Source organism: Paenibacillus sp. FSL M8-0334 (assembly GCF_038000405.1).
GTDB classification, from domain to species: domain Bacteria; phylum Bacillota; class Bacilli; order Paenibacillales; family Paenibacillaceae; genus Paenibacillus_AQ; species Paenibacillus_AQ campinasensis.
Window position 1 is genome coordinate 1,152,032 of sequence record NZ_JBBOCH010000001.1, and the last position, 57,671, is coordinate 1,209,702.

The following is a 57,671-nucleotide window of genomic DNA, read 5'->3' on the forward strand; positions in this document are numbered from 1 at the left end:
CGTAATAAAGCTGTCGTTCGGAATATGGTTCGCTCCCTTGGCGAACACCGGCGTTCCATTCAGCTCAATGTAGAACGAAGTGCCCCGCGCATCCGGCTCCCGCACCAGACGGACGCTGCGCAGGCCGGTTCTCACCTTCTTCTCAGCCGCCACCTGCTGTTCCTTCACAAGCTCGGCATGAAAATCATACTGATGGGCCTCTCCCAGCCCCCGGCACCACCACAGCTTCGGCTCGGCAATGGCGATCTCCAGCTCCACCGTATGGGTTCCGGCAGCAAGCTCCACGTCCTGCTCCCACTGCCGACCGGCGGCCGTCAATCTCAGTTTGCCCTGCCATGCCTGCGTTGCCTCCACCGTTGCCATAGCGGTCACTCTGGCCGAAGCCGGGGATACCTCATCCTGACGGATGAACAGATCGGCGATGCGAACCTCGGACCATGCTTCAATACGCACTTCCCGCCAGATGCCGCTGGTCACAAACCGCGGCCCCCAGTCCCAGCCATAATGGTAAGGCGCTTTGCGCGCAAAAATGCTCACACGCTTGTCGCCCAGCCCCCCAAGCTCAGACTGATCATTCGAGGCCGGCAGCGGGTAACCCAGCGCCGCAAGCTTCGGCAGATCCTCCTGGATTGGCGAACGAAAGCGGATCCGAATCACATTGTCCTCTGACTTCAGGAACCGCTTCACGTCGACACGCCAAGCGCGGAACATATTATCGGCAGACAGCACCTGCGTTCCGTTCACATATACCTCGGCATAGGTATCCAGACCGTCACATACAAGCTCGACTCTCTCCTGGGATTGAACCTCCGGCTCCAGTCGGAACGACGTCTCGTATTCCCAGTCCTTTTTGTCAATCCACTGCAAATCATGCTCATTCGTGCCATAGAACGGATCGGGAATTATTCCGTTATGCAGAAGATCCGTGTGAACACAGCCAGGCACCTTGGCGGGAAGCCATTCCGACTCGTCACTGGCCTTGAATTTCCATGCATGTAACTTCAGAACGTTTAGGGTCATATTGATCTCCTTTTATCCTGTTTTTCCAAAAATATAGCACCCGCCATCCCGGTCGTCAACCATAAAATTATCACTAAACTAACAAATAACCTAATAAATAATCATCATCGTTTTCATTATGTTAGGTAAAGATGTATCGTTTTCTAGGAAATCAGATGATCCCCTTCTGGTAGCGCAAGAAGAATAACAAATAAAGAGGCCCCGATGCTTATCGCATCGGAGCCTCCAGCTGCGTGCCTAACTATTCATCTTCCCGGAAGGCCGGATGCGGCTCGCGAACCAGGACATCGGCCTGGATGAGCAGCCGCTCATAATTGGAGCCTGGATTCACAATCCGCCACAGCAACTGATCGACAGCCCGCATGCCCAAGAGCTCCTTGTCCACGTTGACCGTTGCCAGGATGGCCGGATCATCATAGGTATTGTCGAATCCGGTGACCTGAACCTGCCCCGGAACGTCAATCCCTCTCGACTTCAGCACGTCGATGACAAACATCGCGGTGATGTCATTGTTACACACGAACAGCTCCGGAAGCTCGTGCTCGGTCAGCGCCTTGGACAGCGTCTCCTGAAAATGAAGGCCGATATCCGGGCTGATCAGCTCCGGAATCTGCCCCATGCCGAGTTGATGGTCAGCCAGCACGGACATATAGCCCAGATAGCGCTCGTAGAAGCTCGGGGCATCCCCGATATTGCCGACATACTGAAACGATGTGAAGCCCCGGCTGACCAGCTTGGTCATCATATGCCGCATTGCGGACAGGTTATCTGTGAACACCGTATCCGACTGGAAAGCGGGATCCATGTGATCAATCATGACGACCGGAATGTTCAGCTTCTTGATATCGAGCAGATTCTGCGTCGTGACGGAACCGACCGTGACGATGCCGAGCAGCCCCTGCGGGTTCAGAAGCGAGAACATATGGTCATTGGAGGGCTCCGTAAGGGTCACAATATCGAGCCCTTTCTGATTCAACCGGGCAGAGATGCCGTCAAACACAGGCCCCCAGTACAGCGACTCCCGGTTCTGATGGCGCACATTCGGGAACAGCACCAGCACCGCCCCGCTCCATTTCCGATGGTCAGCCTCCTGCAGCTGTGACCGCTCCTTCGCCGGCAGCGGCTGATCCTTGAAGTAGCCAAGCTGACCGGCTGCCTTCAATATCATGTCCCGCGTCTCCTTGCTGACGCCAGGCTTGCCTGACAGCGCACGGGATACGGCGAATTTGGATACACCCGCAAACTCCGCAATTTCCTGTAGCGTTACTTTATTTTTCATTACTCGTCTACCTGCCTGAACGATATATTGGGAACGGAGTTTATGTAATGCCATTCCGTTAGCTTGCGTTAGGATACAAACATAATATATTGGAAATAGACCGGGAAGTCAAAGCATAATAAGCCAGACGCTGCTATCCGCTACCTCGAAACGATAAAAAGCCTCAGCAGACTGTCTCTCCAGTCCACCGAGGCCAACACGAGCCGATCGCTTAAACTTTTATCTCCTCTAAAATTTAATCTCCTCTTCTTCAAACAGCGGCTCCCATTCCAGACCTTCACCCGTGATTTCCTTACGCAGGTCGGATATGCTCTGAAGCGTCTTCTCCCGCTGCTCTTCCAAAGATAGGACCGTCTGGATATATAGTTGTTCCACTTTCTTCTGCGTGCTGCTTGCCATGTCGGCAATCTCTTTTTTCCTTACGGCATTGCTTTGAGACATCTCCGTGGTGTATTTCTTGAACAGCTTGTTGTACTCGTTCTTCGCCGCTGTTTTGCTGATGCGTCCCATCTTGTACTTCCACATCGGGCTGTTGAGCGAACTGGAGCTTGAAGCGTTCCGAAGCTTATACATTGCGCTGTTCAGATAGCTTTCATTCACTGTATTCTTAAATTTAAAGGCCGAGCTGTTAAGAGAAGCCGGGTTAATGGCCTCGCGGTAAGTCCACATATAACTGTTCAGGAAAGCATCGTTCAATTCCTTATCCAGCTTCCACATCGTGCTGTTCAGCATGCCGATGTTGGCCTGGCGCGCATAGTTGTACATCGGGCTGCCCATATGCCCAGGGTTAATGTAACGGTTGTACTTCATCAGCTGGTTCCGCATATTCAGGCTGCCGTCCGCGTATCTCGCGCTCAGCGCCTCATAATCGTCATTCAGCAGCTGCACCCAGTGCTCCTGGTCTTCCAGCACCTTGCGCTCAAGCTCGTCGAGCGCGGCCTGGCTTTTATCGTTAAAGCGTTTGTAATCCTGCTCAATCCGGGCCTGATATTTGTTGTACGTATCCACCGTCTTCTTGTTAAACGCCTTGTAGTCGCTCCACACCTGATTGATCCATTTCTGGTCAGCAGCATGGACAGCACCAGCCGGAACCAGAACAGCAGTCGCAATCAGCAGGCTGCACATGATCAGGAGTGATTTTCGGAGAAATGACATCAATAAGTTCCACCCTTCTACCAGAATAATCCATAGGTTATTGTACCCAAAGCAGCATCATTCTCCAATAGGCAATAGGTACACCCTGACCCGGAGCCCAAAACTTACTATCATTATCCAGTTTTATTGCTTGCTTGCGCAAGGGTCCTACCCGCCTCGGACATATCTTTCGGCATCGTATATCCTTATGAATCGTCATCCGCAGTGGATGGTTTACAGCTTTCCCTTATCCAGCACGCATCGCCATCGGTTTGCCGCTTTTTGTCGAACAGATTAAAGAGAGGGCCCTTTAGGTTTCATGACCTATAAGGACCCCTTCCGCATACCTATTATAGATGATACTTTATTGCAAGCTGCACTTCAGCCCGGTCTGCGTCTGCCGCACACCATCATCAGATCAACGGTCATATCCGCCGTCTCTTGTCCAAGGACCGCCGTAATGTCTTCTTCAGCTGCCCCCCAGGCCAGCGGCGTCATTGAGACCAGATCCTTCATCAGCGCCGGGCCCACCTGATAACGGTACTGAACCGGTCTTTGGGCAACCAGCTCATAATGCCGGGTAAAGAGCCTCAGCAGCTGGTCGTTCGTCTCTCGTCTATGACCGGAATCAGGATAGAGCATTTCCCTCAATTCCTTGAGATATCCGATCCCGGGAATCACTTTCAGCACAAGCCCCTCTGCGGTCAGCAGCCGGTTAAACTCCGCATAGTTGGAAGGCGACAAGATGTTCAGAATGACATCAAACTGCTGATCCGCAAATGGAGCCTGCGCCAAATCCCCGACACACCAGACGGAATCCCGATCCGACTTGGCCGCGGTCAGAACCCCTTCTTTGGCAATATCAAGCCCCGCGCGCACGCATCGGCCCGGCTTCTCGCCATCCAGCGCACGGCCAATCGCAGTCAGATGCGAGCCTTCACCACAGCCGGCGTCGAGCAGGGTCAGCTGCCCGCGCTCCTCTGCCAATTCCTGTACGACGTCAATGATCTCAGCCAGCATCGGCTGAAAAAAACCGCTGTCGTTCATTCTTTTCCGGGACTGGAACAGCGCTTTGTCATATTTGGTACTGCTTCTGCCTGCAAGCAGATTTATATAGCCATGCCGCGACACATCAAAGGAATGATGGTTGTCACATACCAATGCCGCCGAATGCTCCGCAAACTTCATCGAGGCGGTGCATACCGGGCAGCGAAATAGATGCTCGTGCTGCCGCAGCGCTTTCGTTCTGATTCGTAATCTATCATGTTGATGTTGGGACATCGTCTTCTCACCCTTTTCATTCGTTTATTACGATAAAAAAAGGTGCAGGAAAGAAGACCCTTGCCTAATTTCATTGAAAAAAGGCCGGGCTTGCTATCAACTGCACCTCTAATTAACGCAAACGAATGTAATGGATCATAAGAGCAACTATCCTTTAAGGGTGGTTTGGGGGCTATCCTAAGCATGCCCCTGTCTCACATTGTAACATGACTAGCTTAGTACAGGTCAAACATGCTGATATCATATCCCTGCGCTTTCAAATAGTTGAACATCTGGGCCCGGTGATGCTGGGCGTGGGTCACCACTTCGATCAGCCATTTGGCCTGCGCGCTTCCATGCTCCAGATAGAACGGCCGCGTCTTCTTATGCAGAAACGCATCATCCTCCAGACTGTTCATGTAGGATCTCAAGTTCTCAAGCCCGCTCTCCATCCACGTGATCAGCTTCTCCTTGTCCTGGCCGTCAGCAGCGATGGCGCCTTCCAGCTTGCGGATGTCCGCCTCCGGCTTCTCTTGCATAATCAACAGATCGGTTGCGGGAACAGATACCAGATGATGCACCAGCTCCAGCAAGGTTCTCATGTTGTCAGCGGGACGGTAATCCCAGTGCTCGTCCGAGATGTTCCGGATCAGATTGGAGGATGTCCTCACAATCAGTTCAAGCTCCTCAAACAGCATTTGCTTCAGTTCTCCAACTTGACTCATAACCCAATCTCCCTTCAATTCTAATCATCGTCCCAACTCTCTCGATCCATACTTAACCGTCCGTCTTGGCCCTCACAACGGCGCATGCTCCACGCCATAACGAACCCAATCTTCCTTCGGCGGTCCATAGACGCCATAAGGCTTTAATCCGGCCTGACGCATCAGCACGGTGATCTGTCCGCGATGATGGACAATGTGCTTGATCAGCCCCATGATGATGGCGGCATTGCTTTCCTGTCTGCCAAAGGCCTCCTGAACTTGCCCAAGCGATTCATCTCTCCAATTCGCCTGAATCACCTCTGCTGCCCGGGCACTGACCTGACGGAAAGTAGCGGCGATTTCCTTCGCCGTGGCAGGTACAACCTCCGCATTCGGCACGGCTTCCATCTTCAGCCCGAACTCGGTCAAATACTCGGGAATGTTTGTCGTCAAATGCCATGCGATTCTCCCAAGAGAACGCCCCTCCCCATGAACCTGCTGCTGCAATGCCTCATCGGTCAGACCATCCAGCACATGCAACGTAAGATCAGCTTCCCGGTTCCATTCCTTAATAAAATCTGCAACGGTCACATACATAAGAATCCCTCCGCAATCTTCTGAGAATGGGTTCGAAGAACATACAGCCTCAGCGATGACTGGCAGCTGACCTGCCCCGCCACTTCTGACAGATCACGTGCGCAGCCGGAATCGGCAGGGGATCTGTAGACGATCAGTAGCAATCGGCAGACTACTATCAGACAGCCGGCCTGATGAACAGACCGCGCTTCGAACCTGCTCTTAGTTTAGGATATAATAGTGACAACTATTGTCATAATCATTCAAAAAGATGGAGGGCCCCTCATGTCCAAATCCAAGCGTCTGATGGAGCTGATGATGACCGTCAACCGGATGCGAAAATTTACGGTCAAGGAACTCGCGGACCAATTCGGCGTCTCCACCCGCACCATGTTGCGGGATCTCCAAGAGCTGAGCGAGCTTGGGGTGCCTCTGTATTCCGAGGTCGGTCCGCACGGAGGATATCAGGTGCTGCGGGAACGCATTCTGCCGCCGATCGCCTTCAGCGAGGAGGAAGCGGTTGCGATGTTTTTTGCCAGTCACGCCCTTCGGCATTACTTATCCCTTCCTTTCGAGACAGAATCGTCAGCAGCCCTGCAAAAATTCTACAATTATATGCCAGGCGATGTCCGCGACCGGATTGATCAGATGAAGAACCGGGTCGACTTTCTGACGCACACCCGGAAGCAGAAGCTGCTGTTCCTTGACACGCTGCTCGATGCAGCCGTAACGCAGCAGGTCGTCGCCATCCAGTACGAAACGAAGCGCGGTTTGTCCGATCGGAACATTCAGCCGGTAGGGATCTATGCCATCAACGGCTTCTGGTACTGTCCCGCGTACTGCTTCTTGCGGGGAGATTTCCGGCTCTTCCGCTGCGACCGGATGAAATCGGCCGTCGTACGTGAAGATGTAAAGCCGCTGGATCACCGCCATATTCATCTCGGGAACTGGAGGGCGCAAGGGGCTGAACAAATCGAATATATGCTGATCGTGGCCGAGCTTACCCGGGAAGGCGTCCAGCGGGCCGAAGCGGAATTATGGCCCTTCCCGCACATCGAACTTCGGGCGGACGGGAGCGGGCGGCTCCTTCACGAAGTGCCTGCTAATGACGTGGATTACTTCGCGCATTATTTTCTCGGGCTGGGCACGGAAGCGACCGTGGTAGAACCGCAATCGGTGATTGACCGGATGAAAGCTATACTGGCGGACATATCCGCCAAATATAATGGATCTCTAACCGATTCCTGAAAACAACCCCCGGTCCACCAGCAACAGCTGGCAGGTCGGGGGTTGCTTTCCTTCCATATCTGGACTGAACCTAACACGCTAATAGGATAGGCAGTCAAAAGTGTCAGACCATAATTTTGCAAATATCGTTAGTGAATTCCAGTGGATCCGCTACAGGCAAGCCTTCGATCAGCAGCGCCTGATTGTACAGCAGATTCGTGTACAGCTTCAGCTTCTCTTCATTGTCTTTATGGGCCTTCAGCGATTGGAACACCTCATGGTTGGTGTTAATCTCAAGCACCTTATCCGCCTTGACTTCCTGTCCGTTCGGCATCGCCTTCAGAATTTTCTCCATTTCGATCGACAGTTCGCCTTCCGAGGACAGGCATACCGGATGGGATTTCAGACGCTTGGACGCTTTTACCGCTGTCACCTTGCCTTCCAGGTAGCCCTCCATCGCCTTGAAGAGCTCCTTGTTCTCATTCTCCTCCGCTTCGGATTCCTTCTTCTCCGCCTCGGACTCGATGCCAAGATCCCCGCTGGATACCGACTTGAATTCCTTGTCTTTATATTTCATGAGCATCTTGATCGCAAACTCGTCCACGTCATCCGTGAAGTACAGAATCTCATAGCCTTTATCCAGCACGAGCTCGGTTTGCGGAAGCTTCTCCAGACGCTCGATCGACTCGCCGGCCGCATAGTAAATATACTTCTGGTCCTCCGGCATGCGGGACACGTACTCGTCCAGCGTCACCAGCTTCTTCTCCTTGGAAGAAGTGAACAGCAGCAAGTCCTGCAGCAGGTCCTTGTTCGCACCATACTCGTTGTAGACACCGAACTTCAACCCGCGGCCAAAGGCTTCATAGAACTTCTCGTATTTCTCACGCTCATCTTTCAGCATGCTCTGCAGCGTGCTTTTGATTTTGCTTTTGATATTCTTCGCAATGAGCGTCAGCTGACGGTCATGCTGCAGCATTTCTCGGGAAATATTGAGGGACAGGTCCTCGGAATCCACCATCCCTTTGACAAAGCTGAAGTAATCCGGGAGCAAATCCCCGCACTTTTCCATGATGAGCACGCCGTTGGAATACAGCTCCAGCCCCTTCTCATACTCCTTCGTGTAGTAATCGAACGGCGTATGCTCGGGAATGAACAGAATCGCATTGTACACCACCGCGCCATCGGCTTTGATATGTACATGCTTGAGCGGCTTATCGAAGCCATACCGTTTCTCAGTATAGAAGTTCTCGTAATCCTCCTCGGTCAGCTCATCCTTGTTCTTGCGCCAGATCGGAACCATGCTGTTGATGGTTTGCTCCTCCTGTACTTCCTCGAACTCGTTGTCTGCGCCTTCCTTCGGACGCGAGGTTGTCACATCCATCTTGATCGGGTAACGGATAAAATCCGAGTATTTCTTAATAATCGATCTTAAACGATATTCCTCCAGGAACTCATCGTACTGGTCGTCCTCGGTATTGTCCTTGATCTTCAAAATAATGTCGGTTCCTATCGAATCCTTCTCCGCCGAGGTAATCGTATACCCGTCCGAGCCTTTGGATTCCCACTTGTATGCCTCGTCGCTGCCGAGCGCCTTCGTTATTACCGTCACGACATCGGCCACCATAAACGCCGAATAGAAGCCGACCCCGAATTGGCCGATAATGTTATGGCCGTCCTTCGCTTCATTCTCCGTCTTGAAGGCAAGCGAACCGCTCTTGGCGATGACGCCCAGATTGTTCTCCAGCTCTTCCTTGGTCATCCCGATCCCGGTATCGGAGATCGTCAGGATGCGCTTCTCTTTATCCGGCGTAATTTTAATGAAATAATCGTCCTTGTTAAATACGAGGTTATCGTCAGTCAGTGCCTTGTAGTAAATTTTGTCGATGGCGTCGCTGGCATTGGAGATCAGCTCGCGCAGAAAAATTTCCCGCTGGGTATAGATGGAGTTGATCATCATGTCAAGCAAACGCTTGGACTCCGCTTTAAACTGTTTTTTGGCCATGTGAAGTGTTCCCCTTTCCGCTATGAATCAGGTTTTTAGCACTCCCTAATAAAGAGTGCTAACACTTCTTCTATTTAAACATGTACCATTTTTTAATGTCAATAATCCGTGCGCACAAGATCATTGGTCGAACCTCTGATGTCCCAACCAACACTCGTTGTTCATAGATACTTTGCACGATTATCCCGTTTGATCAGGCAACAACATAGAAAACCTAGAAACAGATAGGCTGGACTGAAAGAGAAACATATTTTACGAAGAGCGGTAGATCCTGAATGCCGGAGATCAAGGGCAAGACTCAAAGTCAAGGATATGCCCCAGAACAAGACGAAATGATGACGAAATGATAATGCGAAGGAGGAAGCTAAAGAGCTAGCACCTGAACAAAAGGGATAATCATACAAAGGACACCGGACAGGGATAGTTGAAGAATAAGGGGTGGAGCATGGCCCTTCAGGAAGCCAGAACTAATACATGATCGTGGACCGGCAAGCGCAAATCACGAACCGTCCATCGATATGCGCGCCTTGATAACAGCCCTCTTTGTCGAAAGTCGGATGCACATAGCGGGAGATGCAGTCCTGACACTTGGCTCTTTGCCCGACCGGATCGCTCGTATACCACCATCCTGACGGATAGGGGCATAGCCCCTTGCAGTCCGTAATGACCGTGTTCGGGGTGCAGACGACGTAATCCGACGGACAGGAGGCATCGGCGCCACAGCCGCTGCAATACTGCCCGTGCGGCGGGCGGCAAGGCCCGGCAGCAAACGAACCGGGAACCAGGCTCTCTTCCGGGGAAAGGAACGCCCTGGCCAGCATTTCGGCTGTTTTTTGCGCGAATTGGTTCAGGATCGTTCTCCGGTTGATCTTCCGGGTTGCGCGGCTAATCCGCGCCTGCATATTCTCATCCCGATTGGATGATGTAGGTCTCATCACGTTCACCTCTCACTCAGGAAGCTCGCGCAGCCCTGACATAGGCCTCCAACTGCTCGCGGCTGTTAACCAGCCCCTTGTGTCGGATCATCCCTCCGGGATCAACCGCATACGCAAACGGCGTTACCTCAACATCCAGTCGCTCCGCCAGCTCCGGAGTCACGAGCAGCACTTCCTCGTCATATTCCATCGCATGCATGTAGGCCTGGCCCTGTGCTGCCGTCGCAAACAGCAGAAGAATCGGCTTGACGCCATACTGCTTAGCAACCGCTCCAAAGTCCGGCAATATACGCGCACACTCCTTGCAAGTCGGTGAAGCAAACAGCATGATGGCGGAATTTCCGTATAAGGCCTCCGTTGTCCACGGTTTGCCATATAGGGTCGATGTCTCGGCCTTGGGCAGTTTGCGTCCGACAGGAATCCCCGACTGGTTGACGCCCCGAGCCGTCCCCATCACCATAATGCCCAGCTGGCGGAAGAGCACGAGATTTAGCAGCACCAAAGGAACGACGAGCAGCCACAGAATCGTATACGATATCCAGAAGAACGCATTCATACCGCTCTCTCCTTCCGTTTCAGCACCTTCGGCGCATGCCGGGCAGCCATCCTCCGATACAATCGAATGGCATGAACAGCATCCGGCACCCCGACAATGACTACCAGTGACAGCAGAAGCAGCATCGCTTCCAGCAGCAGCCCGACCGGTACCAAACGCGGCTCGGCTACTTCCTGGCTGATAAAGCCATACGTTATGCTCGAGATGATGCATATTCCGGCGAACAGAATATTGATCACGACGAGCGGAAGCCCTAACTTCGATTGGACCTGGGGCCCCAGGCAGCCGCAATCCACCCTCCCCTTCTTGTGAATGTAATAAGCCGCACCGAACCCTTGGCCGGCATAAATCGACGCCAACAGATACAGGCTGTAAGAGGAAGGAAATGCATAAACCGCCGTCACCCCAGCGAACTGGCAGATCATCAGAAACCGATGCACCCGCGGGCTTCCCGGGAAACGATGCGGATCCCCGAACACGCTGCTCCATCCATAAGCAGCGATGGACAGCAGCATCGGAAACGTAACGACCAGCGCAACAGCGATGCTCATGCCGGCAGACATCATTCGGCAAGCCTCCTTGACTTCATCGTTTAATGAATTGGTGTTGCCGCCACGCCGCTTACCAGCCTACGAATATCTGCGAAGCTCCGGCCCGCTCTTCGGTCAGACCATCAGCATCCACAGAATCGCACCAAGGATCAGCCCCCCGGAGAGTATCTGTCGGACCGCTGTCAGCAGGGTGCGCTTCAGCCATCGATGGCCCAGCCAGGCGTATACAACGGAGCGGACGAACGGCAGGCTGAACAGGGCGCCGCGAACAACACCGAAGCACGCGCCCGCAGCGATGCTCGCCTGCCAGGAAAGTGTTAACACAGAGACAAACATATACGCGTGAAACAATACACCGGCTTGAAGCGTGATGAAGCCCATGCCGAGAATGCTTCCCCACAGCGCGGCGGAACGGTATCCCGCATGCTGAATCCATTCGGACGGTACGATGAAATTTCCTGATGGAAGATGCCGTGACATATTCAACACGTCCAGCAACAGCAGCACACCCAGCCCGGCCATGACGAGGGTCGACTGCAGCCCGCTGATCGGGGCCAAGGACAGAAGATAACCGATCCCGCCCAGAGCCACGCCTGCCGCCAGGCCGCCCAGCGTGCATGATACCGTGTAGACGAGCGCATACTTCGTTCGATTAACCTTGGTGCTGTCCAGGCTTCCAAGTACGTTCAGCCCGCATGTGGTATCCACGCTGGCAACAGCAGCGCCGATCGCGAACATGAACAATATCGCTGTCAGCATGTATGGAAGGCCCTCCCCTCGTCGTAACGACACAGTTCTTCACCATTTTATGTGCTGCGCAGTCAGAATATTTGCACAACTTTCTCGTGTCGCAGAGCTGCCTCCCGCCTCGGACCCGATCAACAACCCGCGGTGGTATGGACATCCGAGGAGACGAAATAAGAAGAATAAGAAGAAGGAATACGCATGCTAAAAATCGCCGGCGCAGTACGCGCCGGCGATTTGTGTCAGAATTCGAATTATAGTATTCTTCTCCCCATCCCTGCAATCGTCTCATACAGGGATTTCCATACATCCTTGCTTTCCACCGTCTCGTCTGCGGGCGGTGCCGGCTCCGAGTGTGAAAGCCTCATTTGTTCTGCCAGACGACAGCGTTCCATTTCCTGACGGAGATCGTTCGCATGCTGTTTGGCAATATCTTCATTGTTTCTAAACATGTTTCATTCCTCTTTTCTTTTTTACAGCGACATCAATCCGACATTACCAACACCTGCATGAACTCTCCCGTCCCCCTCACTATAATAATGCCGCAGGTAGCACTATGGTAAGGGATAAAACACCTTTAATTCTTTTTTCCGCAGCTGTCACCTCTCCGAACAGGTCAAAGGCTGCACAATTCTCCGGATCACCTCCTCCGCTTACATCGTCATCCAGTGCAGTGTTCCGTTCACAATCAGAGACTAATAAAAACACGCCAGCCCTTTGGCCAGCGCGCAAGTATTCATATTCACTAATCCCAGATGGAGAACAATACCAGCAAGACAGCGGCAATTCCGAGCCAAAGCGTATGCTTTGATACCCAGGCGGAACGTAAATCTTCATTCATAGATCCAAACCTCCTTGTCAAATGATTTGTAACAGACAGCAGTTGCAGCTTATTAATCCCACCAGCTAAGCATCGACATGAGAATGGTTGCAGCCAGCACGCCGTCCACAAACTTCAATTGAAGTTTGGCCATTTGGATCACCTCCTTTTTCAAGTTGAGTAGTAGGTGCATGATTTATCTGTATTATTATTGATTGACCAATTACTATTAGCGAAAAAATAAAGGACGTTACGCATATATACGCTTGCTATTAAGCACAATTCGTACAATCGTACAATCCGTTCACAGGCCCTGCTTCTGCTTCAGCCGCCAAATGGTCTCCTTAATCGCTTTTTCATGCGGCGTCCAGGATAAGCGTCCGATGAGGCGCTCGTATTTTTCCCCGCTCAGCACGAGCGGCTCTTCCGTAAGATACAGCATCTCGACGACCTCCTTCATGACGGGATTGAACAGGCCGATCAGAGATAACCCGATGCGTCCTAGCGGTACGACAGCTTTGCGGCTCCCGCTCGCCTCCTGAGCGATGCGTACCAGGTCGCGACCTGAAATGACACCAGGGCCGGGAATGTGCCAGTTTTGCCCGTAAGACTCCTCCTGAACGGCGATATCCACAATCATCCGGGCTGCATCCGGCAAGTAGACATATTCACGGGGTACCGTCATATTCCCGATGAAGGCCGTAGGCTTACCTGCTGCGATAGCTTCCATCGTCACGGATAGATAAGATGCTTGCGCGGAGGGACCGTAATAATCCGGCAGCCGGGCGATCAAAGGGTGCGTGCGGGGGTTCCAACGTGCCGAATACAGAAGCTCCTCATAAGCGAGCCTGGTTTTGCCTTTTCGGGTATGAGGCCGCTTCGGATGCTCCTCCGTCGCTCTTTCCATCCTGCGTCGCCCATAGGGATAAATACCGTCGACGACCACCACTCTTGCGTCCATCTGCTGCGCAGCCTTCATCACGGATTCCCCGAGTGGAAGCAGTCTTGATTCCATCTCGTGATACGGAATATTCGCGCTGTGAAAAATGACATCCGCCCCTTCGGCCGCCTGAATGATGTCCTCTGGATTAAAGGCATCCCCCGTGTGAAGCTTCAGCAATGGGGATGGGCCGAGCTCCTCGGCGAGCGCATTTAACTTGGTCATCGATCTGCCGAAGGCAATCGTTTCGATCCCTCTTGTGATCAATTCGGCTGTCAGCGGATTTCCCACTCCGCCCGTTGCTCCCAGAACAATCGCTTTTTTCATATTCATACCTCTCCTTTGTTATTGATTGATCAATCACTATTGATAAAAAAAATAATGACGAACTTCATAATGATGAAACGTGCATCGCTGCTACACACCTTAGGCTGTTATGGCCTGCGGCTCCCTATGCTCACCGATCAAGCCGCTTTCGGGAATGCGGAGCCGACCGCTCCCGGGAATGGGCTGGCACTCTCGCGAAGCAGCTTATGGACTCTCACTGTCAAGACGTGCATTCCCGGTGAGTCGCTTGGGGCGCTCAAGCCATTCTGCCCCTTGCGGCTCGATCTTACACTGCCCCTATAGTCCTCCCCGTAAGGACAGCACACGGATTACCATTCCCCGGTCCATTGGCAGCTCTAACGCTTCGGCATAATGCTCGGCATTTCCATGGCCATGGCAGCATTACAGAGCATTCCCCGTGCAAGAAAATTGGAGACTCTCACATCTGCATCCTGAAATCCGGCATGGATGAAGGCAGTCTCCACCAGCTCCTTTACCTCGCCCATCCCCTGCTGCATCGCTGCTCGAACAGGAGCATCCGAGATCGTCTGTGCCTGCATCTGCAGTAAAATTTCACTGCGATGCGCCAGCATGATCTCCTCGTAAGCACGAATCAATCCCTCTTCGAGCTCCTGAGGCGGTGCCGAATCAATGACCTGACGGAACGCCTGAACAATCCGCTGCCAAGATACGGCCAGCGCTTCAACCAGCAGCGATTCCTTGGTGAAGAAACGGTACACGTAGGGCTGCGATATGGCTGCGCGTTCGGCAACCTGAGCGGTTGTCGCACGGTAATAACCGATCTCTGCAAATACCTCGATGGCTGCTGCAACAATATCCTGACGTCGATTCGCGGAGGCTTCGCGCGGCATACGGAATCCATCCTTTCTGTTGTCGATTCACATTTATTATTGATTGACCAATTACTTACTGGAATCAGTATATGCGAAATCATGTACTAGTGCAATTGTTATTTTTCATGATTTTCCATTTGTAACGATGCGGCCCCGCAAAAAAAGCCGGTCATCCCCACATCTCGGGAATAACCGGCTTATTCCATCACCCTTGCTTCGCCAGCTTCGCAACGGCTATCAAGGCTGCGTGAATTTCGCGCTCCACGGCATCCGACACGACATTCGTGTTCGGATCATACTCTGCCGCGAGGTCTGCGTCCGCGAAGCCGTCGATCGCCACGATCGCACCGGCGCGGACGCCGCGGAGAGCGGCTACTACATAAAGCGCCGAGATTTCCATCTCAACGCCGAGCGCACCGGCCGCCTTATATTTCGGATGGGGGAATTCCTCCACTCCGTTGAAGAATACGTCCAGCGTCACCGTCATCCCTTTACGGACGACGCCCTCGCCTAAGGACAGCGCGGATTCGTACAACGCCTCCACAACCGCACTGTCCGCCACGGCCGGGAAGCCGTCCGGCACCAGCTGCTTGGTCAGCCCATCGGTACGAATCGCTGCCGTGCTGACCACCAGGCTGCCTGCAGGCGTGTCGGCCTGATAGGAGCCGGCGGTGCCGACGCGGATCAGCGTCTTTGCCCCGGCGCGGATCAGCTCCTCGAAGCAAACCGCCGCGCCCGGAGAACCGACGCCATGGCTGGTCACGCCCACCTCCACGCCTTCATAAGTACCGACAAAGGTCCGGTATTCCCGGCTGAAGGCCAGCTCCTTCGCGCCATCGAGCTTGCGGGAGATCAGCTCGGCCCGCTTCGGGTCACCACAGACGATGACGAATTCCGGAATATCCTCCGAGTTCACTTGCAAAATTGGCATCAGCATATCAATCAAACTCCTTGCGTGTCCATTCGTCTTCCGGGATGTCCAGCGCCTCGCCGCTGAACCGCTGCTCCTTGAACGGATCAGCTTCATTATGGAACCCGTTCCGCTCCCAGAAGCCCGGACGGTCCTCGCTCATAAATTCAATGCCTCGCAGCCATTTGGCGCTCTTCCAGAAATAACGGTGCGGCACCACCGTGCGCAGCGGCCAGCCGTGCTTGTCCGTTAACGGCTCCCCGTTAAACCGGTAGGCCAGCAGCACATCATCTCTTAACAGATCCTCAATCGGCACGTTGGTGTCATAGTCCGGATCGGCATGGAACATCACATATTTGGCCTCCGGCTTCACCTTCAGCAGCTTCAGGAAGTCTCTGAACAGAATGCCTTCCCAGACCGTGTCGAACTTGGACCAGCGAGTGACGCAATGAATATCCGTATTCACCGTCACGGTCGGCAGCGCCAATAGCTCCTCGTAGGAAAACGTCCGCTCCTCCTCCACCTCGCCGAATACCCGCAGGTTCCACTTCGACATATCGTATACCGGAACTTCGCCTTCATGGAGGATCGGGAATTTCTCGGTCAAGGTCTGGCCCGGCGGCAGCTTGTCGCGCTGCTCGTCCGTCAAATTCCCGGCAACCACGGGCTTCATCTTCTTCAGACGCTCCGCTTTCTTATGCACTAGATGTCATCTCCTTTACGCTTATACGAACCGCGGCCGAAAAACGGCATGGGGCGGCTCGGCTTATTCCCGCCCGCGCGCGAGGCACCGCACGCGGGTCGTCGCACGCAGCCGCTTCACACGAGGCGCTTCGCTCATGCTGCGAAAAAGCCCCGGATCAGCATACTGATCCGCAGCGTGATTCGCGCTTCGGTATGCAGCGGCCATGATTTTATCGGGAGCTGGTACCCTGCTTCAGCGCATCCTGCTGGAAGCTTTTATCCTTGAAAAAGAACATCGCCAGAATCGTCACCACATAGGGCAGCATTTGCGTGAAATGCGTAGGCAGCGCAAGCCCCTGGAATCGGATGCTGAGCGCGTCCATGAAGCCGAACAACAGGCTCGCAGCCGTCACGCCAAGCGGTCCGGATTGGCCGAGCATGGTGGCAACAAGGGCAATGAAGCCGCGACCGGCCGTCATGCCTTCGGTAAACATGGTCACTTGTCCAAGCGACAGCTGGGCTCCGCCCAGCGCGCACAACACGCCGCTGGCCAGCACCGCGCCGTATTGATAACGGGTCACCCGGATGCCGACGCTTCGCGCAGCCAGCGGATTCTCGCCAGCGGCCAGGAAGCGAAATCCGCTTTTTGTTCGATAGAAATAATACCACATCAGCCCTGCAATCAAAAAGGCCACATACACCAGCGGGGTCAGCCCCGCCAGAATCGGACCGAGCACCGGAATATTCTCGATGATCGGAATGTTCCATTTCGGCAGGCCAACCATCGTATTATCATAGAAGGCGCCTTTGACATCAAAGATCGCCCGCAGGCTGAAGGTTGTAATCCCCGCCGCCAGCGCGTTCATGGCGACCCCGACCACGATGACGTTCGCCTTGAGATGGATGCTCAAATAGCCGAACACCAGGGAGAACAGCGAGACCACAATAATGGCGAACACAATCGCATATACGACGTTACCAAAGAAATAGTTGCCTGCTACGGCGGAAAATGCGCCTAGCAGCATAAATCCCTCCAGCCCGACATTGAACAGTCCGACGCGGGAGCAGAGCGCTCCGCCCAGCGCGGCCAGCAATATCGGAGTGAGCACCCGGAGGGCCGAGTTGATCAGTGCCAGGTCAAACAGCTGTGCCATCGGACTTGTTCTCCTTTCTGCGCTTTAGAAAGCTGTAAGTGAATCGTGCGGAGATAAACAGGATCAGCACCGCCTGGATAATGGCGCCGACCTCCAGCGGAACCTCGGTGTTGCGTTCCACGCCCATGCCGCCGGTCTGCAGCGCGGCCAGGAAGATGGCAGCTATCAGCGTTCCGATCGGGTGCGATCCGGCCAGCAATGCGGCCATAATGCCTGTCCATGCATAGTTGGCCGTGGATAGAGCCCCGTCGATGTAGCGATACTGGGAGCCGAGGATTTCCACCGCGCCGCCGAGTCCGGCCAAACCGCCGCTTGCGAACATCGCCCCGATCATCATCGGCCCCCGCTTGACGCCGCCATACAGTGCAAACAGCGGGTTCCCGCCTAGCATCCGGATCTCGTACCCGATCACCGAGCGCTTGAGCAGCACGAATATGATCAGTGCAGCCAGCACGGCCAGCACAAAGCCGATATGCAGCGGCATACCGGAGATCAGCTTCGGCAGCCATACGCTGTTATCCAGCATCGGGGACTGCGCCATCGCCGCAGAGCCCGAGCGGTCTCGAAGCGGATAAGCGACCAGATAACCGGCGAACAGCACCGCCACATAGTTGAGCAGCAAGGTCGAAATCAGCAGATTTACACGAAATCTGGCGTCAAAGTACCCGGCCATGACCGACCACAGCCCGCCGGCAATCACGCCGGCCAGCAGTGCCGCGATGCACACGAACCAGCCCGGCCCCGGCAAATACAGGCCGACCAGCGCAGCCGCCAGCGCGCCAAACACCATCTGCCCTTCGGCCCCCAGGTTGAAGAACCCGGCCCGGAAAGCGAAGGCAGCGCCTAGCCCGATCAGAATAATCGGCGTTGCCCGCGATAATGTATTGGTGAAGAAATACATGCCGCCAAAGGCGCCCTTCCACATCTCCGCATAGGTCTCCAAGATGCTGCCCCCGGCGATGAGAATGCCGATCGCACCAGCCAGCAAACCGACAATGATCGCGCCTATTGGCTGCAGCAGAGGAAGAGTCCATTTTGTCCATTTATTCATTGCAGCGTTCCTCCTGCCATCAGCAGTCCCAATTTCTCTTCTGTCGCTTCATTCACCGACAGTTCCCCGGCAATCCGTCCTTCATACATGACCAGAATGCGGTCCGACAGCTTGATAATCTCTGTTAATTCGGATGATACCAATAAGATGCCCGTGCCTTCCTCGCGCCGCTTCAGCAGCTCGCCGTGAATCGTCTCCATCGCGCCGATATCGACGCCGCGCGTAGGCTCGGCTGCAATCAGAAATGGCGTTCCCTGCTCCAGCTCCCGTGCAACGATCAGCTTCTGCAGGTTGCCGCCTGATAAATACTGTGTGCTCGTATCGAGCGATCCGGTCTTGATCGAGAATTTCTGCACCCAGCCGGATACCAGCGAGCGGATTTCCTTCAGCTTCAGCATGCCGCTTCGCTGCAGACGCCGCTGATGCCCCATCAATCCGGTATCCGCCACGGTCGCGGTCCGATTGGCGCCCCACACATAGCGATCCTCCGGAATATGAGCCAGGCCATGCTCCCGAATGCTGCGGGTCGACATCCCGGTCACATCCTTGCCCGACAGCTTGATGCTGCCGCTGTCCGAAGATGCGAGTCCCGAGATGACTTGCAGCAGCTCCGATTGCCCGTTGCCGGAAATGCCGGCAATGCCCACGATCTCGCATGCCCGAACGTTTAGGCTGACGTTATCCAGCACCGGCTTGCCTTTGCTTCCCCGGATGGTCACCTCGGACACCTCCAGCACGCTCTCGCCGGGCTGGGCCGGACGCCGGTCCAGATCGGCCAGCTCGCGGCCTACCATCAGCCGGGACAGCAGGGCTGCGTCGGCTTCTCCCTTATTCACGACGCCGGTTACCTCGCCGTCGCGAAGCACGGTGATGCGGTCGGCAACCTCCAGCACCTCGTTCAGCTTATGGCTGATGAGAATGAAGCTTTTACCTTGTTTCGACAGCTGTTTGATCGCTTCCAGCAGCTCCTTCACCTCCAGCGGTGTCAGTACGCCGGTAGGCTCGTCCAGAATAATAATCTCGGCCCCCTGGTACAGCACCTTGAGGATTTCTACCCGCTGCTGCACTCCGGGTGCCGTACTGCTGACAACCGCTTCGGGGTCCACCTTCATGCCGTATGTCTCGCACAGCTCCTCGACGATGCTGACCGCCTGCTTCCGGTCGAACCGTACACCGCTCCCGGGCTCATGGCCAATCACGATGTTCTCCGCTACCGTGAACGTAGGGAACAGCATGAAATGCTGGTGCACCATGCCGATGCCATGCTGAATCGCATCCAGCGGGCTGGCAAAGGAAACGGCCTTTCCATTTAAGCTGATCGTGCCCGAGGTCGGCTGCTCCATCCCGTACAGAATGCGCATGAGCGTCGTTTTTCCTGCGCCGTTCTCCCCGACGATCGCATGAACCTCACCAGCGCGAAGCGAAAAGTCAATTCCGCGATTCGCACTGAACTCGCCGTACTTCTTCGTGATACTGTCCATCTGGAGTAGCATTCGAGTCATGCCTTCCTTTCCTGCTTAATGAAAGACCGACTGCTCATGTGCAGCCGGTCCAGGTGAGAACTAATTTTGTTCCAATGCGTTCGTTACTTTAATATTTCCGTTAACAATCTCCTCGGAAATCACCTTGAGCTGATCCACAATCTCTTGTCCAATGAACGGGTTCAGCGGAGTCTCGCTCTCATGCGTTACATAGGTGAGGCCTACGCCGCTTTCTTTAAGACCATAGTCGCGAACGTCAAAGGTGAAGTTCCCCTCTACGAAATCCTTCACCGTCTCGTATACGACCGCGTCCGCGCCTTTCAGCTGTGCGAGCACTACATGCTCCGGATCGATGCCGGTGTTGTCCGTATCCTGGCCGGAAGTGTAGAAGCCGTTCTCCTTGGCAGCCTCGAACACGCCGAGATCGCCGACTGCAGACATACCCGCTACGAAATCAGCGCCTTTGGAATGCTGCAGAATCGCCAGTTCTTTCGCTTTCGCCGGATCGTCGAATCCGCCGACGAAGTTCACCAGAATCTCCACATCCGGGTTGACCGATTTGGCCCCTTCTTCAAAACCGGTCATGTACTTGTGCATGATCGGAATATCAGCTGCCACAACGTTGCCGACGACATTAGACTGGGTAGCAAGACCGGCTGCCGCGCCGAGGAGGTATGCCGCTTCATGCTCGCGGAACACAACGCTGCGAACGTTCGGAAGGTCTACTGTCGTATCGATGATCGCAAACGATACATTCGGATTCTCTGGAGCAATCTTGTTCAGTGCGTCTTCCATCTGGAAGGTGGAAGTGATGATCAGATCATAGTTTTCCGCCACAGCTGTACGCAGATTTTGCTCAATGGAGGCAGGGTCAGTCGACTCGATGCTTTTCACTTCGATATCGAATTCACCCGCTGCTTTCTTCAAGCCTTCATCCATCAGGGCAAAGAAAGGATTCACGCCAACCTTCTCGGGATGAATAAGGGCAATACGCTTCTTATCTTGAGAGCTTTCCGAGCCTCCCTCGGATGCGCTGTTATTATCGTTGTTTGCGTTGCCGTTGCCGCCGCAGCCTGCAAGCAGCGTAATGGATAATACAAGCGTTAACAGTGTTGTCCATGATTTTTTCATTTCCTGACCATATCCTCCTAAATGTACTCGTTTTGATACTATTATCCTAGGGTATAGGAGAGAAGTTGTCAAAACTAAAAAATTAGTGTTTTATGTCGTTAATTGTCAAAATTCGAAGAATTATACCGAATTCCACCCGTTAACGCGGAACATTCAAATAATTTCACGCCTCGAATGTTCGGAAATTACCCTCCCCCGGATCATCGTCGAACAGGGGGAGGCGGTCCGCTGTCTTTCTCCGAATGCCGAAGCGTCCCATATGCTGCTAGTCAAAGCCATGAATTCTTTCAATGATTCGCGGCTTGTTGCCTGTAGGATTGCCAATTCCTGGCCTGATATGCGTCAGAAGTGATATTTCTGCAAGAGAGCGAGACTTCCGTTTCATAGCTTCAGGAATGAAATGCCCGGATCCATTTATAGCGGTTCACTTTGACGATCGCCACAAAACATTTCAGAATCTGATCGGATTTCAGACAGATGAACGTTACGAGCGGCGACAGCTCGAATACGAAAGCGCACAGCGCCGTCGACGGCAGAACGACCAGCCACATGAAAATAAAATCATTGTAAAGCACAAACCGGGTATCCCCGCCGCTGCGGACGATGCCGGTCAGCGCCGGCATCTGGTAGGCCGTTCCGACGACGGTGATCGACAGCACCGTCATGAACTGCAGCGCCAGTCCTTTGGCATCGCCGGAGATGGCGTACAGCCCGAGCACGGCATCCTTCAGGATGAACAGCACCGCCCCGGTTACCAAGCCGAGCATCAGATAGAGCACCTGCAATGTTTTCGCATACGGCTTGATCCTGTCCATGTGGCCTTCCCCGATCGTTTTGCCAATCAGCACCGCCGTGGCGCTTGCCGAGGCATATACAACTACCGTTACCAGCTGAAAAATGGTCGTTGCAATGCTGTTCGCAGCAATGACCGCCTCGCCCATGTGGCCGAGGATCGCGGTCTGGGCGGCCATCGCCAGCCCCCAGATCGTATTCGACATCAGCACCGGGGAACCGATGCGGATGTAAGATTTGAACAGTCCCATATCGATGTGGAAGAAATCTTTCAACTTGAGTCCGATTTTTCGATCATAGAATTTAATATAAACACAGACGATCACCGTCTCGATTACTCTCGCCGTCAGCGTTGCAATGGCCGACCCGCTGGCACCAAGCTCAGGAAAGCCCAGGTGGCCGTATATGAGCACATAATTCAGCGCTACGTTAATGAGGAGGGTGGACAGTGACACAATGAAGCCGATCTTGACCGTTTCCACACTGCGCAGCGAGGCCAGAAGCACATTCGTAATCGCAAAGAATATATAGGAGAAGCAAATGATTCTCAAATAGCTGACGCCCTCGGCTATAACATGCGCCTCACTGGTAAATAATGATAACGTGGCATGCGGGAACAGGAATACAACGAGCCACAGCATCACGGCTAGCCCGATTGCCATTCGCATCCCGATGCTCGCGATTTTTTTGATCGAACCGATATCCTTCGCACCCCAGAAACGGGACGACATAATGACGAGCCCCTCTGCAGCGCCCATCACCAGCATATGAAGCAGGAACTGAATCTGATTGGCCAGCGCGACCCCGGACAGCGCCGTCTCGCTGTACCCGCCGAGCATGAGATTATCCGACAGGTTGACCCCGAGGGAAATGATGTTCTGCAAACCAATGACCAGCGTCAACCAAAAGAAGCTCTTGTAAAACGCTTTCTCTCTCACCATGACATTCATCCCGATTAGATACCTTCTTTGCCTATGTAGTTAGAACTCCATTCCAACTATATATGAAGTTCGAAAAATAATCAGTACATTTTCACGACGATTTGCAGCCTGTACGCAGACCCCGCCATCAAATGCTTCTCTATCCCATATTGAACCTGCCGCAGGCATTGAAATCCGCTGGTCTGTCTGTTAACGTCTTATACAGACTACTAGAACGAAACGTGATAAGGAGAAAGCCTATGAGTCACCGTTATACGCTTGGGATCATCGATATCGGATCCAACTCCATCCGGCTGGTCATCTATGAAGTGGAGTCCGGTGGAGGCTATCGCATCATCTATGAGAATAAATACTCCGCACGTCTTAGCCGAGAGGTCGGCTCGGACGGGCGAATACCGCGCAGCAGCCTCGAGGCCGCCATCGAGGTGCTGAGGCAGTTCAGAACGATCTGCGAGCAGTTTCACGCGACCCATATCCGGGCCGCTGCCACAGCAGCCATCCGCAATGCGGCGAATGCCGGGGAAATCATCCGCTGGCTGGAGCGGGAGACGGGCTTGACGATCGAACGGGTCAGCGGCGAGCAGGAGGCCTATTACGGTTTTCTGGGCGTGCTTCAGTCCATGTCGATTCAGGACGGTATGATCGTGGATATCGGCGGCGGCAGCACGGAGCTGACGCTGTTCCGGGACCGCCAGCTTCTGCACAGCATCTCGATTCCGCTGGGAGCCGTCAACGCGTATACCCGGTTTGCGAGCGGGGAGCAGTGGAATGACGGTGAAATCGAAGCGCTACGGGAAGAGATCAGGGAGCAGCTGAGACAGCTGGACTGGGCGGACAGTAATCCCGGCCTCCCCATGATCGGCCTTGGCGGAACGATCCGGACCATCGCCAAAATGCATCAGCGGAAAACCAAATATTCGTTGCCCGTCGTTCATCACTATGAGATGGGGGGCGAGACGGTCGATGAGATGGCCCGCGTTCTCCCTTACGAAACGACCGCCTATCGCAAGAAGGTGCCCGGCCTGTCGAAGGACCGCGCCGACCTGATCGTGCCCGGCATGCTGATATTGCAGACCGTCTACGATTATGTGGAGGCCGACAGGTACATCGTCAGCAGCGCAGGGCTTCGGGACGGGCTGTTCCGGGACTGGTTCGCACCGCAGGAGCCGGTCGTATCCGATGCGCTCAGAACCAGCGTACGAAACTTGCTGCGCTTCGGCCCTCCGGTGTCGGAAGCGTCCCTGCATGCCGTCTACGAGGATATGGTGACGATGTATCACGCACTTGTGCAGGCAGCCCCTTGTGAGCAGGACCGTGCGGTAATGTACACCGCCGCAATGCTCAGTGAATCCGGCACGATGATCAACTATTACAAGAGCAGCCAGCACGCGGTGTATCGCATCATGTATGGCGGCATTTACGGTCTGACGCACCGGGAAGCGGTGCTCAGCGCCATCACCGCCGATTACCATCCGAAGAAGCGGACGCCGCAGCTGCTGGAGCAGCATGCCGACATCCTGGATGCTTCAGACACCGGGCGGGTGCACCGGCTCGGATCGCTGCTGGCGTTGGCGAAGGCGATCCGTTCAACGCCGGTCGTACAGAAGATTCATGCCACGGCAAAAAACGGCTCGCTGCACGTGCAAATGCACTGTACAGCTGAGCCGCTTGTCCAGAACCGCCGTATGGAAGAGTCCGCCAAAGAGCTGGAGGACGCCTGGAACATCAAGTTGACATGGTCGGAGCATCCTGCAGCTTCCACGAAATAAGATTCATCGCCTCCGTCTGGCTCCGCAGCGGAGGCTTATCATTGTTCACAAACGTATAGTTGCCATTGGACTGAAGCTCTCTGGCCTTCACGTTATCGTTCAGATGAAGCTGCAGAATGTTCATCATAATCTCTTTCAGCGCCGGATCAAACACCGGGCACATCAGCTCTACCCGCCGCATCAGATTCCGTGTCATCCAGTCGGCACTGGACAGGAATACCTCGGAGTTGCCGCCATTCTCGAAGTAGAACAGCCGGCTGTGCTCCAGAAACCGGTCGACGATGCTGATTACCCTGATGTTGTCACTCAATCCTTCCACGCCCGGTCTCAGGCAGCAGATGCCTCTGACAATGAGATCAATCTTGACGCCTGCCTGGGAAGCCAGGTACAGCTCGTCAATCACGTCCTGGTTAGACAGCGAGTTGATTTTGGCGATGATGCGAGCCTTCTTGCCTTTGCGCGCATGCTCCGCTTCCCTCCGGATCAACTCGAACAGCTTGTCCTTCATGCCGATGGGAGCGATATGGAGCGCCTTGAGGTTCTTCGGCCCGGAGAAACCGGTGATTTCATTAAACATCTCGGAGGCGTCATCACCGATCAGCGAATTGGTGGTGAACAAGCCCACGTCGGTATATACCTTGGCGGTGCTGGCATTGTAGTTGCCTGTACCGACATGAACGTAGCGCTGCAGCCCCTGCTGCTCACGGCGCACGACGAGGATAATCTTGGCATGCGTCTTCAGCCCGACCAGCCCGTATACGACATGACAGCCCGCCTGCTCCAGCTTTCTTGCCCAGGCAATATTTCGTTCCTCATCAAAGCGGGCCTTCAGCTCCACCACGACCGTGACCTGCTTACCGCTCTCAGCTGCATGAGCCAGGGCCGGGATCAGCTGGGAATCGCCATTCACGCGGTACAGCGTCATCTTGATCGCCATCACCTTCGGATCCTCGGCCGCCTCCAGCACAAAATCCGTTACCGCATCAAACGACTCGTATGGATGGTAGACCAGCACATCCTGTCTTCGCAGCACGTCAAAATGACTTTCATGCGGCCCGAACTCCTGCGGATATACCGGCTGAATCGGCGGATATTTCAGAAATGAGAAGCCTTCCAGCCCATCGGAAAACCCGATCAGGTAGCTTAAATCCAGCGGACCGTCAATTTCGTAAATATCCTCAAGCTCGAATTCCTCCTGCAGCTTGGCCAGCGCCTCCGGGTGGATGCCCTTCTGCACTTCCAGCCGTACCGGGGCCCCGCGCCTGCGGCGGCGCAGCTCCTTCTCGATCTCTTCCAGCAAGTCTTCGGCTTCTTCTTCATTAATGATAAGATCCGCATTGCGCGTCAGCCGGAATTCGTGAACGGCAAGCGGCGTATAGCCAACGAATAAGCTATGGATATGATGCTTGATCAGCTCCTCGATCAGGATGAACGATTTGCGTTTGCTGTTCGCCCGATGCGGCACTGGCACGACCCGCGGCACGTTGGAGGGCACCTGAACCAGCGCAAAAAAGGTCTCGCCTTGATCCTCTTCGCCCTCTTTGCCAAGCAGCACCGACAAATAGACAAATTTGGCATGCACCAGCGGAAACGGCCGGCTCTGATCGACCGCCATCGGAGTCAGCAGCGGAAAAATAATATCATGATAGTAGGTTGCCAGCGCCTTCTGCTGCGTGGTGCTCAAATCTTCATAGCCTTGAAAAACAACACCTTTTTTGGCAAGCTGACGAACCAGTTCGCGATAGGTTTTATATTGTTCCCCAACCATCTGGTCCACCCGTTTGACCAACCTGCGGTACAGCCCCGATGGGGTATATCCGGTAAAATCCTTCTGGGTGAATCCCGCTTTAATCTTTTCTCGTGTCTCTGCCACTCGCACGGCCATGAACTCATCCAGATTGCTCGCCACAATGCCAAGAAATTTCAGCCGCTCAAGCAGCGGCGTTTCATGGTCCTGAGCCTCCTGCAGCACTCTCCGGTTAAATTCCACCCAGCTCAGATCACGATTTACATATCGACCCGTCTTTATTTCTCTTAACATATCGGTCCTCCGAATGTCAGCGTTCACTTCATAGCTTTAACTCTATAATTGTACTGTTGGGGTATGCGGGTTATGTAAACGCAGTGTAAAGCCAGTGTAAAAATAATGCTAATCACACCCTCGAGGCCGACCATTCGCCTAGCAGCAGTCCATGCTCGAGCACCCCATATACAAACGGTTCGCCGTCTTTCATCTACACTCCTGCTAGACATCGCTCATATTCTGTCGAATCCGCCCATAAAAAAGAGATCGCCTTCCGTGAACTGCACTTCCATTCGTTAGAGGGGATCTAACGATGGAGATGCACTTCCACACAGGCGATCTCTTAAACAAGCTGTATTCAGATTTGGTCCACCGGGCGCACCAGCCTGGATGCCAGCCCGTGCCGGGGGGAGAACAGGAAGCTGATCATGAAGATGATCCCGGTGGAAAAGGCCATCGAACCGGAGATCGAGGTGTCCAGCCATACCGCTATATAATAGCCCATGAATGCAGCTATGACCCCGAACACACCGCTAAGCCCCATCATCACCAGCAGCCGGTCCGTCCATAAATAAGCGGCTGCCGCCGGCGTAATCAGCATGGCCACCACCATAATCGCCCCCACTGCGTCAAAGGCCGCAACGGTCGTGATCGACACCAGCGACATAAACACATAATGCATCAGCACAACGGGAATGCCCAGGCTCGCAGCGAGCGCCGGGTCAAACGACGTGATTTTCCATTCCTTATAAAAGGCCAAAATCACGCCTACGACCACCACAAGCACTCCGGACAGCAGCACAACCGCCTCCGGCACAGCCCCGATCCAGGGCAGCTCCGTCAGCTCCCATGGAATATACGTGATCTCCCCCATCAGCGTATGCTGAATGTCCAGATGGGCATTGCCGACCTTGGTCGCAATCAACACCACTCCGATGGCAAACAGGGAGGTAAACACCACGCCGATTGAAGCCTCCTGCTGAACCCCTCGGGCGTGAAGCCACTGCACGAACAAGGAGGTGAGCAGACCGGCCGTTACAGCGCCGATCAGCATATGCACACCGCTTAGCTCACGGGTGACGAGATAGGCCACCACGATGCCGAGCAGCACGGTATGACTGATTGCATCCGCCATCATCGCCATTCTTCGCAATATAAGCAGTACACCGATAAAACCGCAGGACAGCCCGACAAGAGAAGCCGTTAACAAGATCCATCCGGTATACGACATCGGTTATCCTCCCCTTTCCACCGTTTCGTGCGCTGGATGCGTATGCTGCTTCGTCAAGGCTGCCCGCTGCGCCCGATGCTGCAGGAGCATGACGAGCAGCCCTTTGCTTGTGCCCAGGGTCAAGGAAATTACAAACAGCACAGATGCCGTAAGCACGATGAACGGCCCTGTCGGCCATCCGTTCCCGGAGGCGCTAACCAGCGTCCCCACCGCGCCGGAGGCACCTCCGAACAGTGCCGCCAGCCCGATCATGCCGCCATAGGAATGCGTCCAGTAGCGCGCGCTGACGCCGGGCATGATCAGCAGCGCAGCCATCAAAATGACGCCCGCCGCCTGAATGCCAATCACAATCACAAGCACGAGCAGAACCATATACAACAGGTTCATGACACGGCCGGACAAGCCGAGCCCGCCTCCAAATTGCGGATCAAACAAAAACAGCTTCCATTCCTTCCACGCTACCAGCGTCACAATCAGAACGAGCAGGGTAACGCCAAGCATCGTGTACACATCCTGTCTCACCATCGATGCCGACTGGCCGAATATAAAGCTGTCCAGCCCGCTCTGCTGACCGCCCGGCAATCGGTTGGCAAGGGTCAGCAGCATGATGCCGAGACCGAAGAACACGGACAGCACAATGCCCATCGCCGCATCCTCCTTGACCCGGCTGGATGTGCGAATCCACTGAATGAACAGCGCGCCAAGCAGCGCGCTCAGCGCCGCGCCGCCCAGCATGAACGGCAGGCTCTTCGTGCCCAGCACCGCGAACCCGGCAACCACGCCTGGCAGCGCAGCATGGGACAGCGCATCGCTCATCAGGCTCTGTCTCTTCCAGTAGGCGAAGCAGCCGACAACCCCGGCTGCCATCCCCAGCATCATCGTGCTTAAAAGCACCCATTGTGTATTCGCAGACAGTATCATCATCCGAGCCGATCTCCCATCCATCGGAGAGAGCCGCCATACGTTCTCATGATATTCGCCTGATTGAACGTGTCCGCTGTCTTCCCGTGCGCGATCACCGTCCGGTTCAGCATCAGCACATGATCGAAATATTCCTCTACCGTCTGCAAATCATGATGAACGACCATGACGGTCCGCCCTTTATTCTTCAATGTATTCAGCGTATCCATAATGACCTTCTCCGTTGCTGCATCCACACCCGCCAGAGGCTCATCCAGGAAGTACAGATCGGCATCCTGGACCAGCGCCCGGGCGAGGAACACCCGCTGCTGCTGCCCGCCGGACAGCTGGCTGATCTGACGATCGGCGTAATTGCCGAGCCCCATCTCCTCCAGCGCCGCCAGCGCCAGCTCCCGGTGCTTGCGCTTGGGCCACTTGAGCCAGCCGATCTTGCCATACAGCCCCATCATGACCACATCAAGCGCGTTCGTCGGAAAATCCCAATCGACCGATCCCCGCTGCGGCACATAACCGATCCTTGACTTCACCTGGGCATAGGGGGAGCCAAAGCAGGACACCACCCCCGACAGACGGGGGTGGAGATCCAGGATCGCCTTCAGCAGGGTCGACTTCCCTGCGCCGTTCGGCCCTACAATCGCGGTCAGCGTTCCAGGCAACACCTCGAAGCTGACATTGTCCAGCACTTTATTTTTACGGTAGGAAGCGTTAAGCTGTTCAACGCTCAGTACACGGTCCATGTTAATCTTCCTTTCCGGTTAATGCCGTATGAATCGTATCCACATTATGACGATACATGCCGATATATGTTCCTTCCTCCGTACCTGCCGCGCCCATCGCATCAGAGAACAGCTCGCCGCCGAGAGAAACCTCCAGCCCTTTCTGCTTGGCGCCCTCGATGACCGCATTGACCGAAGCCGGGTTAATGCTCGTCTCGATGAAGACGGCAGGCACGTTATGCTCCAGCAGAAGCCCGACCGTACGCTCAATGTCAGACAGACCCACTTCACTCTCCGTGCTTAAGCCTTGCAGACCTACCACCTCTATATCGAGCATGCGTCCAAAATATCCGAAGGCATCATGAGCCGTGATGAGCACTCTCTGCTCCTTGGGAATGTCCGCGATCTTCTCTTCCGCCTCCCGCTTCAGCTGATCCAGCTCGGCAAAATAGGCCTGCTTGTTCGTCTCAAAATAGTCCGCATCTTCCGCCGAAGCCTTCTTCAGCTCTTCTGTTGCAGCGTCCAGCGCCTGCTTCCACAAATCAATATCAAACCAGACATGCGGATCGATGGCGCCATCCTCATCCTTCAGCAGCTGATCCTCAGGGATCGTCTCCCCGATCGCAATGACCGGCTTGTTCTTCCCAAGCTGCTCGAATGCCTTGAGCATATTGGCTTCCAGATGAAGACCGCTGTACAGGATGATGTCCGCCCCGTCGAGCTTCTGAATATCCCCAGGCGTCGGCTGGTGCAAATGCGGGTCAACCCCCGGCCCCATCAAGCTTTCTACATTCACTCTGTCGCCTCCGATGACCGACATCGGCTCCGCGATCTGGGCAATGGTGGTCACCACTTTCAGGGTTGAGCCCGTGTCCCCGGGCTCTGCCTCCGCGCCTCCTTGTGACGCAGAGCAAGCTGTAAGCACAAGCAGCGCCGCCAGCATCAGGCCGATCCACCCCCGCCTTGCCATTTCGAATCTGTAGCTGTTCATCAATTTCATACTCTCCCTTCACTCCCTTTTCTCCTTACGCAACAAACAACACCCTTGTACAACAAAGATTACCTTCGTCCAATAAGTTTCCTCGAGGAAACATTTATGTTTAAATACAAGTTATTTGAATTCGCTCATTTTGTCAATCCCTTTTGTGTAAATTTTGGAGTGGGAGTATGATTGACAAAAAAAACCGCCTCCGGATAATATCCGGCAGCGGTTTATCATATTCGTAACTTCCGATGAATCAGAGCCCCCTGGGGAGAGAGGCGCAAGTGCATCCTATACGAAGCGCTGGCTTATCGCCATGCGTTCCGCCTTGGGCAATCCCTTTAGCACCAGCTCATAGGAATGATCGATCATCTTGTGCAGATCCTCCTCGGTCAGTGAGCCATCAAGGATTACAGTGTTCCAGTGCTTCTTGTTCAGATGATAGCCCGGCTGCACCGCAGCATGCTGTTCTCGCAGATTCTCTGCAATCACCGGATCGCATTTCAAGGACAGGTTGTCCACCTTTCCTTCCGCCGTCAGGCTGAGCAAGGCAAACATCTTTCCTCCGACTTTGGCCACTAGCGGAAGCGGGCCGAACGGATAATCTTCGGTGGCGGCTTTCTTGGAAAGGCAGTATGCGGCAATCGGATCTTGGTCACGCAAGCGGATTCCCTCCTGTTCTCTCATATTCATTCCTACTAATAGACTGAGGTCAAATGGAGTCTCGCATCGTCCAGTTTCAAACTTCCTCCCGGCCTGTCTGCAGCTCTCTCCACACCTTCTTGTTGCTGTACTGTTTCTCCTCGCTGATATCCTTCCCGAACCAGGCTGGCGGCGCAAACGACGTCGCAGCTTCCAGCGTAGGGAACTCCACCTCAAGCACCAGCAGATCAATCTGGCTGTACTCGTCGATTTCGACGAGCTGCTCGCCCCAGCGCGCAGTCACTCTTCTCTTGATCAGCGGAATGGCGCCATGCGCCTGCACCACTTGCTCATACAAGCCTGCGGAGATCGCATATTCAATCTCTTCCCTGGCCAGTCCCCATCCCTTCTTGAAAGTGTGGGTGTATTCCACCTTGCCGGTCTGGGCATCCGTCATTTTGCGAACACGCAGCTCCTGATCCTCGTCCAGTGCCAGATAGGTCTGTTCGATCAGCTGCTCCTTCTCCACAACCAGGCTTCCCTCTTCAATCAGGGCTTCAGGATATTCGTTCAAAAGAAATTTGCGTTCAATTTCAACGGCCATTTGTTGTCTTCCTCCCACTCAGGTATCCAGTTCTATCGTTCCATTATACGTGCGGAAGCCCGGCACGCACAATGAAAAGACGGCGTTACACCGCCGTCCCTCGTCGTTACGTATGTTCATTCCGCTGATATAGGCTATCAGCTGCAGCCTCCTGCTGTTGCACGAGTCTGGGGAGAGAGACAAGAAGTGCCGCTTAGCCCATCACTTCTCCGCCATTGACATGCAGCACCTGTCCCGTCACGAACCGGGAGTCATCCGAGGCCAGATACACATAGGTCGGTGCCAGCTCGAAAGGCTGCGCTGTCCGTTCCATCGGATTATACGCCCCGAAAACCGCATTCGAGTCCGAGGAGAAGCTGGCCGGAATCAGCGGTGTCCAGATTCTGCCTGGCGCTACGGCGTTCACCCGAATGCCCCGCTTCACGACGTTGTTGGCAAGCGCGCGGGTAAAGCCGACGTTCGCCGCCTTCGTCGCTGTGTAGTCGATCATCTCCTTCTCCCCGGCAAAGGCGACAACCGAAGCCGTGTTAATGATCGCGCTTCCCGGCTTCATATGCGGAAGGGCCGCCCGCGTTGTATAGAAGTGGGAGTAGATATTTACCTTAAACGTATCGTCAAACTGCTCGTCAGTAATATCCGTCAGGCCTTCCTGCTGGAACTGGATGCCGACGTGATTGACCAGCACATCCAGCCGTCCGAACGTCTCCACCGTTCTGGCTACAATCGCTTCGTTCTGCGCTTTCTCCCGAAGGTCTCCCGGGAGCAGCAGACAGCGCCGGCCCAGTGCCTCCACTCTTGCCTTGGTCCGGTTCGCATCGTCATGCTCATCCAGATAAGAGATGGCCACATCAGCGCCTTCCTTGGCGAATGCAATCGCTACAGCAGCCCCAATCCCGCTGTCTCCTCCCGTAATGAGCGCCACGTTTCCTTCCAGCTTGCCGCTCCCTTTGTAATTCGGGTTCTCAATGATGGGCCTCGGAACCATCAATCCTTCGACGCCCGGCTGTCTGAGCTGGCGCTGCTCCGGAAAATTCATCGGCATCTCTTGATAGCGGGTTATTTTTCCATAGTTCGGATACATCGGATAAGGACTTGTCAGCTTATGCTGCTCGAACCATTCCTGATACTGCCGAATCTGCTCAAGCAGCTGCTCCATCGAAGCTGTACCCTGTTTGTGTTCATGATGATTCATCGTAAACCTCCTCTACATTGCTCTTATACCGTATGTCGTCTGGGCGAATGCCGTGCCTGTTCATACGGTTCTTCCGCAGAGCCTGCACGCGAGAGAGCAGTACAGCTTTCCGTCGTACGTGCTCCTTTCCGCTGAGTGTTGAATAGGCTGATATGAACGTAACCCAAGGGTCAGGAGGCTTGCACTGATGACAATGCGATTTGATTTTCATCCACGGGCTCGGCTGCTGCTGGTCAACCACACCAATGAGAAGGTACAGATGCTCTACAATGCCAACCCTTATACTTGGTCGATGCCTCTGATTGGCGCCCGTCCGCCTTTCTATGCCAACCCGCGCTATGAGCCGAATTATCCGCTGATTTAATCCGTGCCACAGCAAAATCCAGGCAAGTAAAAAGCTCTTTCCGCAGGTTGTTCCTGTCATGAAAGAGCTTTTTCGAATTTGAAGCGTTCACCACCTTACGGGGGAAGTAGCCCCCGTTGATTTCCGTTCAATTCCTCTCGCATTTCTCTGCTTATACCAATCGCGTATAATGGAGTTAACCGGGCTGGACCTATTTATATTAAGGAGGATGCTCAATGAAACTGTCTGATAGTGCTAGAGCGTATTTACACAGCCTTGGGCTGGAGCAAGAGCCGCCTTCTCTGTCTTTTCTGGAGCGCATCTGCCTTGCCCATCTCAATACATATCCTTTCGAAAACATCAGCAAGCTGATTTATTTCCGTGATCATGCCGGAGATAAGTGGGGGAATCCGCTTCCCTCGCTCGAGACCTTTGTCAACAATCACCGGGACTACCACTATGGAGGAACCTGCTATGTCCTCAATTCCAACTTGAAGCTCCTGCTGCAAGCTGTGGGATTTGCGTGTTATCACATCAAGCTCGGCAACGAGCATATCGGAATCATCGTTCATATCGCGGATGATCGGTATTATGTCGACTGTGGAGCAGCCGCTCCCTTCTTCAAGCCGGTTCGCTTCGAAACGGATGCCCATAACATCTCCAGCTTCGGGGGTGACCGAGTTCATCTGCTTCCCGAAGAGCCGCAGCAACACCAGTATAAATACGTCCGTTACATTCAGGACAAGCAGAGCGGAAAGACCTGGCACTTCGATTCCAGGCAGCCCTATCAGATTCAGGATTTCTATTCTATCGTAAGCGAATCGAACCGCCCCGGCACCACCTTCATGACGATCCTCCGCTGTCAGCTGTATCAGACGAAGAACGAGCGGAGCTTGTCCCTCGTTAACAACAAATTCGGCATTCGGTACGCCAGTGGAGAAACTGCGGTCAGAACGCTAACGTCCGTTCAAGAGATTCAGCAGGTACTGGCTGACGAATTCAAGCTGCCGCGCCTTCCCGTTGCAGAGGCTATCGCCGTGCTGGAGACCCTGGAAGTCGATATTTTTGCCAATACTTGATTGAGAAGGAATATACGAAGGAGTGGATTGTTATGAATTATCGCCGTCTGGGAAACAGCGGGCTGCACGTGTCCGAGCTTGGTCTCGGGACGAACGCATTTGGAAAAAGAGCTGATGAAGCAGCGTCCATCCGGATCATTCATCATGCCATACACCACGGCATCAATTTTATCGATACAGCCAACATCTATGCAGGCACCGAATCCGAACGCATCATCGGATTAGCGCTGAAGGGGAAGCGGCATGAAGTCGTGCTGGCAACCAAGGCGGGGCTTGTCAGAGGAGAAGGGCCGAACGCACGCGGCTCCTCCCGCTATCACTTGCAGAAGGAGCTGGAGGACAGCCTGCGCCGCCTCAATACCGATTACGTCGATCTGTATCAAATACATACCTTTGATCCGCATACGCCGCTGGAGGAAACGCTGCGGACGCTGGACGACATGGTGTCTGCAGGAAAAGTCCGGTATATCGGCGCCTCCAACTATGCCGCCTGGGAGATCATGAAGGCGCTGGGGATCAGCGAACAGAAGGGATACGTCCGGTATGTCTCCACGCAGACCAGCTACTCGCTGGCCGATCGAACCCCGGAGGTTGAACTGGTGCCGCTGTGTCTGGATCAAGGGGTGGGCATCATTCCGTATTTTCCGCTGGCGGGCGGCATACTGACCGGCAAATACAACCAGGGCAGCCTTGTGCCTGCCGGTTCCCGTGCCGACACCGACCCGAACTTCCAGCGCTTCCTGGAGGAGCGCAATGTGAAGCTTGGCGAGCAGGTCAGCCAGCTTGCGGCAGAGCATGGCTATTCCCCGAGCGCACTGTCGCTGGCATGGCTGATGAAGCAGCCTGCCGTGTCCACGGTCATTGTCGGCGCTACGAAGACCGGGCAGCTTGATGATAATCTGCAAAGTCTGGATATCGAAATCAACGAGACGCTCGCCGCTCAACTGAACCGGATCAGTGAGCCATTCATCCACGCCAAGCCGTTTGCCGCCTACCGCCTCAGTTAAGTTAAGAAAAACCGCCCCTTTGCAGTACCTGCTTGGCAGGAAGCTGCAATAGGGGCGGTTTGTCTACTTGAACCCATTCTGGCTTATATGGTTGATATATCTATCTCTGTCTCGTTATTTCAATATCTCCTCAATGCGGTTCAGAACATCCTCGCTCAGCTCGACGCCGGACGCCTTGGCGTTCTCTTCCACCTGCTCCGGACGGCTTGCGCCCACCAGCGCGCTCGCTACGTTCGGCTGACGAAGAATCCAGGCCAGCGCCAGGTTGCCGACAGACAGATCCAGCTCGGCTGCTACCTTCTCCAGTTCACGAACCTTCGCAATTTTCTCTTCCGTGATGCCTTTGCGCATCCACTCCAGCTTCGCCGCACGGCTGTCAGCCGGAATATCGTTAGCCGAAGTGTATTTCCCTGTCAGCAGTCCTTGCGCCAGCGGCGAGAACACCACCTGACCGATCCCGGAGCGCTCGCTAAGCGGGATGATCTCCTTCTCGATATAACGCTCGAACATGTTGTAGATCGGCTGATTGACAACGATGCGATCCAGCAGATAGCGATCAGCTACGCCAAGCGCCTCGGCAATCTGGGAAGCCTGCCATTCACTGACGCCAACATATAGGACCTTGCCTTGACGAACCAGATCATCGATCGCGCGCAGCGTCTCGTCGAGCGGCGTTTCCGGATCATGACGGTGGCAGTAGAAAATATCGATATAATCATGCCCCAGACGCTTCAGGCTCGCATGGGCCTGCTCCATTACATGCTTGCGGGACAAGCCTTTGTCATTCGGACCGTCGCCCATTGGCCAGAATGCTTTCGTTGCCAGAACATACGATTCGCGCGGATACGCTTTCAGCGTTTCTCCGACCAGCACCTCCGCGGCGCCTCTTTCATAGACATTCGCCGTGTCAAAAAAGTTGATCCCGAGATCATAGGCGGTCTTGATGGCATTTACCGCATTCTCGCGTTCAACATAACCTCCATATGTAAGCCAGCTGCCCAAGCTGATCTCACTCACTTTCAAACCTGTGCGACCTAATCTTCTATACTTCACTTGCCATTCCTCCTTCGAAAAATGCTGTGAATCCGAGTTACATCTGTTATTCTAAAATAGTTCCTATTTCTTTTGAAGAAGTGAAATGTTATTCACTATATTATATAGAGGATAGATAATATACTTCAGTATAGTTAATATCTACAGAGCAGGAGGCGGATAACGATGGGAAATAAAGCGAACAGCTATATCCCGAAAACCCCGGATCACATCGAATGCAACATTGAGAAGACATTGCTTGTGCTCGGAGGCAAATGGGCCTTCCTCGTGCTTCGCGAGCTTTTTTGCGGGACCAGACGCTTCGGGGAGCTTCAGCGAAGCATTCCTAACGTCAGCCCGCGCGCCTTGACCAGCACCCTGCGCCATCTTGAAGTGCAGGGCGTTCTGGAGAGAACCGTATATCCGACCGTTCCGGTCACCGTGGAGTATACACTGACGCCGAAAGGAATGGATCTGCACGGCATCTGCAAAGAAATGAAGCTGTGGGCGGCTCGCTGGACATAATAGGGCCCGGTAGGGGTGGTCTGGCCGGGATGGAGCAATCGGCCATCCGTCGATCCATTACATAAGCGTCCCTTATACCTGCTTTACCCTTACTGACCAGGTGAAACCTAAGCCGGGCATTGCCCGAAGAACCGACAAGGCTCTTTCGGACAGTGCCCGGCTTTTTTGCGCGTCTATTTCATTTTTCCCGCCAATCGATAATCATTCCTCCGCCGTGACAAGCATACATTAATAGAGCATAAGCAGGACTGGCTTAAGACTTCTATTCCACGAAGGATGATTATTCGTATGCGTATACCATTCCTACCGGGCCGCGATCCCAGCTTCATCCGCAGATTGATCAACAAGCTGTCCATGATTGCGGCAGGCTCGATCATTCAGGGCTACGCCATGGCCGTATTCCTGTTCCCCCATGCGATTCCCTCCGGGGGCGGAGCCGGGATTGCCGTTCTGCTCAACCACGGTTTTGGCATACCGATGAGTCTCGGATTATGGTTCGCCAACATTGCGTTTCTGCTGTTTACCGTCCACTACCTGGGCAGCGTGAGCGCCGTCGGGACGGTGCTGGTTATTACCATAACCTCTGTGTCCGTCAACTTCTTTGAAGTTTATGTGGCGCCGCCGATGAACAACGTATGGCTGGATCTGCTGCTCGGCTCGCTCCTGCTCGGGACAGGCATTGCGCTGCTGATGAAGCAGCGGGTATCCAACGGCGGGATTGGTTATGTGGCCCTCGCCATATACAAGTACAAACGCATTCATCCCGGCACTTCCTTGTTCTGGATGAACGGCTTTATTTTTGCGCTGACGGCCTATGTCATTGATTGGCAAATCATCGTTCTGGCGGTGCTGTGCCAGTGGCTCTCGACGCGAATGATCCATTTCATTCTCCGCATCCAGAGTCCGAGGCCGGCGCTGCGTCCGGCTTGGCGCAAGAAGTGACCTTTCCTTGCCCTTACGGCGCACGCTGCATGACAAGCTTCGGTCGACGACATCCACCTGCCAGGCTATCATCGGCGGGAGCGCCTGGTCGAGTCCACCGGAACCGAAGCTTCGTTCTCGCACTAACGTATGCGGATCCGTCCGCTTCGTCCGGCAGATGCTGACAGACATGGGGCTCTTGATCATAGCCCGCGCTCACACTCGCACCTATGTCTGTCTTTATCGCATCGGACTCATGTCCGTCGGTTTACCGTCCTCCAGCAGGCTTCAGCATGCCGACACGGCCCTTCTCCCTCTTCCCTTCAGGCCTCCGGTCCTGTTCTCCTTCCTCATGCTCCTTGTTCACCCGAATCAGGAACAGCGCCAGCAGGCCTACGAGCAGCGTAAAGGCTGCCAGTGACAGAAACATCCCGACCCGCGACCATTCCATCAGCCATCCGAACAGCGGCGGGCCAATCGCCACACCGAAGAAACGGACGGAGCCGTACAGCGAGGTGACAAAGCCTCTTCGTTCCTTCCCTACCGCACCGGTAATAAAGCTGTTGACACAAGGCAGAATCAAGCCGGTACCGAGACTGCTAATAGCCAGGACGGCGATGAACAGCGTCAGATGCCCGATAAACGACAGCAGCGCATAAGAAATCGTCATAAACGCAAACCCAAGCACGATGAGACGCTTCATCAGCTTTTGGTTTTTGCCGATTTTGCTGCCGGTAACATACGAGGTTGTACACATCACGAGCAGCGGAACCGCCAGAATCAGCCCCTTGACCACCCCTTCGATGTGATGGGTCTTCTCCAGCACCTCGGACAGGAAGAACAGAATGCCGAACAAAGTGAACAGGCATGTGGCTCCGGCGAGATAGGCCGTCAGCAGCCATCTGCCTTCATGCTTGAACACGCTGGCGAGACCCTGAAAGTACTTTTTCACCCCTGGGGGCTTCTCGCTCTTCTCCTTTTCCTTGATAAAAATCCACGTCAGAATGATCGAAATGAGCACCACGCCCGGAAAAGCAAAAAACACGCCATACCAAATGATCAAACCGATCAAAGAGCCGAGAATCGGCGATATGACCTTCCCGAAGCCGTTTGATGCCTCGACAAGCCCGAGCACCCGACTCTCTTCAGAGCCCTTGAATAAATCTCCTGCCAGCGCCATCGCAATCGGAGCTGTTCCCGCTGCCCCGATGCCCTGAAGCGTCCGCCCTACCAGGATCCAGGCATAAGCATTGGCGAACAACGCTGCCGCAAAGCCGGCCAGAAGCCCGCCAATCCCGTACAAGAACAATGCCGGTATAATAACCACCTTGCGTGAGAACCTGTCAGATAAATAGCCGAGCACCGGAATCGCGAATGCGGCTACCAAGGAGAACATCGTGATCGTCAGGCTGACCTGCAATGATGTGAGATGAAGCTCTGACTTCATCTTCGGCAGCACCGGAATGATCATCGAGTTTCCAAGTGTCATAATAAGAGGAATCGATCCGATCGCTACGATCGTTTTAGTGGAAGTACGCTGTTCACCCATACTGCTGCAAGTCCCCTTCCTTCGTCAAACATGCGCTTAGAATGTCCTGCCAGGTTACCCTTTATTCCAGATGCAGCATTTGTTTCGTTGCAGAAATCATGTTAGTATCCAAAGCGAGATCGAGAACATGATGGCGAGGTTGTTATATGTCAACAATATTAATTGTGGAAGATGAAGTCATCCTGCGGGAAGTGATGAAGGATTATTTGCTGGAGGACGGTTATCAGGTGCTGGAGGCCGGCGATGGCAAAAAAGCGCTGGAGCTTGTAAAAGAGACCGGCGTGGATCTGATCATTCTGGACATTATGCTGCCGGAGATGGACGGATGGTCGGTGTGCAAACGAATCCGCAAGGAATCGGACGTTCCGATCATCATGCTGACAGCCCGCTCCGATGAAGACGATACGCTGATGGGCTTTGAGCTGGGGGCAGACGATTATGTTACCAAGCCGTACAGCCCGCCGATCCTGCTGGCCCGAGTCAAGCGGCTACTACAGACCCGGCAGCTCCGTGTACAAGCGTACACTTCCCTCACCTGCGGCAGCATCACCATTCATTTTCCGTCCCGAACGGTTACGGTGGATGGGGCTCCTTGCAGCTTGACGCATACCGAATTTGAGATGCTCGCTTATTTGATGAAGAACAGAGGCATCATCATAACCAGGGAACAGTTAATTACCAAGATCTGGGGGTATGACTATATTGGCGATGACCGGACGATCAACAGCCATATCCGCAATCTGCGGGCCAAGCTGGGAGAACACGCCGGGCATATTGTCACCGTTGTACGATCAGGCTATAAATTCGAGGAGCATCCATGAAGAGCATTGTACTCAAGCTGTTTCTGCTGACCACGATGGTCTGCCTGCTCACAGTCGCCATTATATTTGTTGGACAGACCGTGTTCTTCAAGCAATTCTATGCTCATCAGAAAATACAGGACGTCCAATCGGCCATTCAAGCCTATGTCGAAGATGAACGCAAGGCTGGTGACAACCCTCAAGCGCTCGCAGAGCTGGAACAGGATTTCTATCGACAGCATAACACTTGGATTGCCACCCTAGACGCGCAAGGGCGCTTGAAGTTTACAGACGATTTTCTGATGGAAATCAGACTGGATCAAGCCGAGGGCTTCGATCTTGCTGATGCCGTACTAACCATTCCTTTGTACAGTGTGATGAATGCGGAGGATTTCTACAGCGATCGTCCGTTCCCTCAGCCCTGGGTACAAGAGGGAGAAGAGATCACAATCGAAGGCATCATGATCCACGGGCAGCCTATTCCCCAGCGCATGGGAAGGGACGTCTCCAATCTGCGTTCAGAGAATCGCCTGGAGAACAGCCAGATGGTAAACAAGGAGTTCGAGATTCTCCATAACCGCTATCATAGCAACGGGACCAAGTATCGTGAGGCCTACCCCGGATTTCTGGTCCAAGGCACAATTACACAGCTTCGAACTCCTGAAGGGGCAGCGGCCGCGCGCTATGCCAACCGCTTATTTATGGATCGCATCCTGGCGTTTCAAGCGGACCTGCTGTACGGTGACTTCGATCCCTCCCCGGGTCCCCATCCCGTTATGGATTTCTCGGAAAATCAGGTGAATTACAAAATCTTCGTCGAGCGCAGCCAAGACGGCGACGGAAATGCTGAATATGTGTTTGCGATGACGTCGCTGCAGCCGGTGAATGAAGCGGTGGGGATGCTCGAACAATACTACGTGTATGTGATTATCGCCACGATCCTGCTGGTGATGCTCGTTTCCTTTTATTATTCCCGGCGGATATCCCGTCCTCTGCTGCGCATGAATCGTGTCACCCGGCAAATGGCAGGCCTGGATTTCTCGGAGGATCTTCCGATTACAAGCAAGGACGAGATCGGCAGCTTGTCGCGCAGCATCAATGAGCTGTCCGGACGGCTTCATGCCCATATCCTCCGCTTGGAGGAGGACATCGAGAAGGAGAAACAGCTGGAGCGTACGCGTAAAGAATTCATTTCCAGCGTTTCGCATGAGCTCAAGACGCCGCTGAGCGTTATTCAGAGCTGCCTTGCCATTCTGAAGGACGGCATCGCCCCTCATAAACGGGACTATTATTTTCAAGCGATGGAAGATGAGGTCCGCCGCATGGATATGCTGATTGCCGATATGCTGGAGCTGGCCAAGTATGAATCCGGAACGTATAAAATGAACATGGACTCCTTTTCTATCGATGCCGTCATCGAGCGGACCTGCGTTAAATTGGCGGATGAACTCGCGGCTAAACAGCTTCATTTATACACTTCCCTGCCGCCTGTAGAGGTCATGGGCAACGAGCTTCGGATTGAACAGGTCATCGTCAATTTCCTGACCAATGCAATTCGTTATACGCCGGAGCAGCAGGCCATTCACATTACGATCTCCGAGGAGACGGATAGCGCCCGGATCTCCATCGAGAATAAAGGGGCTCGCATTCCCGATGAGCAGCTGGAGAGAATCTGGGACCGCTTCTACCGCGGCGAGCAATCACGCGGCCGCGCGACGGGCGGAACCGGACTTGGCCTTGCGATATCCAAGAAAATTCTGGAGATGCACGGCGTGCCTTATGGCGCGGTTAACACAGACGATGGGGTTTTGTTTTATTTTCATTTACGCACAAAAACGTAGAGCGAAAGGCTCTGCGTTTTTTTATTTGAGCTTGATCTCATCTGCACTTCATCTTGATCTCGGCTGGCTACACTCGTTCTCGAAGCTTCAGGTGTACAGACACCGACTTGCAGAAGCTCTTACACCAACGAAGGAGAAGATGAGCCATGAAAAAGATTATGATGATATTCCTTACGGGAAGCCTGGCGATTGCCTTGACTGCTTGCGGACAGGATGCACCCGTCATCCCTGAATCGGAGGGACAAGTTTCTCAATCCCCCGAGACGCCCGAGTCGCGGGGAACCAGCTCAACCGGATCAATGAACACCGATGCTCAACTGTGGTTTGAAGACAGTGTATTTTTCGGAGATTCCATTACGGAAGGGTTATCCTACCACGATGTGCTTAAGGAAGAGAATGTTCTGGCAGGCGCGGGAAAAACGTCGGAATTCGCACTTAAGGATGTTGAAGAGCTGGCCAAGCGAAACCCGAAGCGAATCTATATCCAGCTCGGCTCGGACGATATTCTGTGGCCTACGGACGATCCGATAGCGTACTCCATGAACAACTACGCCAAGCTGATTGAGGATATGAAGCAGCAGCTGCCGCAAGCAAGGATTACGCTTCTGTCCGTCACGCCGGTAACAGAGGCAGCAGAGGACAAGGAGCCGCGTTACAGCCGGATCGCAGATTACAATCACAGCCTCAAACAGCTCGCGGAGCGGGAGAACGTTCATTTTATCGATATCTCTCCGATATTTGCTGACAGCCCGGATCTGTATGATACCGACGGGATTCACTTCAAGCCCGAATATTATCCGATACTGTTGGAGTTTCTGAAGGATCAGGTGGAGTAGGCCGCTGCAGGCTGCCATCCGGAGGTGACAATACTTGGTCTTTAGCAGTCTCAACTTTCTGTTTCTTTTTCTCCCGCTGGCGCTGCTGGTCTATTATCTGTCGCCGAGGAAGCTGCGAAATGCTGTGCTGCTGGCGGCAAGCCTGATCTTCTATGCGTGGGGAGAGCCGCTGTACATTCTCCTGATGATCGGATCAACGGTATTCGATTATATGAACGGACGGCTGATCGAAAAGTACAGGCACCGGAAGGCAGTCCAAAGCACGGTGTTTATCGCATCGATGACAGGCAGTCTGGCGGTTCTCGGACTGTTCAAATATGCCGGTTTTGTCGTGGACAATATCAATCAGCTGTTTCACCTGAATATCGAGGCGGCTGATCTGCCGCTGCCCGTGGGGATTTCCTTCTACACATTTCAGACGATGTCCTACGTGATTGACGTCTACCGCGGCAAAGTGCCGGCGCAGCGGAATATCATCTCTTTCGGCGCCTACGTGGCCATGTTCCCGCAGCTTGTTGCCGGCCCGATCGTGAAGTACAGCCACATTGCCGCCCAGCTTGAATCCCGCAAAGTGACGCTGGAGCGCTTCGGGGAAGGCGCAGAGCTGTTCATGAGAGGCCTTGCCAAAAAAGTGCTGCTGGCCAACAATATCGGGCTGCTATGGGCCCATATCAAAGCGGAGCCGATCGAGCAGCTGAGCGTACTGTCCGCATGGCTGGGCATAGTGGCATTTACGCTGCAAATTTATTTTGATTTCAGCGGATATTCCGACATGGCGCGCGGGCTTGGCAAGATGTTCGGGTTCGATTTCATGGAGAACTTCCGTTACCCCTATATCTCCAGAAGCGTGACGGAGTTCTGGCGGAGATGGCATATTTCGCTGGGCTCCTGGTTCCGCGAGTATGTGTATATCCCGCTTGGGGGCAATCGATCAGGGCTGGTGAAGCAGCTTCGCAATTTGGGGATCGTCTGGTTTCTGACCGGCTTCTGGCATGGGGCCAGCTGGAACTTTATCATCTGGGGATTGTATTTCGGCGTCCTTGTGATGACCGAGAAGCTGGTCTTGCTGCGCTGGCTTGAACGCAGCCCTGCCGTTGTCAGCCATGTCTACACACTGCTGGCGGTAATGGTAGGCTGGGTCTTGTTCGACCTGGAGCATATAGCTTCCGCCTGGCATTTCATCGGCGTGATGTTCGGCAGCGGCGCACATGCTGCAGTAGACCAGAAGGCGCTCTATGATCTGTCGACGTATGCGGTCCTGCTTGTTCTGTCAGCTATCTGTGCAACCCCGCTGCCTGGGGCGATACTCACCTTAATCAAGCAAACATGGAGAACGGCCGGGATCGTGCTCATCCCATTGATTTATGCGCTGCTCCTGGTGCTGTCTACCGCCTATTTGGTCAATGAAAGCTATAATCCATTTTTATATTTTCGATTCTAAAAAAGGGGGGACGGACATGGAACGGAATGTTACCCTCATTCGCAAAGCGCTGGCTGTTCTGCTGCCGCTGTTCATTGCTGTATTTGCCGTCCTCCATGTCGCGATGCCAGATCGGTCATTCTCGGAAGCGGAGAACCGGGTGCTTCTGCAGCTGCCTCGCTTTTCCCTGAAAGCATTGATGTCCGGACAATTCACTGCCGACTTCGACCAATACGTATCCGATCAATTTGTGTTCAGGGATGCCTGGATCGGGGTGAAAACCGATGTGGACCGTGCGCTGGGAAAGAAGGAAAACGGCGGTGTCTTTCTGGCGGGGGACGGATATCTTATCCAAACATTCAATCCCCCTTCTGAGGCGGATGTGGAGAAGAGAGCCGAGGCCATCCTAGCCTTTGACCGCGCGACGCCGGAGCTGCGGAAATATGTCATGCTGGTGCCGACCGCAGCAACCGTGCTGCAGGATAAACTGCCTCCATTCGCTTCAGCCGGGGATGAGCTCCAGTATCTGGACCGGATGCGCAGCAGATTTCGGGGCACGGTTCATGATATTGATGTATATCCGGCACTGGATGCTATGCGGGAGAAGCCGATTTTTTATCAAACCGACCATCACTGGACCACCTTGGGAGCTTACACCGCTTACGTTGAGCTATGCAAACACCTGGGACTGAACCCGCTGCGCCAGGATGAATTTGATATTCGGCAGGCCACTGACCACTTCTACGGATCGCTGTATTCCACAAGCGGATTTCGCCATCTCCGGCCCGACCGGATTGAGCTGTATTGGCCGAAGGACCCGGTGAAATATACGGTAACCTACGTCGATGAAGGGCTCACTACAGATTCGCTGTATGCCGTGGACCAGCTTGAAGCCAAGGACAAATACGCGGTGTTCCTGAACGGAAATCATGGACTCGTCGAGATCAAGACCGCCCATCCCAGCAGGAAGAAGCTGCTCTTGGTCAAGGACTCGTATGCCAACAGCTTGATTCCGTTTCTGTTACCGCATTTCAGCGAGATTGATGTCGTTGACTTGAGATACTACGAGGAGGATTTAGCCTCGTTTGCGAAGGCGCGAGATTTTGATGATATGCTGCTGCTGTACAATGCCAACACGTTTTTTGAGGATTCGTCTATATTAACCTTGCATGAATCGGAGTGATCTAATGAGACAAACACGATTACGTATATGGAGCTTCCCCCTCGTCCTGCTTGCCCTTGCCGTTGCCTTCGGCATATTATCCGGCTGCTCCGGCAGCGGTACGAACGCTGAAGAACCAGCCTCGGCAGCTGAAATCGGGCAGGCTATCGAGCAGGCGGTACGATTGGATCATATGAATAAGGGCGATCTGGATAAAATTCAGAAAATATATCGGATCGACAAGGATGACATTGCAGACTTTGTGCTCTATACGTCGGCATCCAATGTGAAAGCTGATGAACTTGCTGTGATTCAACTCAAGGACCCGGGCCGGATTGCGAGTGTTAAGGAGAACATCGAGCTGCACATCGAGCGCCAGAAAGCCAAATTTAAAGACTATCGGCCTGACGAATATTATCTGGTTGAACGGCATGTTATGAAATCAAAGGGTTCCTATGTCTTATTCGCCGTATCCGACCAGGCTGATCAAATGGAACGCGTATTTGATGACGCATTCTAAACACAACAGCAAGCGACCGTCCTCCGACTTTATCACGGGAACGGTCGCTCTTCTATTCCTTGGAATCCTATTGATGCCTGCTTATTTCAGTCCGCGTCCTTCGTTCGCCACATAAGGCCCGGTGCCTGGCATAGAATGCTGATGCATCGCTGCCGGCTTAAGCTCAGGGGCACCGCCGCGTGCTTGCGGATTCTCTACGTATTCGAAATTGCCGGTTCCGTCCGGAAGCGGCCCGGATGCCCAAGGCCCTTGTCTGCTCTCTTCTCCGACGGAGAAATTAATGAATTGACGCGTTGCCTCTCTGACGGTACGCTCTCTCGGGAAGGAAGCCGGTGCCACTGGCCCGTCGATCGCTTCCAGTTCTTCAATGGCAGCCAGCCACTGATTCTGGTGCAAAATATCACGGGAGATCATAAAGGACAGCATGTCGCGCACCCCTGCGTCTGTCGTCTGCTCGTACAGCCGTACGACCTGCAGCAGACCTTGCGTCTCTGCATTCAGATTGGCGCGGAAGTCGGCCAGCAGGTGGCCGCTGGATACGATGTAGCGGCTGTTCCATGGGAAGCCGTTGCTGTCCGTCGGGGTCGCGCCAAGACCGGACACAATCGCATGCTGCGGATTCATGCCGCCAAGCGCAGCCGCAATGAGCGGATCCTGAGCCGCTTTATCCACTTCATCAGCCGGTGCGCCGTCCAGAAGCTGGGCAATCATCGTGCACAGCATCTCCACGTGACCGATTTCCTCGGTGCCGATGTCCAGCAGCATATCCCGGTATTTTTGCTCAGCCCGGCAGTTGAAGCCCTGGAACAAATACTGCATCATGACCGACATCTCACCAAATTGTCCTCCAAGCACCTCCTGCAGCTTGCGCGCAAACACCGGGTCCGGTCTTTCCGGTTTCGCCCGGTACTGCAGCTCTTTCATGTGGATAAACATACGATCATCCTCCTTCATCATGCTGTTTGTTTGTATATGAAATTAACGGGGTCGATTATCATATACCCGCCCTGAGAGCGGCTAATCAGCTCGAGATGACGCTAGCCTGCTGGCAACCGCCTATAAACAGCGCGGATCACGCTGCCTCGGACTGGCTATTCTAAACGCCAAGTGCCCAGAACGAAGAAATCCCGCAAACCTCTCGTTTGAGGCTTGCGGGATATTCTGCATGCTATTGCCGGGTAAATTCCGCCCGATCGAAGTTGCCGATGTATCGATGCGTGGAATTGACAGAGCCCGTCAGTACAAGGTATACATCGTGAACACCTGTCAGCGATTCGGTCAACTGTCCTTCGGCGACGGCGTAATTCCCCCACCCGTTCCCCGTAGGAGGCACCGGAATCGTCCCAACCAGCGTTCCGTTTACGCCGCCAAGCCGAACTTCCACGGCAGAATCTGCTGCGCAATTCGCACTGTTGCTGGCATACTCAATGGACAGATGGTTGACGCCCGAGGTGCCGAAGTCCATCCCTTTATATGCCAGCCATGCGCGGTCAAACGTATTGGCCACCTGCCGCCCGCTTTTGCCTGGCTCGGTCTTCAGCGGCCCCTGGTTAAAGGTATTGACAGCGGTAGACCACTCGTCAGAGGTTTCCAGCTCCAGATTCGCATAGTCACTGCGAGTCTTCTGATAACCCCACGTGAAAAAGTCGAAATTTCCGATATAAGGCTTCGAGCTGGTGGTGCTGCCTTTCATGACGATATACAACGTTTGCTTGCCTGTGAGCGTCCGGTTCAGCAGCGCCTCGGCTGTAGCGTAATTGTTCCAACCGCTTCCTGTATTGTTCAGCGCAGCGGTGCCGAGAAGCTCGCCGCTTTCACTTCCAAGACGGAATTCAAGCGCCGCGTCGGCCGGTGTTCTGTCGGATGGAGCCGTGTACTCAACCGCGATCCGGTTCGCGCCTTCAGCTCCGAAGTCGAGATCGGCATACGCCAGCCATGCGCCGTCAAATGTGTTGGCAACCACCGTTCCTCCATTGCCGGACTCGGTCTTGAGCGGATTGCCGTTAAAGGTATTCACCCCGGTCGACCAGCTCGTTCTGCCCTCAAACTGGATCGTTCGGACGTCCGTCACTGGCGGAGCAGGTTCCACCGGGTCATCCGGCAGCTCCGGCTCCGGTTTAGGAACCGGTAACGGCTCCGGCTTCGGCTCTGGCTGCTCCGGCTGCCCCGGTTGTTCCGGCTCTGGCACAGGCACTGGCTCCGGCTGCGATACAATTGGATCCGCCAGCCACAGCGAGTTATAGATGTTGCCGTCATACTGATCTACCAGATAGATATTGACCTGATATCTGCCTGCATTGACGTTAAACGTCTGGGAGATGTCGAAGCTTCCCGTCTCCACCGGGATCGCGCTCGACACCAGCGCCTGATCATGCCCGCTCATCAGCTGAATGACGGCGACAGCCGAATCGACATAAGCCCCCTTCAAGGTTCCAGCCACTTCAACCTGCATATTGCCTGTGCGCTTTACCTCTGCCTCCAAATCGAATACATCCCATTTGATGTCCGAAGTATAGGCTTGGTCTGATACGAGCGCTTCCCCGGCAGCCCGGTTCAAGTTCTCATCCGCCTTGACCCGGACCTGCACCTGCCCTGCTTCATACGCAGCTGGCCCTACGATCTGCGGATTGGCAGTTACAGGCTGCCAGCTTCTGCCGCCGTCCGTGCTGAATTGATAATCTGCCGGATTGTCGTAGCCTGGGACATAGGTCCAGCCGAATGTATTGGCCTTGTCGTCTACAACCGGATTCGTCGGCGCTTCCGGCTTCTCCAGACGCTTCACCGCATTCAGACTGAATTCGAAGGCGACATCCGAGCTTGTTGCATTCACCTGATGAACCTCCGCTGCGAGCACGTTCGTGCCCGCCACGAGATAAGACGGGTCAATGCGGTATAGATTGCGATCCCGCTCGTTATTGACGGTCGCATTCGCATAGGTGTCATAGGATATTGGGCCTTGCGGCATATTCGTGCGAATGATTTCCTTGCCATTCAGATAGACAACCGCGCCGTCATCGCGGATGAGACTAGCCTCAAGCTCCAGGATGTCATTCACATCACTCACGTCAAACGTCTTGCGGAAGTAAGTGGTCGGGTGCTTCCGATTCGCGTCCGGGCCATAGCTGACCACGGTTTTCACATACCCGATGTTATCATAGCCAAGCGGAGCCTCACCTGCGCTCCAGCCAGTGTCGTCATACGCCGCATCTGTCCAGCCATTGCCCGCATAACGTCCCTGGTCGAAATACTTCCATTCCTCTCCCTCGGCAATGATTGTTTGGCGGGACAGATGGTTATCCACATCGGTACCGTAATCATGCATTGGCGGAGCTGCCTCCGGCGATGCGCCCCAATCCGTATTCGGCTCAGGTCCCATCTCAAACGCCAGCACGCCGCCGTTCATCACATCCACATAGCTAATCCATGCCTGATCGAATTGGCGACCATTCAGGGAAGCCGATTGAATGAACCGGTTCTGGCTGGATACGCCATCAGCCTTGATTGTAAACGTCTTGCCGCCGTCCAGGTGAAGCTTCACTTCCGAGAAGATCGGCGAGCCGATCAGGAAGTTCGCGTCTCCCGGATTGCCAGGGAACAAGCCCATTGCACTGTACACATACCAGGAGGACATGCCGCCGGCATCGTCATCCATAGACGGCAGGTAGCCTTCCGGATCGTCGCGATAAACGCGGGATTTGATCGGATGGGCATACAGGCCATGGTTGTGGTATTTTTGCGTAACAACTTCGGTTGTGTACTGTCTGACATAATATTGCGTCAAGTAAGGCATGCCCAGGTAATTGAACAGATAAGGAGCTTCCAGGTCCGGTTCGTTAATAGCCACGTATTCGTCTCTGGCAAAGAAATCCTGAAGCTGTTTAGCCATCTCTCTTTTGCCGCCCATCAGCTCAGCCAGCCCGTTAATATCCTGGGAAGCCGACCAGCGGTACGTCCACAGATTCCCTTGGTATGCATAACGGCCTACCGCTGTAATATCTCCAGGGCCGACGTTCCTTCCGTTCGGCGTGAAGAAGCCGTACTTGTCGCCGTTCTCGTCAACCTGGTCCGGATTCCACAATGACTTGTAGGAGAGCGCAACCTGCTTGTATTTGTCATACATGTCGCGGTCTCCGATCATCTCGGCCAGCTTCATCGGGAAGTAGGCGCTTCTTGCCTTCTCCAGCTTCCCTGAGATTTCCCCATCGTTCACGGAGAAGTTATCCGCATCAACGGCCATCCCTTGAAGCGCAGCATAGACATCGTAATCTCGGAAGCCCTTGGAATAGGCATCCAGGATGACCGCACCGTTGAACTCATTTCTAACCGTCGGGCTAGGCCAGTAGCCTTCTCCCCACTGTGTGTAAGCGCCTCTCGTCTTGTACAGGTCCACTAGGGATTTCACCATGTTGTTGTATTTGTGCGGCTCCAGTACAGAGAAGAGCGCATACTTCCGGAAATCATCCCATGTCGTCCAGCCGTTATAGTATTCGAAGTCCGGTCCGATCTCGTCGGTGTTTCGGATCGTGTTCTCGTCTCTGCCCGCCTTGAAGGTGCCTAATGAACTGCTCACCTTATTCGGATGCAGGAACATATGATAGAGCTGCGTGTAAAAAACTCGTTTGTTCTGCTCATCATGATCAGTAATCTCGATTTTTCCCAGGAGCTCGCTCCACGTGTTTCTCACTTTGGCATGCTGCGCGTCAAAATCCCAGTTCGCGACGTCATGGTCGCGCTCATATTTCGCTTGTTCCGTGCTCACCGGAGACAGGCCCACCTTCGCTTGTACCACTTGGTTTGCAGTTGTATCGAAGGTAACCCATACGCCGCTGCTGGCTCCTGTGCGCACAGGCACGCTGCCTGTGTCATCGCCCTGCCAGGACGTGTACGATTGAAAATCCTGATCGAACGCAATGGAGAAGTACATTGTATAGTAGCCATGACCGCATACGTTCTTGGACTGAATCATCCCTGAAATTTCCCGGTTGTTCTCGACCTGCAGGCTGGCGTTCACCATTCCCGCATAAGAGTTGGAGAGATCGACCAGCACCGAGCCTTCGCTGGCCGAAGCCGGGAAGGTATAGCGGTGAAAGCCGACATTGTCCGATGCCGTCAGCTCCACGCCGACACCGGAGTCCAGATGGACCGCATAATAGCCCGGCGAGGCTTGCTCGCTGCTTTTAACATATTTCTGTTTGTAGTCATTGCTGTTCTTGGTAAAAGCGCCGGTCTGCGGCATCAGCAGAATATTTCCGCCCCCGCCGCTGCAGCCTACGCCGCTGAATCTTAGATGCGAGAAGCCCTTCAGATGCTTGTCCTCGTAATAGTAGCCGCTGAATGCCCCGCCATCACTGTCAGGACCGAGTGAGACAAGGCCAAAAGGCGTCGTCGGCCCCGGATTTGTCTGTCCGTTGTCCCCGAGCGTATTGATGAACGGATCGACATAATCGATCGGAGCGAGATTCACAGGCGGGTATGCCGGGACTTCACCGGCATCCACGCCGTACAATTCAAGCTCATACAGCCGAACGGTGTTCGAGTCGTAAGCGCCTTGGCTTATATAAAATCTGAAATACTGAGCCGTCACCGGCTCCGATAAATACCGGTTCACAATGGTCTGCGCGTTGTTCTGAACGACATCCACATCGGTCCAGACGGTGCCGTCGTTACTTTTTTGCAGACGGAAATTTTTGGTGTTCCAGAATGGGCTGTTGTTTTTTTCAGAAATGGCAGCATTCTGAACAACCCATTGGTTAATCGTATATTCCTTGCCCAAATCGAGCTTTAACCATTTGATCGAAGCACTGGTATTGTCGCACCACTTCGTATCCGCTTTGCCATCCACGGCGAACTCAGGACGCTCATTGCTGTTGCATTGTCCCGAAGCGGTCACCTGGGCCCCGAGCGCTACGTTTCTCGTCTCTATGCCTGGCGCTGATCCAGACGCTGCCCAGGCGAAGCCTGCGGGTAACGCTGGCTCTATCAAGCTGTACAGCAGCAGCACCGTCATGATCATGGATAAGATTCTTTTCCCCATTGTGCTTGGTTCCCCTCGCTTTCAGTTATAAAGAGCGGTCTGTAATGAGCCGATGAATCATGATCGCGACTTCCGCCCGATTGACGGAATGCTTCGGATTGAAGCGGGTGCCGTCGCCTTGAATCAGTCCGAGCGACCAGGCTTCGTTCACCGCTTCAGCAGCCCAAGCGGAAATGGACTTCGCATCAGCAAAGGCCGGTTCACCCTGCTTGGATGCTGTCAGGCCCGATTGCTCGGCTGCCCGCACAAGAGCTACTACCGCTTCCTCCCGTGTAATCGGGTCATTCGGTCTGAATGCTCCCCCATACCCGGACATCAAACCGATCGTTGCCGCCTGCTTGACATGCTCTGAATAATAGCGTCCGGCAGGCACATCCCGAAACGCCTGAGCCGGGCTCGCCGCTGCATCCGCACGAATTCCTTCATGATTCAAAGCGCGCATCAACAGCGTGGCGAATTCCGCACGGGTAATGCTCCGATTCGGTTCATAACGGCGCTCGTCCACTCCAGTCACCAGATGTTTCGCTGCCAGCGCTTTAACAGCCTCCTCGGCCCAATGACCGGCCAGATCGGTAAATGTTTTGTTATATTCAAGAATCGCATAGTAGGAGAAATGACCCGCTGTAAAAGTAAATCGGCCATCCTTGAGCGTGCCAGGGACATATTCAAGGCTTCTGCCGTTCACATAATAGACGCCGGCCAAATTGGAAGCGATGCTGCGCTCCTGCGCCTCGGTCAATTCCAGGCTCACCACCGCAGGCCGGTTCAATTGATGGATTTCCGTCATGCTGTTCCCGGAAATGATCTCGATCACCACGGAGAGTACAATGTCTGTCGATGCATAGTCCGAGTTAGACCCTATCGAGCGTTGAACCAGAGCACGGGCTTCCTCGGTATAAGCAGACTTAAGCACAATGCGTACCCGTGCCTGCAAATCCTCCTGCACCGGAATAGAGCCAGCCGGGAAACGTACTGTACGGTCGCCTGTAGTCACAATGAGTTCCAGGCTCCGCTGCTGGAGAGTTCGCAGCGATTCAGACGGGAACTCAACCGGAGCTCCGGACTGACCGGCTTCGGCTGGCAGCTGAATCGTTACCGAATCCTGCGCTTGATCAGCGGCTTCGGTGATCGTGCCTGCCCCGACAATGTATCGCCCGTCTGATGTCAGCTCCGGACGGATGACCGAACCGGAAGCCGATCCTACGCCGGCTGGAATACTTCCGGTAAGAGACCCGGACCCGTCCGGCTGAGGTGTTGGGCTGCTTCCACCGCCACTGGACCCAGGAGAGCCTGGAGCGGGAGCGGGATTCTCCCCGCCTCCGCCGCCCGGAGGATTCACCACAGGTGCTCCAGGCACGATGAATGTCTTCGTTTGCGACGCAGTGCCCATACCAGCGGCTACCGTATAGATGCCGGACGGGGCTAAATCTTCATCCGCCGGAATCTGGACGCTCGCTTCATAACGGCTGTTTGCCGCTTCAACCACATCGATGTAGAGCACCGTCTGACGCGGCGTAACCACCTTGATCACGACAGTTCCCGACTCGACCGGCACGGTTCCGGAAATCGTCAGCTTCTCGCCGCGTTTGACTTCTCCTGCGCTTAGCGCAAGGGAGAAAGCATCCGCTGCGAAGACGGAAGCTGGCGAGAGCACGAACAACAATATCAGTATGAGTGCTACATTTTTTTTCACCATATTCAGTCCTCTCTTATTCGTCCGTTACCGTAGCTCAATCGGTTTCGCCAAATGAATCGGCACCTCAGGGTCGCTGTTGAATTCATCAAACACGAATACCTTGACGCTATACTGGCTTCCGTTCACATTAAAATATTGCGAAACTTCAAGTACGTCCTGCCGAATAGGAATTGCATTAATCAAGAGCGGCGTATTCCCGTCCATAAGCTCGAATACTACGTATGGATCGCCACTGTACTCTGCTGCCCGCGCTACCTTCACATCGACCTTGAGCTGCCCATCTCTCGTCACTTCCCCGGACAACTGGAAGGTTTCATGGAGGCTGTTCTCCGTAAACGGCTTGTCGGATGCAAGAGGCAGGCCAGCCTGTCTTCCACTGGCTGCGTCTGCCTGTACGCGTACCATAACTTCGCCTGCAGGATAATTCCCGTCTCCAACCGGCTGTGGATTCGCGGTCACAGGCTGCCAGCTTGTTCCGCCGTCAACGCTGAATTCGTAATCGGAAGGCTGCTCATAACCCGGCACATGGGTCCAGCCGAACGTATTATGGCCATCATCCACCACCGGAGCCGTTGGCGCCGCCGGAACGTTCCCCGAGACAGCTACCTTGACCGCTGCCGAATTGTCCCGCTTATCAACGGTTGTGACAGCAAATTCATAGGCTTCATTCGGCGTAGTCCCCGGCACCTCATATTGATAGCTGGTTTTGCCTGCCTCTACAGGGATATAGGCGCTCCAGTTCGGGCCGAGCTGTCCGTTCACTTCATGAATCCTAAACCCGCGGATCGGATCCTCGGCATCCACCGTTTGTGGCATACTCCAGGAGAGCACTGCCCTTCCATTACCGGATTTGCCCGCCGACAGGCCTTCAACGGCATCGGGGCGTCCATCATTACGCACGATGGTATACTCATCCATCGGAGCGGACTCACCGGTGATATAGGTCTGCAGCGTCAAGGAATCCTCTGTTACCTTAATGCCGGTGTACATAGGCTTGTAAGGCTGGCTGTACTTGGCTGCGTAATATTTGTCCACATCGCCTCTGACGCCATAATATTTGCGCCCGGCCGCGTTATTGATCAGATACAGCGTCCCGTCCGGATCAATGACATTGCCGTTGCTGTCAGTCACTACGTTCTGAACCGGCTTGTCACCATACATCTGGAAAGATCGCATAAAGGTATGGTCATGCCCTTGTAGAACCAGATCGATGCCAAGCTCATCCATAATCGGATACAAGGTTTCACGGAGCTCCAGAATATCGCGGTCCAAGGCATGCCCGCCTACCGAATATATCGCTTTATGGAAGGCGACAACCTTCCACTTCTTGTCAGTTTGAGCAACTTCTTTTCTTAGCCACTCGATCTGCTTCTCGAACGATGACTTCTGGGCGTTGTCCCACGGAATATCACCGGTGTTAAGCACCATGAAATGCGCCGGGCCATAATCGAACGAGTAGACCGCGCCCGCCGGATTGGAATCCGTGAACGAGTTGTCAGGCAGATTGAAATGATAATAGAAGTTGTTATTGTACGGCCCTTCATGGTTGCCGATCGTGGTCATCAGCGGCAGATTCATAAGTTCATCTTGAGGCTGGGTGAAATAATCATGCCACTGCTCCTCGAGATCACCGACATCCACCATGTCGCCAGGCATCAACAGAAATTTGGAATCCGGGAAATTCTGCACACCCGCGCGAACAGTATCCGCCCATGCTTTATAATCGTCGGTGTTCCCTCCCTGGGAGTCCGTCATATACAGGAAGGAGAACTCATTCTCTTCTTCCCTCTCGGTCGTAAATTGTCCATGCTTACTCCAATACCCGCCGCTTCCCAGCCGATATTGATACGTCGTTCCAGGTTCCAGACCCTCAACCACGACTTTATGTGACAAGTAGTTCGCATTGGTGGACCGGGTTACCCGTACATGAATCTCTTCACTCGTGCCGCGGAAAGACTTCATCGTCGGTGAATCGAAGCTCTCCCCTGCACGCACCACCTGCACCTCGCTGTCCCGGATACCTGCCGGGGCGGTTGCCGGATTTGGATATTGGGAATACCAGGCGAAACTGCGTCTTGTTTTTGCATCCCCATGCAGGGACATTGCGATATCAAATGGCGTGTAATCCACGACCTCAGATTGGTTGATCGCAGTGAAGGCAAAGCTGCCCACATTCGTGCCATCAGCCAGCTGCAGACCGGCTAACCCATCATAAGCAATGTTTACCCGCCTAATTGGCGTGATCGCTTCAGCCACTTGGACCGTCATCAAGGAAGGATCACGATCCTGCAGCACATCCAGCAGCGTCAGCTGTGTATCGTCTGCTGTAACCGTAATATGATCCTGCAGCGCTCCCGGAAGAGCTCCCAGATCGGACAACATCTCAAGCGAGATGTTCAGGCCATCAGCCATAACCGTTGCTGCAACCGGGCCATTGTAATCCTCTGGCAAATAGAAGACATGATCAGGCACAATTTCTTTTGCCATGGAAGGTGTAGACCAGCGCAGATAGAGATTGGAGCCGCCATAATCCTCAAAGTACTCGATCTTAATCTTGTACTTCTGTCCGCCATTCAGGTGAATAGGCGTACTGGTCTGCTCGATATCCCAGTCATTCACCCAATGATCGATGATCAACTGATCGTCGATCCACAACCGGAAGCCGTTATCGCCAATCATATAGAAGGTGTAATCATCCGTTTGCGGCGGCATGATCTGTCCGGTCCAGCGCACATTGGCGTTATCTGCCTGACCGGTTAATGATTGCAGGATGGGATCCAGGTTTCTAAATTCGATCCGGGAGTCGATCGCCGTTCCCTTATGATCACCGAAATCAAAATTGCTTCTGCCCGTATAATACTCCCCGAGCAATCCGTTATCCTTGCCGACTACCGGCGGTGCACTATCCGAACCCTTCAGTTCAAGGGAAAAGAACAGGTCCGAACTGGCTCCCCGGTCCTGATGCACGGAGGCAGCCATGACATTCGTGCCGTCGACCAGCAAGGCAGGGTCGATCTCAAACACATATGCGTTTCTTTCGTCTCCAACCGCAGTAGATGCCGTTGTTCTATACGTAATCTCGCCGCTCGGCATGTTGGTGCGGTATACTTCCTGCCCATTCAGGTAGATGACCGCTCCGTCGTCCCGAATCAAGGAAGCTTCCAGCTGTTTAATTGCAGCTGCATCGGTTACTTGGAACTCCTGACGGAAATACGTTGTTAAATGTTTGTTCCCTGCATCCGAGCCATACCCGATCCAGGTGTTCAAGTCTTGGCCTTTGCCGCTGCCTGCATACCCAAGCGGGGCAGGGGCCTTCTTCCAGCTGCTGTCATCGAAATTCGGCTCCTTCCAGGCCGTGCCTTGATCCGAGCCGTCATCCAAATAAGTCCACTGACTATCCTTCTCGATAAAATGGAGTCCAGCCGCAAGGATGGCGGCGCCTGCTGCTCCAACGTTGATGACCGCAGCGGCTTGATGAGCCCCGTCCTCTGTTGTCACTGTAACAACCGTGCTGCCTTCGGATACGCCGGTAACGAGACCATTCGCATCGACCCCAGCCACGGCAGGGTTATCTGATGACCAGATCAGATTTGGCGTAGCGGCTCCTGGCGGTGAGAGGATGGCCGACAGCTGCTCTGTTTCACCTTCCAACAGATCCAGATTCGGCTTGTCGATGCGAATGCCATCCGGCTGCACCGCCGATGCACCAACCATCGAACCCCAAGCCTGGAACTCGTAAATATTCGCTGCATA

49 protein-coding genes (2 of these 49 running past the window's edge) are annotated in these 57,671 nt (G+C 54.1%); 13 read left to right on the forward strand and 36 right to left on the reverse strand.

Going from position 1 to position 57,671, the window contains the following annotated elements; genetic code table 11:
* From MKX64_RS05030 to MKX64_RS05055, 6 genes are all read right to left on the reverse strand, one after another.
* A protein-coding gene (locus MKX64_RS05030) for a glycoside hydrolase family 2 protein (RefSeq protein WP_341035455.1) crosses the window boundary here: on the reverse strand, positions 1-1,020 show its start. It extends 1,548 nt beyond the left edge of the window; 1,020 of the gene's 2,568 nt are visible here — the first part of the coding sequence; it begins with the start codon at positions 1,018-1,020; its stop codon lies off the left edge, out of view.
* A 241-nt stretch (positions 1,021-1,261) separates the two neighbouring features.
* Positions 1,262-2,299: a LacI family DNA-binding transcriptional regulator gene (locus MKX64_RS05035; protein WP_095397635.1), complete on the reverse strand. Its 1,038-nt coding sequence runs from the start codon at positions 2,297-2,299 to the stop codon at positions 1,262-1,264.
* 228 nt (positions 2,300-2,527) lie between these two features.
* Positions 2,528-3,454 (reverse strand): hypothetical protein, encoded by a 927-nt coding sequence (locus MKX64_RS05040; RefSeq protein WP_095265499.1) that lies wholly within the window; start codon positions 3,452-3,454, stop codon positions 2,528-2,530.
* Between the two features lie 360 nt (positions 3,455-3,814).
* On the reverse strand, positions 3,815-4,714 hold the full coding sequence (locus MKX64_RS05045) for a putative RNA methyltransferase (protein WP_155618297.1): 900 nt from the start codon (positions 4,712-4,714) through the stop codon (positions 3,815-3,817).
* Between the two features lie 215 nt (positions 4,715-4,929).
* Positions 4,930-5,418 (reverse strand): DinB family protein, encoded by a 489-nt coding sequence (locus MKX64_RS05050; protein WP_095397637.1) that lies wholly within the window; start codon positions 5,416-5,418, stop codon positions 4,930-4,932.
* A 72-nt stretch (positions 5,419-5,490) separates the two neighbouring features.
* Complete coding sequence (locus MKX64_RS05055; RefSeq protein WP_095265502.1) at positions 5,491-5,994, reverse strand: DinB family protein; 504 nt, start codon at positions 5,992-5,994, stop codon at positions 5,491-5,493.
* A gap of 264 nt (positions 5,995-6,258) precedes the next feature.
* Here MKX64_RS05055 and MKX64_RS05060 point away from each other — a divergent pair, with 264 nt between their 5' ends.
* A complete protein-coding gene (locus MKX64_RS05060; RefSeq protein ID WP_155618296.1) occupies positions 6,259-7,221 on the forward strand; it encodes a helix-turn-helix transcriptional regulator in 963 nt (320 codons plus the stop codon).
* Between the two features lie 103 nt (positions 7,222-7,324).
* Here MKX64_RS05060 and htpG read toward each other — a convergent pair whose 3' ends face one another.
* The 16 genes from htpG to MKX64_RS05140 form a co-directional block, all read right to left on the reverse strand.
* Positions 7,325-9,202 (reverse strand): molecular chaperone HtpG, encoded by a 1,878-nt coding sequence (htpG, locus tag MKX64_RS05065; protein ID WP_095397638.1) that lies wholly within the window; start codon positions 9,200-9,202, stop codon positions 7,325-7,327.
* 467 nt (positions 9,203-9,669) lie between these two features.
* Positions 9,670-10,137 (reverse strand): hypothetical protein, encoded by a 468-nt coding sequence (locus tag MKX64_RS05070; protein WP_095265505.1) that lies wholly within the window; start codon positions 10,135-10,137, stop codon positions 9,670-9,672.
* 16 nt (positions 10,138-10,153) lie between these two features.
* Positions 10,154-10,693 carry a TlpA family protein disulfide reductase gene (locus MKX64_RS05075; protein WP_095265506.1) on the reverse strand — a complete coding sequence of 180 codons (540 nt, stop codon included), beginning with the start codon at positions 10,691-10,693 and terminating at the stop codon, positions 10,154-10,156.
* Entirely contained in the window at positions 10,690-11,259 is a 570-nt protein-coding gene (locus tag MKX64_RS05080; protein ID WP_230875740.1) for a hypothetical protein, read from the reverse strand. The genes MKX64_RS05075 and MKX64_RS05080 overlap by 4 nt, the downstream gene beginning before the upstream one ends.
* 99 nt (positions 11,260-11,358) lie before the next feature.
* On the reverse strand, positions 11,359-12,003 hold the full coding sequence (locus MKX64_RS05085; RefSeq protein WP_095265507.1) for a hypothetical protein: 645 nt from the start codon (positions 12,001-12,003) through the stop codon (positions 11,359-11,361).
* Between the two features lie 239 nt (positions 12,004-12,242).
* Positions 12,243-12,440 carry a hypothetical protein gene (locus tag MKX64_RS05090; RefSeq protein ID WP_095397640.1) on the reverse strand — a complete coding sequence of 66 codons (198 nt, stop codon included), beginning with the start codon at positions 12,438-12,440 and terminating at the stop codon, positions 12,243-12,245.
* A gap of 79 nt (positions 12,441-12,519) precedes the next feature.
* Complete coding sequence (locus MKX64_RS05095) at positions 12,520-12,825, reverse strand: hypothetical protein (protein WP_155618295.1); 306 nt, start codon at positions 12,823-12,825, stop codon at positions 12,520-12,522.
* Positions 12,826-13,112: 287 nt separating this feature from the next.
* On the reverse strand, positions 13,113-14,075 hold the full coding sequence (locus MKX64_RS05100; RefSeq protein ID WP_095397641.1) for an NAD-dependent epimerase/dehydratase family protein: 963 nt from the start codon (positions 14,073-14,075) through the stop codon (positions 13,113-13,115).
* Between the two features lie 356 nt (positions 14,076-14,431).
* Complete coding sequence (locus MKX64_RS05105; RefSeq protein ID WP_095265510.1) at positions 14,432-14,947, reverse strand: TetR/AcrR family transcriptional regulator; 516 nt, start codon at positions 14,945-14,947, stop codon at positions 14,432-14,434.
* A 187-nt stretch (positions 14,948-15,134) separates the two neighbouring features.
* Positions 15,135-15,866, reverse strand: coding sequence for a nucleoside phosphorylase (locus tag MKX64_RS05110; protein WP_095265511.1), 732 nt, complete (start codon positions 15,864-15,866; stop codon positions 15,135-15,137).
* A gap of 1 nt (position 15,867) precedes the next feature.
* Positions 15,868-16,542 (reverse strand): sulfite oxidase-like oxidoreductase, encoded by a 675-nt coding sequence (locus tag MKX64_RS05115; RefSeq protein WP_095265512.1) that lies wholly within the window; start codon positions 16,540-16,542, stop codon positions 15,868-15,870.
* Positions 16,543-16,753: 211 nt separating this feature from the next.
* Complete coding sequence (locus MKX64_RS05120; protein WP_095265514.1) at positions 16,754-17,677, reverse strand: ABC transporter permease; 924 nt, start codon at positions 17,675-17,677, stop codon at positions 16,754-16,756.
* Complete coding sequence (locus MKX64_RS05125; protein ID WP_095265515.1) at positions 17,661-18,728, reverse strand: ABC transporter permease; 1,068 nt, start codon at positions 18,726-18,728, stop codon at positions 17,661-17,663. Before MKX64_RS05125 ends, MKX64_RS05120 begins: the two co-directional genes overlap by 17 nt.
* The gene (locus tag MKX64_RS05130) at positions 18,725-20,221 is read right to left on the reverse strand and encodes an ABC transporter ATP-binding protein (RefSeq protein WP_341036252.1); all 1,497 of its coding nucleotides are present in this window, start codon (positions 20,219-20,221) and stop codon (positions 18,725-18,727) included. The genes MKX64_RS05125 and MKX64_RS05130 overlap by 4 nt, the downstream gene beginning before the upstream one ends.
* Positions 20,222-20,290: 69 nt before the next feature.
* On the reverse strand, positions 20,291-21,340 hold the full coding sequence (locus MKX64_RS05135) for a BMP family protein (protein ID WP_095265517.1): 1,050 nt from the start codon (positions 21,338-21,340) through the stop codon (positions 20,291-20,293).
* A gap of 389 nt (positions 21,341-21,729) precedes the next feature.
* A complete protein-coding gene (locus tag MKX64_RS05140; protein WP_230875739.1) occupies positions 21,730-23,073 on the reverse strand; it encodes an MATE family efflux transporter in 1,344 nt (447 codons plus the stop codon).
* A gap of 239 nt (positions 23,074-23,312) precedes the next feature.
* Here MKX64_RS05140 and MKX64_RS05145 point away from each other — a divergent pair, with 239 nt between their 5' ends.
* Complete coding sequence (locus MKX64_RS05145; RefSeq protein ID WP_341035458.1) at positions 23,313-24,842, forward strand: Ppx/GppA family phosphatase; 1,530 nt, start codon at positions 23,313-23,315, stop codon at positions 24,840-24,842.
* Here MKX64_RS05145 and ppk1 read toward each other — a convergent pair.
* The 8 genes from ppk1 to MKX64_RS05185 form a co-directional block, all read right to left on the reverse strand.
* Complete coding sequence (ppk1, locus tag MKX64_RS05150) at positions 24,799-26,883, reverse strand: polyphosphate kinase 1 (protein WP_095397645.1); 2,085 nt, start codon at positions 26,881-26,883, stop codon at positions 24,799-24,801. The genes MKX64_RS05145 and ppk1 overlap by 44 nt on opposite strands.
* A 340-nt stretch (positions 26,884-27,223) precedes the next feature.
* Positions 27,224-28,096 carry a metal ABC transporter permease gene (locus MKX64_RS05155; RefSeq protein ID WP_095397646.1) on the reverse strand — a complete coding sequence of 291 codons (873 nt, stop codon included), beginning with the start codon at positions 28,094-28,096 and terminating at the stop codon, positions 27,224-27,226.
* Between the two features lie 3 nt (positions 28,097-28,099).
* Positions 28,100-29,020, reverse strand: coding sequence for a metal ABC transporter permease (locus tag MKX64_RS05160; protein ID WP_095265522.1), 921 nt, complete (start codon positions 29,018-29,020; stop codon positions 28,100-28,102).
* Positions 29,017-29,754: a metal ABC transporter ATP-binding protein gene (locus MKX64_RS05165; protein ID WP_095265523.1), complete on the reverse strand. Its 738-nt coding sequence runs from the start codon at positions 29,752-29,754 to the stop codon at positions 29,017-29,019. Before MKX64_RS05165 ends, MKX64_RS05160 begins: the two co-directional genes overlap by 4 nt.
* Before the next feature lies 1 nt (position 29,755).
* Complete coding sequence (locus MKX64_RS05170) at positions 29,756-30,724, reverse strand: metal ABC transporter solute-binding protein, Zn/Mn family (protein ID WP_095397694.1); 969 nt, start codon at positions 30,722-30,724, stop codon at positions 29,756-29,758.
* Positions 30,725-31,006: 282 nt separating this feature from the next.
* Complete coding sequence (locus MKX64_RS05175) at positions 31,007-31,378, reverse strand: MmcQ/YjbR family DNA-binding protein (RefSeq protein ID WP_230875738.1); 372 nt, start codon at positions 31,376-31,378, stop codon at positions 31,007-31,009.
* A gap of 76 nt (positions 31,379-31,454) precedes the next feature.
* The gene (locus MKX64_RS05180) at positions 31,455-31,961 is read right to left on the reverse strand and encodes a CYTH domain-containing protein (protein ID WP_095265525.1); all 507 of its coding nucleotides are present in this window, start codon (positions 31,959-31,961) and stop codon (positions 31,455-31,457) included.
* A 193-nt stretch (positions 31,962-32,154) separates the two neighbouring features.
* Complete coding sequence (locus tag MKX64_RS05185; RefSeq protein WP_413773622.1) at positions 32,155-33,117, reverse strand: SDR family oxidoreductase; 963 nt, start codon at positions 33,115-33,117, stop codon at positions 32,155-32,157.
* A gap of 223 nt (positions 33,118-33,340) precedes the next feature.
* Here MKX64_RS05185 and MKX64_RS05190 point away from each other — a divergent pair, with 223 nt between their 5' ends.
* From MKX64_RS05190 to MKX64_RS05200, 3 genes are all read left to right on the forward strand, one after another.
* A complete protein-coding gene (locus tag MKX64_RS05190) occupies positions 33,341-33,517 on the forward strand; it encodes a hypothetical protein (RefSeq protein WP_155618292.1) in 177 nt (58 codons plus the stop codon).
* A 215-nt stretch (positions 33,518-33,732) separates the two neighbouring features.
* Complete coding sequence (locus MKX64_RS05195; RefSeq protein ID WP_155618291.1) at positions 33,733-34,575, forward strand: arylamine N-acetyltransferase; 843 nt, start codon at positions 33,733-33,735, stop codon at positions 34,573-34,575.
* 32 nt (positions 34,576-34,607) lie between these two features.
* On the forward strand, positions 34,608-35,582 hold the full coding sequence (locus MKX64_RS05200) for an aldo/keto reductase (RefSeq protein ID WP_155618290.1): 975 nt from the start codon (positions 34,608-34,610) through the stop codon (positions 35,580-35,582).
* Positions 35,583-35,696: 114 nt separating this feature from the next.
* Here the strand turns inward: MKX64_RS05200 and MKX64_RS05205 are convergent, their stop codons facing one another.
* Positions 35,697-36,635 carry an aldo/keto reductase family protein gene (locus MKX64_RS05205; protein ID WP_095265528.1) on the reverse strand — a complete coding sequence of 313 codons (939 nt, stop codon included), beginning with the start codon at positions 36,633-36,635 and terminating at the stop codon, positions 35,697-35,699.
* 165 nt (positions 36,636-36,800) lie between these two features.
* Between MKX64_RS05205 and MKX64_RS05210 the strand changes: the two genes are divergently transcribed.
* On the forward strand, positions 36,801-37,139 hold the full coding sequence (locus tag MKX64_RS05210; RefSeq protein WP_155618289.1) for a winged helix-turn-helix transcriptional regulator: 339 nt from the start codon (positions 36,801-36,803) through the stop codon (positions 37,137-37,139).
* Between the two features lie 288 nt (positions 37,140-37,427).
* Positions 37,428-38,081, forward strand: coding sequence for a YitT family protein (locus MKX64_RS05215; RefSeq protein WP_095265530.1), 654 nt, complete (start codon positions 37,428-37,430; stop codon positions 38,079-38,081).
* A gap of 247 nt (positions 38,082-38,328) precedes the next feature.
* Here the strand turns inward: MKX64_RS05215 and MKX64_RS05220 are convergent, their stop codons facing one another.
* Positions 38,329-39,609: an MFS transporter gene (locus MKX64_RS05220; protein ID WP_095265531.1), complete on the reverse strand. Its 1,281-nt coding sequence runs from the start codon at positions 39,607-39,609 to the stop codon at positions 38,329-38,331.
* A gap of 146 nt (positions 39,610-39,755) precedes the next feature.
* Between MKX64_RS05220 and MKX64_RS05225 the strand changes: the two genes are divergently transcribed.
* From MKX64_RS05225 to MKX64_RS05250, 6 genes are all read left to right on the forward strand, one after another.
* Entirely contained in the window at positions 39,756-40,430 is a 675-nt protein-coding gene (locus MKX64_RS05225) for a response regulator transcription factor (RefSeq protein WP_095397651.1), read from the forward strand.
* Positions 40,427-42,250 (forward strand): sensor histidine kinase, encoded by a 1,824-nt coding sequence (locus tag MKX64_RS05230; RefSeq protein WP_341035459.1) that lies wholly within the window; start codon positions 40,427-40,429, stop codon positions 42,248-42,250. The genes MKX64_RS05225 and MKX64_RS05230 overlap by 4 nt, the downstream gene beginning before the upstream one ends.
* Positions 42,251-42,396: 146 nt before the next feature.
* The gene (locus MKX64_RS05235; protein ID WP_341035460.1) at positions 42,397-43,086 is read left to right on the forward strand and encodes a GDSL-type esterase/lipase family protein; all 690 of its coding nucleotides are present in this window, start codon (positions 42,397-42,399) and stop codon (positions 43,084-43,086) included.
* A gap of 34 nt (positions 43,087-43,120) precedes the next feature.
* A complete protein-coding gene (locus MKX64_RS05240) occupies positions 43,121-44,527 on the forward strand; it encodes an MBOAT family O-acyltransferase (protein WP_341035461.1) in 1,407 nt (468 codons plus the stop codon).
* A gap of 16 nt (positions 44,528-44,543) precedes the next feature.
* A complete protein-coding gene (locus tag MKX64_RS05245; RefSeq protein ID WP_341035462.1) occupies positions 44,544-45,689 on the forward strand; it encodes a DHHW family protein in 1,146 nt (381 codons plus the stop codon).
* A 4-nt stretch (positions 45,690-45,693) separates the two neighbouring features.
* Positions 45,694-46,188, forward strand: coding sequence for a DUF4358 domain-containing protein (locus MKX64_RS05250; protein WP_341035463.1), 495 nt, complete (start codon positions 45,694-45,696; stop codon positions 46,186-46,188).
* A gap of 81 nt (positions 46,189-46,269) precedes the next feature.
* Here the strand turns inward: MKX64_RS05250 and MKX64_RS05255 are convergent, their stop codons facing one another.
* The 4 genes from MKX64_RS05255 to MKX64_RS05270 form a co-directional block, all read right to left on the reverse strand.
* Entirely contained in the window at positions 46,270-47,124 is an 855-nt protein-coding gene (locus MKX64_RS05255) for a manganese catalase family protein (protein ID WP_155618282.1), read from the reverse strand.
* A gap of 232 nt (positions 47,125-47,356) precedes the next feature.
* Positions 47,357-52,222, reverse strand: coding sequence for a glycoside hydrolase domain-containing protein (locus MKX64_RS05260; RefSeq protein ID WP_095265539.1), 4,866 nt, complete (start codon positions 52,220-52,222; stop codon positions 47,357-47,359).
* Between the two features lie 25 nt (positions 52,223-52,247).
* Positions 52,248-53,918 (reverse strand): S-layer homology domain-containing protein, encoded by a 1,671-nt coding sequence (locus tag MKX64_RS05265; RefSeq protein WP_095265540.1) that lies wholly within the window; start codon positions 53,916-53,918, stop codon positions 52,248-52,250.
* 24 nt (positions 53,919-53,942) lie between these two features.
* A protein-coding gene (locus MKX64_RS05270) for a PA14 domain-containing protein (RefSeq protein ID WP_095265541.1) crosses the window boundary here: on the reverse strand, positions 53,943-57,671 show its 3' portion. 531 nt of this gene lie beyond the right edge of the window; 3,729 of the gene's 4,260 nt are visible here — the last part of the coding sequence; the start codon falls outside the window, past its right edge — the gene reads right to left on this strand; its stop codon occupies positions 53,943-53,945.

Excerpts from the sequence above, each read along its gene's own strand:
- MKX64_RS05035 (WP_095397635.1), bottom strand. The coding sequence starts at position 2,299 with ATGAAAAATAAAGTAACGCTACAGGAAATTGCGGAGTTTGCGGGTGTA.
- MKX64_RS05040 (WP_095265499.1), bottom strand. The coding sequence starts at position 3,454 with ATGTCATTTCTCCGAAAATCACTCCTGATCATGTGCAGCCTGCTGATT.
- MKX64_RS05045 (WP_155618297.1), bottom strand. The coding sequence starts at position 4,714 with ATGTCCCAACATCAACATGATAGATTACGAATCAGAACGAAAGCGCTG.
- MKX64_RS05050 (WP_095397637.1), bottom strand. The coding sequence starts at position 5,418 with ATGAGTCAAGTTGGAGAACTGAAGCAAATGCTGTTTGAGGAGCTTGAA.
- MKX64_RS05055 (WP_095265502.1), bottom strand. The coding sequence starts at position 5,994 with ATGTATGTGACCGTTGCAGATTTTATTAAGGAATGGAACCGGGAAGCT.
- MKX64_RS05060 (WP_155618296.1), top strand. The coding sequence starts at position 6,259 with ATGTCCAAATCCAAGCGTCTGATGGAGCTGATGATGACCGTCAACCGG.
- htpG (WP_095397638.1), bottom strand. The coding sequence starts at position 9,202 with ATGGCCAAAAAACAGTTTAAAGCGGAGTCCAAGCGTTTGCTTGACATG.
- MKX64_RS05070 (WP_095265505.1), bottom strand. The coding sequence starts at position 10,137 with ATGAGACCTACATCATCCAATCGGGATGAGAATATGCAGGCGCGGATT.
- MKX64_RS05075 (WP_095265506.1), bottom strand. The coding sequence starts at position 10,693 with ATGAATGCGTTCTTCTGGATATCGTATACGATTCTGTGGCTGCTCGTC.
- MKX64_RS05080 (WP_230875740.1), bottom strand. The coding sequence starts at position 11,259 with ATGATGTCTGCCGGCATGAGCATCGCTGTTGCGCTGGTCGTTACGTTT.
- MKX64_RS05085 (WP_095265507.1), bottom strand. The coding sequence starts at position 12,003 with ATGCTGACAGCGATATTGTTCATGTTCGCGATCGGCGCTGCTGTTGCC.
- MKX64_RS05090 (WP_095397640.1), bottom strand. The coding sequence starts at position 12,440 with ATGTTTAGAAACAATGAAGATATTGCCAAACAGCATGCGAACGATCTC.
- MKX64_RS05095 (WP_155618295.1), bottom strand. The coding sequence starts at position 12,825 with ATGAAGATTTACGTTCCGCCTGGGTATCAAAGCATACGCTTTGGCTCG.
- MKX64_RS05100 (WP_095397641.1), bottom strand. The coding sequence starts at position 14,075 with ATGAAAAAAGCGATTGTTCTGGGAGCAACGGGCGGAGTGGGAAATCCG.
- MKX64_RS05105 (WP_095265510.1), bottom strand. The coding sequence starts at position 14,947 with ATGCCGCGCGAAGCCTCCGCGAATCGACGTCAGGATATTGTTGCAGCA.
- MKX64_RS05110 (WP_095265511.1), bottom strand. The coding sequence starts at position 15,866 with ATGCTGATGCCAATTTTGCAAGTGAACTCGGAGGATATTCCGGAATTC.
- MKX64_RS05120 (WP_095265514.1), bottom strand. The coding sequence starts at position 17,677 with ATGGCACAGCTGTTTGACCTGGCACTGATCAACTCGGCCCTCCGGGTG.
- MKX64_RS05125 (WP_095265515.1), bottom strand. The coding sequence starts at position 18,728 with ATGAATAAATGGACAAAATGGACTCTTCCTCTGCTGCAGCCAATAGGC.
- MKX64_RS05130 (WP_341036252.1), bottom strand. The coding sequence starts at position 20,221 with ATGCTACTCCAGATGGACAGTATCACGAAGAAGTACGGCGAGTTCAGT.
- MKX64_RS05135 (WP_095265517.1), bottom strand. The coding sequence starts at position 21,340 with ATGAAAAAATCATGGACAACACTGTTAACGCTTGTATTATCCATTACG.
- MKX64_RS05140 (WP_230875739.1), bottom strand. The coding sequence starts at position 23,073 with ATGGTGAGAGAGAAAGCGTTTTACAAGAGCTTCTTTTGGTTGACGCTG.
- MKX64_RS05145 (WP_341035458.1), top strand. The coding sequence starts at position 23,313 with ATGAGTCACCGTTATACGCTTGGGATCATCGATATCGGATCCAACTCC.
- ppk1 (WP_095397645.1), bottom strand. The coding sequence starts at position 26,883 with ATGTTAAGAGAAATAAAGACGGGTCGATATGTAAATCGTGATCTGAGC.
- MKX64_RS05155 (WP_095397646.1), bottom strand. The coding sequence starts at position 28,096 with ATGTCGTATACCGGATGGATCTTGTTAACGGCTTCTCTTGTCGGGCTG.
- MKX64_RS05160 (WP_095265522.1), bottom strand. The coding sequence starts at position 29,020 with ATGATGATACTGTCTGCGAATACACAATGGGTGCTTTTAAGCACGATG.
- MKX64_RS05165 (WP_095265523.1), bottom strand. The coding sequence starts at position 29,754 with ATGGACCGTGTACTGAGCGTTGAACAGCTTAACGCTTCCTACCGTAAA.
- MKX64_RS05170 (WP_095397694.1), bottom strand. The coding sequence starts at position 30,724 with ATGAACAGCTACAGATTCGAAATGGCAAGGCGGGGGTGGATCGGCCTG.
- MKX64_RS05180 (WP_095265525.1), bottom strand. The coding sequence starts at position 31,961 with ATGGCCGTTGAAATTGAACGCAAATTTCTTTTGAACGAATATCCTGAA.
- MKX64_RS05185 (WP_413773622.1), bottom strand. The coding sequence starts at position 33,117 with ATGGAGCAGCTGCTTGAGCAGATTCGGCAGTATCAGGAATGGTTCGAG.
- MKX64_RS05190 (WP_155618292.1), top strand. The coding sequence starts at position 33,341 with ATGACAATGCGATTTGATTTTCATCCACGGGCTCGGCTGCTGCTGGTC.
- MKX64_RS05195 (WP_155618291.1), top strand. The coding sequence starts at position 33,733 with ATGAAACTGTCTGATAGTGCTAGAGCGTATTTACACAGCCTTGGGCTG.
- MKX64_RS05200 (WP_155618290.1), top strand. The coding sequence starts at position 34,608 with ATGAATTATCGCCGTCTGGGAAACAGCGGGCTGCACGTGTCCGAGCTT.
- MKX64_RS05210 (WP_155618289.1), top strand. The coding sequence starts at position 36,801 with ATGGGAAATAAAGCGAACAGCTATATCCCGAAAACCCCGGATCACATC.
- MKX64_RS05215 (WP_095265530.1), top strand. The coding sequence starts at position 37,428 with ATGCGTATACCATTCCTACCGGGCCGCGATCCCAGCTTCATCCGCAGA.
- MKX64_RS05220 (WP_095265531.1), bottom strand. The coding sequence starts at position 39,609 with ATGGGTGAACAGCGTACTTCCACTAAAACGATCGTAGCGATCGGATCG.
- MKX64_RS05225 (WP_095397651.1), top strand. The coding sequence starts at position 39,756 with ATGTCAACAATATTAATTGTGGAAGATGAAGTCATCCTGCGGGAAGTG.
- MKX64_RS05230 (WP_341035459.1), top strand. The coding sequence starts at position 40,427 with ATGAAGAGCATTGTACTCAAGCTGTTTCTGCTGACCACGATGGTCTGC.
- MKX64_RS05235 (WP_341035460.1), top strand. The coding sequence starts at position 42,397 with ATGAAAAAGATTATGATGATATTCCTTACGGGAAGCCTGGCGATTGCC.
- MKX64_RS05245 (WP_341035462.1), top strand. The coding sequence starts at position 44,544 with ATGGAACGGAATGTTACCCTCATTCGCAAAGCGCTGGCTGTTCTGCTG.
- MKX64_RS05250 (WP_341035463.1), top strand. The coding sequence starts at position 45,694 with ATGAGACAAACACGATTACGTATATGGAGCTTCCCCCTCGTCCTGCTT.
- MKX64_RS05255 (WP_155618282.1), bottom strand. The coding sequence starts at position 47,124 with ATGTTTATCCACATGAAAGAGCTGCAGTACCGGGCGAAACCGGAAAGA.
- MKX64_RS05260 (WP_095265539.1), bottom strand. The coding sequence starts at position 52,222 with ATGGGGAAAAGAATCTTATCCATGATCATGACGGTGCTGCTGCTGTAC.
- MKX64_RS05265 (WP_095265540.1), bottom strand. The coding sequence starts at position 53,918 with ATGGTGAAAAAAAATGTAGCACTCATACTGATATTGTTGTTCGTGCTC.